The sequence below is a fragment of the Trichocoleus sp. Lan genome (genome assembly GCF_039961855.1).
Classification (GTDB): domain Bacteria; phylum Cyanobacteriota; class Cyanobacteriia; order Cyanobacteriales; family FACHB-T130; genus FACHB-T130.
In genome coordinates this window covers 1-57,671 of the sequence record NZ_JAMPKA010000021.1, presented here as the reverse complement: position 1 = coordinate 57,671, position 57,671 = coordinate 1, and the positions used below count along the sequence as shown (strand labels likewise).

At 46.7% G+C, this 57,671-nt stretch carries 54 protein-coding genes and 1 pseudogene (1 of these 55 running past the window's edge); 31 read left to right on the top strand and 24 right to left on the bottom strand.

Translation table 11 applies throughout. The annotated features are described in order from the left end of the window. Positions 1-848, bottom strand: the start of a protein-coding gene (locus NDA03_RS18755; RefSeq protein ID WP_348238830.1) for a flavin-dependent dehydrogenase. 1,375 nt of this gene lie to the left of the window's left edge; 848 of the gene's 2,223 nt are visible here — the first part of the coding sequence; its start codon is at positions 846-848; its stop codon lies off the left edge, out of view. 229 nt (positions 849-1,077) lie between these two features. Between NDA03_RS18755 and NDA03_RS18750 the strand changes: the two genes are divergently transcribed. The 9 genes from NDA03_RS18750 (at position 1,078) to NDA03_RS18710 (ending at position 7,768) form a co-directional block, all read left to right on the top strand. After that, a complete protein-coding gene (locus NDA03_RS18750; RefSeq protein ID WP_190429539.1) occupies positions 1,078-1,308 on the top strand; it encodes a hypothetical protein in 231 nt (76 codons plus the stop codon). Between the two features lie 20 nt (positions 1,309-1,328). Next, a complete protein-coding gene (locus tag NDA03_RS18745; RefSeq protein ID WP_348238829.1) occupies positions 1,329-2,084 on the top strand; it encodes a phosphatase PAP2 family protein in 756 nt (251 codons plus the stop codon). A gap of 41 nt (positions 2,085-2,125) precedes the next feature. Then, a complete protein-coding gene (locus tag NDA03_RS18740; RefSeq protein ID WP_348238856.1) occupies positions 2,126-2,611 on the top strand; it encodes a glutathione peroxidase in 486 nt (161 codons plus the stop codon). A 12-nt stretch (positions 2,612-2,623) separates the two neighbouring features. Next, the gene (locus NDA03_RS18735; RefSeq protein WP_190429536.1) at positions 2,624-3,052 is read left to right on the top strand and encodes a DUF1824 family protein; all 429 of its coding nucleotides are present in this window, start codon (positions 2,624-2,626) and stop codon (positions 3,050-3,052) included. Next, complete coding sequence (locus NDA03_RS18730) at positions 3,049-3,870, top strand: SDR family oxidoreductase (RefSeq protein ID WP_348238828.1); 822 nt, start codon at positions 3,049-3,051, stop codon at positions 3,868-3,870. The genes NDA03_RS18735 and NDA03_RS18730 overlap by 4 nt, the downstream gene beginning before the upstream one ends. Positions 3,871-4,115: 245 nt before the next feature. Further along, positions 4,116-5,285, top strand: a complete 1,170-nt coding sequence (locus tag NDA03_RS18725; protein WP_348238827.1) for a pyridoxal phosphate-dependent aminotransferase — start codon at positions 4,116-4,118, stop codon at positions 5,283-5,285. 70 nt (positions 5,286-5,355) lie between these two features. Further along, positions 5,356-6,291 carry an aldo/keto reductase gene (locus tag NDA03_RS18720; RefSeq protein WP_348238826.1) on the top strand — a complete coding sequence of 312 codons (936 nt, stop codon included), beginning with the start codon at positions 5,356-5,358 and terminating at the stop codon, positions 6,289-6,291. Between the two features lie 215 nt (positions 6,292-6,506). Next, positions 6,507-7,457, top strand: coding sequence for an alpha/beta hydrolase (locus NDA03_RS18715; RefSeq protein ID WP_348238825.1), 951 nt, complete (start codon positions 6,507-6,509; stop codon positions 7,455-7,457). A 26-nt stretch (positions 7,458-7,483) separates the two neighbouring features. Next, entirely contained in the window at positions 7,484-7,768 is a 285-nt protein-coding gene (locus tag NDA03_RS18710; protein WP_190410617.1) for a DUF2470 domain-containing protein, read from the top strand. A gap of 60 nt (positions 7,769-7,828) precedes the next feature. Here NDA03_RS18710 and NDA03_RS18705 read toward each other — a convergent pair whose 3' ends face one another. From NDA03_RS18705 to NDA03_RS18685, 5 genes are all read right to left on the bottom strand, one after another. After that, positions 7,829-8,266, bottom strand: coding sequence for a hypothetical protein (locus tag NDA03_RS18705; protein ID WP_348238824.1), 438 nt, complete (start codon positions 8,264-8,266; stop codon positions 7,829-7,831). 30 nt (positions 8,267-8,296) lie between these two features. After that, on the bottom strand, positions 8,297-8,440 hold the full coding sequence (locus NDA03_RS18700; RefSeq protein WP_190685656.1) for a hypothetical protein: 144 nt from the start codon (positions 8,438-8,440) through the stop codon (positions 8,297-8,299). Positions 8,441-8,519: 79 nt separating this feature from the next. Next, positions 8,520-8,861: a 2Fe-2S iron-sulfur cluster-binding protein gene (locus NDA03_RS18695; protein ID WP_190410620.1), complete on the bottom strand. Its 342-nt coding sequence runs from the start codon at positions 8,859-8,861 to the stop codon at positions 8,520-8,522. 13 nt (positions 8,862-8,874) lie between these two features. Then, a complete protein-coding gene (locus NDA03_RS18690) occupies positions 8,875-9,255 on the bottom strand; it encodes a calcium-binding protein (protein ID WP_190439246.1) in 381 nt (126 codons plus the stop codon). Between the two features lie 71 nt (positions 9,256-9,326). After that, positions 9,327-9,980, bottom strand: a complete 654-nt coding sequence (locus NDA03_RS18685) for a Uma2 family endonuclease (protein WP_190685659.1) — start codon at positions 9,978-9,980, stop codon at positions 9,327-9,329. A 188-nt stretch (positions 9,981-10,168) separates the two neighbouring features. Between NDA03_RS18685 and NDA03_RS18680 the strand changes: the two genes are divergently transcribed. After that, the gene (locus NDA03_RS18680; protein WP_190410623.1) at positions 10,169-11,245 is read left to right on the top strand and encodes an alpha/beta hydrolase; all 1,077 of its coding nucleotides are present in this window, start codon (positions 10,169-10,171) and stop codon (positions 11,243-11,245) included. On the opposite strand, the gene NDA03_RS18675 is transcribed toward NDA03_RS18680, so the two are convergent. Further along, on the bottom strand, positions 11,226-12,737 hold the full coding sequence (locus NDA03_RS18675; protein WP_190410624.1) for an FAD-dependent oxidoreductase: 1,512 nt from the start codon (positions 12,735-12,737) through the stop codon (positions 11,226-11,228). The genes NDA03_RS18680 and NDA03_RS18675 overlap by 20 nt on opposite strands. Before the next feature lie 129 nt (positions 12,738-12,866). Then, positions 12,867-13,373: a DUF1499 domain-containing protein gene (locus NDA03_RS18670; protein WP_190410625.1), complete on the bottom strand. Its 507-nt coding sequence runs from the start codon at positions 13,371-13,373 to the stop codon at positions 12,867-12,869. Between NDA03_RS18670 and NDA03_RS18665 the strand changes: the two genes are divergently transcribed. Beyond that, positions 13,372-13,842, top strand: coding sequence for a tetratricopeptide repeat protein (locus NDA03_RS18665; RefSeq protein WP_348238823.1), 471 nt, complete (start codon positions 13,372-13,374; stop codon positions 13,840-13,842). The genes NDA03_RS18670 and NDA03_RS18665 overlap by 2 nt on opposite strands. 265 nt (positions 13,843-14,107) lie before the next feature. On the opposite strand, the gene aroQ is transcribed toward NDA03_RS18665, so the two are convergent. The 6 genes from aroQ to NDA03_RS18635 form a co-directional block, all read right to left on the bottom strand. After that, the gene (aroQ, locus tag NDA03_RS18660; RefSeq protein WP_190410627.1) at positions 14,108-14,566 is read right to left on the bottom strand and encodes a type II 3-dehydroquinate dehydratase; all 459 of its coding nucleotides are present in this window, start codon (positions 14,564-14,566) and stop codon (positions 14,108-14,110) included. A 23-nt stretch (positions 14,567-14,589) separates the two neighbouring features. Further along, positions 14,590-14,733, bottom strand: a complete 144-nt coding sequence (locus tag NDA03_RS18655; protein ID WP_190410628.1) for a hypothetical protein — start codon at positions 14,731-14,733, stop codon at positions 14,590-14,592. Positions 14,734-14,900: 167 nt separating this feature from the next. Further along, entirely contained in the window at positions 14,901-16,172 is a 1,272-nt protein-coding gene (locus tag NDA03_RS18650) for a competence/damage-inducible protein A (RefSeq protein ID WP_348238822.1), read from the bottom strand. A gap of 36 nt (positions 16,173-16,208) precedes the next feature. Beyond that, positions 16,209-17,267 carry an MraY family glycosyltransferase gene (locus tag NDA03_RS18645; RefSeq protein ID WP_190410630.1) on the bottom strand — a complete coding sequence of 353 codons (1,059 nt, stop codon included), beginning with the start codon at positions 17,265-17,267 and terminating at the stop codon, positions 16,209-16,211. A 210-nt stretch (positions 17,268-17,477) separates the two neighbouring features. Next, positions 17,478-18,761, bottom strand: a complete 1,284-nt coding sequence (gene glyA / locus NDA03_RS18640; RefSeq protein WP_190410631.1) for a serine hydroxymethyltransferase — start codon at positions 18,759-18,761, stop codon at positions 17,478-17,480. 245 nt (positions 18,762-19,006) lie between these two features. Continuing rightward, a complete protein-coding gene (locus NDA03_RS18635; RefSeq protein ID WP_348238821.1) occupies positions 19,007-19,255 on the bottom strand; it encodes a hypothetical protein in 249 nt (82 codons plus the stop codon). 114 nt (positions 19,256-19,369) lie between these two features. Here NDA03_RS18635 and NDA03_RS18630 point away from each other — a divergent pair, with 114 nt between their 5' ends. Continuing rightward, on the top strand, positions 19,370-19,567 hold the full coding sequence (locus NDA03_RS18630; RefSeq protein ID WP_348238820.1) for a hypothetical protein: 198 nt from the start codon (positions 19,370-19,372) through the stop codon (positions 19,565-19,567). A gap of 237 nt (positions 19,568-19,804) precedes the next feature. Then, entirely contained in the window at positions 19,805-20,278 is a 474-nt protein-coding gene (locus NDA03_RS18625) for a Tic20 family protein (protein ID WP_190410634.1), read from the top strand. A gap of 25 nt (positions 20,279-20,303) precedes the next feature. Here the strand turns inward: NDA03_RS18625 and NDA03_RS18620 are convergent, their stop codons facing one another. Beyond that, entirely contained in the window at positions 20,304-21,095 is a 792-nt protein-coding gene (locus NDA03_RS18620; protein ID WP_190410635.1) for a fumarylacetoacetate hydrolase family protein, read from the bottom strand. Positions 21,096-21,332: 237 nt separating this feature from the next. Between NDA03_RS18620 and rpsF the strand changes: the two genes are divergently transcribed. The 13 genes from rpsF to NDA03_RS18555 all read left to right on the top strand — a co-directional run bounded on the left by rpsF (position 21,333) and on the right by NDA03_RS18555 (position 40,247). Then, positions 21,333-21,665, top strand: a complete 333-nt coding sequence (rpsF, locus tag NDA03_RS18615) for a 30S ribosomal protein S6 (protein WP_190530303.1) — start codon at positions 21,333-21,335, stop codon at positions 21,663-21,665. Between the two features lie 187 nt (positions 21,666-21,852). Beyond that, positions 21,853-24,516 carry an ATP-dependent chaperone ClpB gene (gene clpB, locus NDA03_RS18610; RefSeq protein ID WP_190427932.1) on the top strand — a complete coding sequence of 888 codons (2,664 nt, stop codon included), beginning with the start codon at positions 21,853-21,855 and terminating at the stop codon, positions 24,514-24,516. A gap of 97 nt (positions 24,517-24,613) precedes the next feature. Continuing rightward, positions 24,614-25,624 (top strand): hormogonium polysaccharide biosynthesis glycosyltransferase HpsE, encoded by a 1,011-nt coding sequence (gene hpsE, locus NDA03_RS18605; RefSeq protein ID WP_190675211.1) that lies wholly within the window; start codon positions 24,614-24,616, stop codon positions 25,622-25,624. Beyond that, the gene (locus NDA03_RS18600) at positions 25,621-26,796 is read left to right on the top strand and encodes a glycosyltransferase (protein ID WP_348238819.1); all 1,176 of its coding nucleotides are present in this window, start codon (positions 25,621-25,623) and stop codon (positions 26,794-26,796) included. Before hpsE ends, NDA03_RS18600 begins: the two co-directional genes overlap by 4 nt. An 18-nt stretch (positions 26,797-26,814) precedes the next feature. Beyond that, positions 26,815-27,990, top strand: coding sequence for a glycosyltransferase family 4 protein (locus NDA03_RS18595; protein ID WP_348238818.1), 1,176 nt, complete (start codon positions 26,815-26,817; stop codon positions 27,988-27,990). A gap of 47 nt (positions 27,991-28,037) precedes the next feature. Further along, positions 28,038-28,676, top strand: a complete 639-nt coding sequence (locus NDA03_RS18590; RefSeq protein WP_348238817.1) for a methyltransferase type 11 — start codon at positions 28,038-28,040, stop codon at positions 28,674-28,676. A 194-nt stretch (positions 28,677-28,870) separates the two neighbouring features. Further along, complete coding sequence (htpG, locus tag NDA03_RS18585) at positions 28,871-30,883, top strand: molecular chaperone HtpG (RefSeq protein ID WP_348238816.1); 2,013 nt, start codon at positions 28,871-28,873, stop codon at positions 30,881-30,883. Between the two features lie 94 nt (positions 30,884-30,977). After that, the gene (gene rpmB / locus NDA03_RS18580) at positions 30,978-31,214 is read left to right on the top strand and encodes a 50S ribosomal protein L28 (protein ID WP_190410643.1); all 237 of its coding nucleotides are present in this window, start codon (positions 30,978-30,980) and stop codon (positions 31,212-31,214) included. Between the two features lie 598 nt (positions 31,215-31,812). Beyond that, positions 31,813-36,798, top strand: a complete 4,986-nt coding sequence (hpsA, locus tag NDA03_RS18575; protein ID WP_348238815.1) for a hormogonium polysaccharide biosynthesis protein HpsA — start codon at positions 31,813-31,815, stop codon at positions 36,796-36,798. 47 nt (positions 36,799-36,845) lie between these two features. Next, on the top strand, positions 36,846-37,535 hold the full coding sequence (hpsB, locus tag NDA03_RS18570) for a hormogonium polysaccharide secretion pseudopilin HpsB (RefSeq protein WP_190410645.1): 690 nt from the start codon (positions 36,846-36,848) through the stop codon (positions 37,533-37,535). 30 nt (positions 37,536-37,565) lie between these two features. Then, positions 37,566-38,654, top strand: a complete 1,089-nt coding sequence (hpsC, locus tag NDA03_RS18565) for a hormogonium polysaccharide secretion pseudopilin HpsC (protein WP_348238814.1) — start codon at positions 37,566-37,568, stop codon at positions 38,652-38,654. A 39-nt stretch (positions 38,655-38,693) separates the two neighbouring features. Further along, complete coding sequence (locus NDA03_RS18560; RefSeq protein WP_348238813.1) at positions 38,694-39,386, top strand: prepilin-type N-terminal cleavage/methylation domain-containing protein; 693 nt, start codon at positions 38,694-38,696, stop codon at positions 39,384-39,386. Positions 39,387-39,710: 324 nt separating this feature from the next. After that, on the top strand, positions 39,711-40,247 hold the full coding sequence (locus NDA03_RS18555; RefSeq protein WP_190410648.1) for a type II secretion system protein: 537 nt from the start codon (positions 39,711-39,713) through the stop codon (positions 40,245-40,247). A gap of 93 nt (positions 40,248-40,340) precedes the next feature. On the opposite strand, the gene glgB is transcribed toward NDA03_RS18555, so the two are convergent. From glgB to NDA03_RS18535, 4 genes are all read right to left on the bottom strand, one after another. Continuing rightward, a complete protein-coding gene (glgB, locus tag NDA03_RS18550; RefSeq protein ID WP_348238812.1) occupies positions 40,341-42,647 on the bottom strand; it encodes a 1,4-alpha-glucan branching enzyme in 2,307 nt (768 codons plus the stop codon). A 549-nt stretch (positions 42,648-43,196) separates the two neighbouring features. Next, entirely contained in the window at positions 43,197-43,505 is a 309-nt protein-coding gene (locus tag NDA03_RS18545; protein WP_190410650.1) for a hypothetical protein, read from the bottom strand. 40 nt (positions 43,506-43,545) lie between these two features. After that, positions 43,546-44,262, bottom strand: a complete 717-nt coding sequence (locus tag NDA03_RS18540; RefSeq protein ID WP_348238811.1) for a glutathione S-transferase family protein — start codon at positions 44,260-44,262, stop codon at positions 43,546-43,548. Positions 44,263-44,556: 294 nt separating this feature from the next. Next, on the bottom strand, positions 44,557-44,730 hold the full coding sequence (locus tag NDA03_RS18535) for a hypothetical protein (RefSeq protein WP_190410652.1): 174 nt from the start codon (positions 44,728-44,730) through the stop codon (positions 44,557-44,559). Positions 44,731-45,336: 606 nt separating this feature from the next. Between NDA03_RS18535 and NDA03_RS18530 the strand changes: the two genes are divergently transcribed. The 3 genes from NDA03_RS18530 (at position 45,337) to NDA03_RS18520 (ending at position 50,465) form a co-directional block, all read left to right on the top strand. Next, a complete protein-coding gene (locus NDA03_RS18530; RefSeq protein WP_348238810.1) occupies positions 45,337-47,724 on the top strand; it encodes a GAF domain-containing protein in 2,388 nt (795 codons plus the stop codon). A 239-nt stretch (positions 47,725-47,963) separates the two neighbouring features. Beyond that, positions 47,964-48,488: a hypothetical protein gene (locus NDA03_RS18525; RefSeq protein ID WP_242031517.1), complete on the top strand. Its 525-nt coding sequence runs from the start codon at positions 47,964-47,966 to the stop codon at positions 48,486-48,488. Positions 48,489-48,809: 321 nt separating this feature from the next. Further along, positions 48,810-50,465, top strand: a complete 1,656-nt coding sequence (locus NDA03_RS18520) for a penicillin-binding protein 2 (RefSeq protein WP_348238855.1) — start codon at positions 48,810-48,812, stop codon at positions 50,463-50,465. Between the two features lie 532 nt (positions 50,466-50,997). Here NDA03_RS18520 and NDA03_RS18515 read toward each other — a convergent pair. The 4 genes from NDA03_RS18515 to NDA03_RS18500 form a co-directional block, all read right to left on the bottom strand. Continuing rightward, positions 50,998-53,064, bottom strand: a complete 2,067-nt coding sequence (locus NDA03_RS18515; protein ID WP_348238809.1) for a thioredoxin domain-containing protein — start codon at positions 53,062-53,064, stop codon at positions 50,998-51,000. Between the two features lie 118 nt (positions 53,065-53,182). Then, positions 53,183-53,998: a hypothetical protein gene (locus NDA03_RS18510; RefSeq protein WP_190679005.1), complete on the bottom strand. Its 816-nt coding sequence runs from the start codon at positions 53,996-53,998 to the stop codon at positions 53,183-53,185. A gap of 316 nt (positions 53,999-54,314) precedes the next feature. Next, entirely contained in the window at positions 54,315-54,587 is a 273-nt protein-coding gene (locus NDA03_RS18505; protein ID WP_190410656.1) for a hypothetical protein, read from the bottom strand. Between the two features lie 17 nt (positions 54,588-54,604). Further along, positions 54,605-54,772: a hypothetical protein gene (locus NDA03_RS18500; protein WP_190410657.1), complete on the bottom strand. Its 168-nt coding sequence runs from the start codon at positions 54,770-54,772 to the stop codon at positions 54,605-54,607. Positions 54,773-54,841: 69 nt separating this feature from the next. On the opposite strand from NDA03_RS18500, the gene NDA03_RS18495 reads away from it, so the two are divergent. Together NDA03_RS18495 and clpP are read left to right on the top strand one after the other, a co-directional pair. Then, positions 54,842-55,051, top strand: a complete 210-nt coding sequence (locus tag NDA03_RS18495) for a hypothetical protein (RefSeq protein ID WP_190428772.1) — start codon at positions 54,842-54,844, stop codon at positions 55,049-55,051. Between the two features lie 68 nt (positions 55,052-55,119). Then, positions 55,120-55,731 (top strand): annotated as a pseudogene (clpP, locus tag NDA03_RS18490) (ATP-dependent Clp endopeptidase proteolytic subunit ClpP); the annotation flags it as partial. 296 nt (positions 55,732-56,027) lie between these two features. Here the strand turns inward: clpP and NDA03_RS18485 are convergent. Continuing rightward, positions 56,028-56,888 (bottom strand): hypothetical protein, encoded by an 861-nt coding sequence (locus NDA03_RS18485; protein WP_348238808.1) that lies wholly within the window; start codon positions 56,886-56,888, stop codon positions 56,028-56,030. Positions 56,889-57,671: the final 783 nt, after the last annotated feature.

Here is a 57,671-nt window from a genome sequence, read left to right as displayed (position 1 = left end):
AATTCCGCCGGGGTAAATAAGCCTAAATCAATCAAGCTTTGAAATTCATCGCGGGAAATGTTCCACTCCCGGTTCATGCGCCCGAAAGGGAGCCGTTCCAGTAATAGCACCCGGTAGCCGAGTTGAGCCATGACAGCAGCGTGGATGACGCCCAAGGCACCACCTACATAAATCAGGTCGTAGGAAGAGGACTGAGGGGAGAGGACTGAGGGCTGAGGGCTGAGGGCTGAGGGCGCTTCGCCTTCCCGAAGGATGGACTGAGAGGGGAGGGCGGAGGAGTCAGTGAAGGCTTCATCTCCCTTTTGATTCCTGATTTCCCTGTCTCTTCGGAAGATAACCTGCGCTGGCTGTTTCGGATTGCGAACGCTCTCGCGCCAACGTTTCTCCCACCAATAGACGCGATTCAGGTCATATTCCCCGTTCGGCATTTTTTGAAAGAAGCGGACGGTTTCCGGGTAATCGTGAGCCAAAGCTTCAAAGATAGATTGCTTTGACAAATCAATCGCCGGTGGTTCTGGATATTGTTGGGGAAACCGGCTTCTCAGATTGGAGGTAAGTTGTTTCAGGATCTCTCTTTCATCGGGGATAGCCTGCTGTGCCCAACGGAAGACCTTCAGATACGTGGTTCGCTGCACCGACCAAATAAAAATTGAGAGTTCGGGTTGCGGAATTGCGGGATTTTGGGTTGTATCCGTTTTCTTAAGACTCTCAGGATTGGGAAATTGCAGCCTGATACCGTCAGGCGTGAGCATTTTCTCCCCTGCTCCTGGATCGTACTCTTGTTGCAACCAGGCACGGACGGCGGCTGTATCCGGGGTAGGAACTTCTAAGTAAAGTATTTCTCTCATATTGGCGATCTGCATTAGGGAACCTATTCCTGAGAAAGACAGAGTGAACCGGGGTCAAAGTGCGCTAAACTTCCGGATACGAATTGCTTAGAATCGATTAAAAAACTTTACACAATTCTCATTTTCTTAATGTACAGGGGTGCAACTGTTGGACGGGCGGGGAACCGCTCACGACGAAAGCCCTGAGCGATGAATCCTTTAAACCCGCCCATAGACTATGACCTACGCCATGAATTATCCCATCCCAGCCAGTCCTCAAGAAATTGTCGCCTTACGGCAAAAGCCCGTTGATGAAGAATTAGTGGCAGCAGCGATCGCTGGAGTCGTTCAAATTGCCCGTCAAGAGGGGCAGTCTTTAGACGAATTAACCGCTCAAGTGCTAGAAGAAGATAGTCTGCTGGATCAGGCACAAAGACACTGGCTTAGCGACATCGTTGCCCAAGCTTGGGCTAGCCTCTAGCAAATTAGAACCGCCAGATTATGCGCGAAATTGCCAAGCGAGTTATCTCCGCGTTGCCGCAGTGGTGGCGATCGCACATATTGCCCTTGTTATTTACGATTCCAGCAGCGGGTCTATTCGTTGCTGCCCTAGGGTTGTGGGGATTTGCCCAAATTGCTGACGAAGTTTTAGACAAAGAAACCCAAGCCATTGATACGGCAATTCTAGTGTTTATCAGAAGCCTGCACGCGCCGCTGCTCGATCGGCTAATGCTGGGATTCACATTTGTGGGAGAACCCACGGTGTTGCTGGTCATTTGCTTGGGCTTCGGGATTTGGCTGTACCGAGACGGTCGGCGAGGGCAAGCCATAACACTTGCGATCGCTGGAGTGGGTGCAGTTGGCTTAAACTATTTACTCAAGGTGGTATTTGGTCGCGCCCGTCCGGCGCTTTGGGATCGGGTCATTGATGTGGGTCAATACAGCTTTCCCAGCGGTCATGCGATGATTTCAATGGTTGTTTACGGCGCACTTGGCTATTTGCTGGTCAAGCAGTTAAGTAAATGGCACATAGCGATCGCCACCGGGACACTGCTATTGGTTACGGGTATTGGTCTGAGTCGGCTTTATCTCGGCGTCCATTGGCCTACGGATGTCGTCGCTGGATATGCAGCAGGGATTGTGTGGTTGATGACCTGTATCCTCAGCTTGGAAATTTGGCAAGAATATTACAAGCCAGCCCGTCAAAAAACGCCCGTCCCTAACGAAGAAGAATCCAATATCGCTAACCGCAGATAAGGGAAAACACAGCTCAATCAGGGTGTATAGGAATGAAATTAATGAGCAGTACAGTCTCTGATATCGCAGTAAAAACTATCAACGGTGAAGATAAGCAACTTTCCGAGTACGGCGGAAAGGTCCTTTTAATCGTGAATGTCGCTTCCCAGTGCGGCTACACGCCTCAGCACAAAGGATTAGAGCAGTTAAACCAAAAGTACCAGGATCAGGGATTGCGCGTTCTAGGATTCCCTTGCAACGACTTTGGAGCGCAAGAACCCGGTAGCAATGAAGAGATTGTGAATTTCTGCACGACCAACTACGGCGTCAGCTTTGAGATGTTTGACAAAGTTCATGCCAAAGGTCAAGAACAGCATCCGCTGTATGCTCGGCTTACCAGTGCAGTACAGCCTACGGGAAATGTTTCTTGGAACTTTGAGAAGTTCTTAGTCAGTAAGCAAGGTGAAGTCGTGGATCGATTTAATAGCAGTGTGAAGCCAGATTCAGCAGAATTGATTGCAGCGATTGAGCGGGAATTAGCCCAGTAAGTCAAGGAATTTATGTCTGTCCAGAATTTGTCAAACTTAACCGTTCAAGAAGCACATAAAATCCTCAAAGTTTTCGACTGCTTAAGGATAGATTCCAGTGAAGATGCACCGGATAAAGATTCAATTCGCCAAGCGCTACTTTTGGTAAGTGAGCTTTCTGATAACCAAATACTAGGGGTTTGTGCCGATACAACAGAGCAAGGGATTAAAGCTTTAAAAACCTATGCAATGGCTTTAGGTTATGAAGTCAATAAAGATTTAGCACCGATTGATGGCTCTGTTTATATTAAATTTAACCCCAAGACTAACTTGTGTTATCTCAATCCGTACATAGGAGAACATCGTGGAGTTTTGGTGTCCTGCCAGTCTGCGAATGAAGACGGAATTAACGAGATGTACGGTCATTTACCTTTAGATTTATTTACATCGAAATTTTCATGAACGTTGCAATCATCGGCTGTGGTTATGTGGGTAAGACAATTGCCCAATATTGGCGTCAGGAGTTAGGATTTACTGTCACCGCAACCACAACTTCTCCCGAACGAATTTCAGAATTAGAAGCAGTTGGCCAACGAGTCGTCCTTACAAAAGGTGATGATTTGGCAGGTCTACAATCGGTGCTGGAAAATCAGGATACTGTACTGCTGAGTATTGGAGCAAAAAATGCCGATGTTTATGAAGAAACTTATTTAAAAACTGCCCATAGCTTAGTCTCAGCCTTAAAACAAACTCCTTCAGTACGACAGCTAATCTATACGGGGAGTTATGCTGTCTACGGGGATAAAAATGGGGAATGGGTGGATGAAGAATCACCCGTTGCACCGGCTAATAAGAATGGTCAAATTCTCTGCGATACCGAGCAAGTATTGCTATCAGCATCCACTGAAAATCTAGGCGTTTGCATTCTCCGTTTAGGCGGGATTCATGGGCCAGGTCGTGAATTATCCAAAATATTCAGTCGAGTTGTTGGTACAACTCGCCCAGGAAATGGCGAAGACCCAACAAATTGGATTCACCTAAATGACATTGTTGCTGCTATCGAGTTTGCCCGCAAGCACAAATTCCAAGGAATTTATAATTTAGTAGATGATGCACATTTGACTTATCGAGAACTTCTTGACCGCGTGTGCAAGCAACATAATCTACCCAATGTTTCTTGGGATGAATCCCAGAAAAGTGTTCGACCTTACAATGCGCGAGTGTCAACTCAGAAGCTAAAAGCCGCTGGGTTTCAATTAAGCCATCCAGAAACAATATAGCAATCTTATTGGAGTTATGAGATGCCATCGGTTCAGATTCCCGACTTCTTAGAGAAGTCGGGAATCTCGGCTTCACTGTATGCAAATTTCCAGCTTTCCCGTTTAAAGTGGGCTAGGGGATTTAAGCTTGTACAATTCACCCTTTGATTCCTAAACTCCTTTAAAAAGGAGAACAAGAAAAAGGTAATTGTTAAATTTTAAATAATATGAAATACGCACAATAAACCCTGAACGATGAGTTTTGTATGCTTACCGAATCTTCTCGAATGCAGGCGGTGCAGTCGCCAATTATTCCCGTTGTTGGGGAATTGATTCGTAGCTGTCCGGGAACGATTTCCTTGGGACAAGGCGTTGCTTATTATAGTCCGCCGCCAGAAGCGATCGCGCAACTGTCCCATTTCCTGGCAGATCCAGAGAATCACAAGTACAAACCCGTACAAGGGATCTCGCCGTTGCTGGAGGCGATCGCTCAAAAATTAAAATTTGAGAACGCGATTGACATGAATGCTGAGAACTGCATTGTAGTCACGGCTGGCAGTAACATGGCGTTCGTGAATGTGATGTTAGCGATCGCGAATCCCGGCGACGAAATTATTCTCCAAACGCCTTATTACTTCAACCAAGAGATGGCAATTACAATGGCGGGTTGTCGTCCGGTTCTGGTCGCAACGGATGAGAATTATCAACTACGTCCGGAGGCGATTCGGCAAGCAATTACCGAAAAAACGCGGGCAGTTGTCACAATTTCGCCCAATAATCCCACAGGAGCCGTGTATTCGGAAGCTTCATTGCGGGAAGTGAATCAAATTTGTCGCGATCGCGGCATCTATCACATCAGCGATGAAGCCTATGAATATTTTACTTACAACGGCGTGCAGCATTTTTCCCCAGCAGCGATTCCAGACAGCCACCCCCATACAATTTCCCTCTTCTCGCTGTCTAAAGCTTACGGTTTCGCGTCCTGGCGCATCGGGTATATGGTGATGCCGAAACACTTCCTCATCGCCGTCAAGAAGATTCAGGATACGATTTTGATTTGTCCGCCGGTGATTTCCCAGTATGCCGCATTCGGGGCATTACAAGCGGGAGTAGGCTACTGCAAGGAAAAGCTAGAAGCGATCGCCTCTGTGCGAGAAATTGTCCTCAACGAATGCGATCACATCCAACATTTATGCACCATTCCTCCAGCAGATGGAGCTTTTTATTTTCTGCTGAGAGTCCATACAAAATTACCTGCAATGGACTTGGTAGAAAGACTGATCCGCGAACATGGTGTCGCGGTTATTCCAGGTACAACTTTTGGCATGGAAGACGGGTGTTATCTGCGCGTTGCCTATGGTGCCCTGCAAAAAGAAACCGCAGCCGAGGGAATTGGGCGATTCGTGAGGGGTTTGTCAGCGATTTTAAGCGCATAATCGTCAAGGGGGCATTTAGCGAAGAGTTACACCTTTTTGCCATGAATTGCAAGGAAGATTGACGGAAAGCATGAATAGCCAAGAAAAATCCTCTTTAATTGTCGGCTGCTGGCAACTCGACGATCGCAGTTGGAAACGAATTCCAGAAACCGATATTGCCCGTGCTTTGGATATTTACTTAGCGCTGGGTACTACTCATTTCGATACCGCAGACATCTACGGACGCAGCGAAAGTGTTCTCGGTCGCTTGCTGACAGGAAGGAACTGCACCATTTTGACCAAAGGCGTCTTTTTCGGCAATATTCCAACTCCGGCACAAATTCGCAGCAAAATTGAAAATTCTCTCCGCAATTTGCAACGCGATACCCTCGATTGCGTACAAATCCACTGGCACAATCCAGAATTAGATTTTGCCTCTACTTTTAGGGTGTTCGCAGAACTTTTAGAACAAGGTAAGATTCGCAAACTTGGCGTTACTAATTTCAATACGCCAATGTTAGAAAAAGCTTTGCAATACGCCACAATTAGCACTCATCAAGTGCAATACAGCTTAATTGACCGACGCGTAGAAAACTCAATGCAAAGTCTATGCCTCCAGCATAATATTGCTTTGTTGTCCTACGGTTCTCTAGCAGGCGGCTTCTTGTCGGATAAGTTCCGGGGCATCTCGTCACCCCCCAGCGAAGGCTCTCATGCCCGTGGCTTCTACTACAACAGTATGATCCGCGCCCACGGCGGCTGGCAACCTGTCTTAGAGATGCTAGACACGTTGGCACAGGTGGCAAAAAAATATGAGAAAACAATTTCTCAAGTAGCTTTAAACTGGGTTAAGCAGCAGCCGGGTGTTGCGGCTGTCATCTCAGGCTTTACTCAAGATCGTCAGCAGATTCAAAAGAATGTAGAAGCTTTGAGTTTTCAACTAGATAAGGACGATCTGCAATTGCTTTCTGCTCGTTCATCTACCCTATTCAAACAACCGGGAGATATTTATTCTTACGAGCGATAGATGAGCTGAGCTTTGCCAGGAGGCACTGTTAAGTTAACTCAAAATTTAGCTCATCAACCCAAAAAATGAGCAAAGCGCATCCCATTTTTCTAAAAACAAGCCTACAAGCTGAAACCTGCTTTCATCAGGCTTCGTTTGTATATCCGCGATTTTAGCCATCAAGAGTTTTTACTCTGATTGGGATGCTCCTAACCCTAATTGCTTTCTGGATAATTATGCAACCCTTGTCTTCAACTCAAAATCTACAAATTTCTGCAACTGAAACTGTAACTCCTACGCAGTTTTACAATTGGGAAAATTATCGCTGCGCCTACGAAGTTCATACCGCAATTAATCCAAATACAAATGATGGGACTCCCCTCCTATTAATTCATCCCATTGGTGTAGGATTATCCCGAAAGTTTTGGCAGCGATTCTGTCGAGAATGGTATGAAGCGGGTCTCCGGAATCCAATTTATAATCCAGACTTACTGGGATGTGGTGAGAGCGATATGCCTCATGTGGCTTATAGTCCTCTTGATTGGGCACAGCAATTGCAACATTTTTTGCAGACTGTAGTAAAAAAACCTGTGATTGTAGTGGTACAAGGGGCTTTGCTGCCGGTAGCAATTGAGTTAGTTCGTCTAGAAACGAATTCTAATTTTATTCGAGGCTTGGTGCTGGCTGGCCCTCCCGCTTTGACATTGCTTGCTAAACCTAGAGAAAATTGGCGGCAAAAACTTACCTGGAATCTGTTAGACTCTCCTTTTGGGAGTGCCTTTTATCGCTATGCGCGGCGCGAACAGTTCTTACGTTCTTTCTCAACTAAACAACTCTTTGAAAAGGCTGATTCAGTCGATCGGGAGTGGCTGGAAACGCTGGAGAAAGGTGCGACAGATCCAGAGACTCGCCATGCTGTTTTTTCCTTTCTAGCAGGGTTTTGGCGGCAAGATTATCAAGACGCGATCGCATCTATCTCTCAACCCACTCTAGTAGTCGTCGGCGACACGGCATCCAGCATTAGTCAAGCTGGCAAAGGTGAAACTCCCGATGAACGCTTGGCTGACTATCAGAAGTCTTTACCTAATGCTGAGGGTATCAAAATGTTAGGTCGTAATGTTCTACCCTATGAGTCAACAGTTGAATTCGTCAATGTAGTTACCAATTTTGTCGCTAAACATTCTTAATTAATTACATCAGAGGATGCTATCTAATGTCCGATGCAATAACGTCTGAAATAAGCGATCGCATTTGCGCTCACATGAACGACGATCATGCTGATGCTGTCGTTCTTTACGCCCAAACTTATGGTAATTCTCCCGATGCTGCAAAGGCAGAAATGGTTTCAGTAGATCCAGAAGGTATGAATCTCATGGCACAAGTCAAAGGTTCGGATGTGCCGATACGCATTCACTTCGATCATATTCTCAAAGATGCCGAAGATGCTCACCATACGCTCATTGCAATGGTGAAACAAGCGCGTTCTCATTCAAAATAGTACCAAAAAGAACGTTGAGTAGGGTGGGCATTGTCCACCTTACTTTTATGCTCGTAAAATTTAAACTTGTTGATTAATCTGTGACTTATCTAGTCCCTCTTTTATCCAGGTAATGCACTCTTGTTCAGTTCCAAATATTTTTGGCGCGGCAACATTATTTAAGTTATCAGATTTATAATGATCGTAAAAATATTTACTTGCTAATTGATAAACAATAATCAAATTATCTTGATAAATGTATCTATTTTTAAAATAATCGTTTTGGCTAACAACATCTGAATTCTCATCTAGATGTTCTTTGGCTGCCTCAATAATCGTATCAATGCAACTTGAATAAATACCAGCCGGATTTTCCAATTTATGAAATCTACCTTTATGCCCTAATTCAGAAAGTAAAGTATAGGAGTAAATATTTTGACCATCCGCCATTCCAAAAACAAATGGGATGATCAGATATCCTTTATGAGAGACTGAGTTTTCGTAGAGTAACCGGCTCATTTTTATCCTCCGTACTAGCTATTTCACCCTTCATTTCTTCAAAACGGTGTGTTCTTTCTCAAAAGAACGGCATCCTTCGGCTTTTTCATATACGTCAGCGCGATCGCACTCAATAATCTTCCCTGTAAATACTTTTGTAGCGGCAAGTTTAACCAAATTTTCACCTAAAAACATGGCAACAAAACAATCTGTATCTTTAGTTAAAACTGACTGAATTGCTAGTTCCGAAATATTGCAAGCATTCGCACAAAAATTATTCAGATTTAGCAGTATCTGGCTGAAAGTAAAGAGCTGATTTATATAACACTTGTTCTTGGTGGGTTTCTAAAGTGCAATCCGACAGCGGATAAGCCACACAGGTAACAGTATACCCAGCCTCTAGTTCTTTTGGACGTAGAAATTTTTGTTCGCTTTGGTCTACTTCACCACTCACCAACTTGGCGATACAAGCCGAACATTCCCCTTGCTTACACCCAGAAGGTAATCGAATGCCCGCATCTTCAGCCATATCTAGAATATACTGATCGTCTGGCACGGAGATGGTACGGTCAAGCGCGATCGCTGGATTTACCAGCCGGACTTGATAAACTGCCATTAAAACGACTCCTTTAAAACTCGTATCCTCTGTCAAGCCAATAGTGCCAGTCTGCGATTGCTTCCAAGGTTTCGCTATCAGCATCAATCGGTTCTATTTCTGATAAACGAGCCGAGAACGTATCTTCACCTGTAGCATCTTTGTAAAGCACTTCCACAAACATATCGTGCAAGCATTCATCTTCTGATGACATTTCCACTACCTCAACTTCTTTGCCTTCAGGTGAGGATGATTTGCCTCCCTTTCTCACCCACTTAGCTTTAAAGGGGAAGTTAAGATTATCGTTAAGGTAGTAGTACCATCCCATCGCCTGTTCTTCTTCGTCATAGGCATCGACGATTATTTCCATTGCAATGCGATTCTCTCGGATTTCGTCTTCCTCAACGTTAGGCATAAGACATTAGCTCCGGATAATTAAACTTTGAATATAATAAATCTTTCGAGCGATCGCGTCCTCAATTCTCCTCAACAATTGTCGTCACGATGCTCTATTTGCTGCCTTACCCAAGCGCGAAAAGACCGAATCATGGGGATTTCCCCAATTCTTAGACTTTCTTCCAGAAACCCTGGAATTTCTGTTGTTAAGGGTAGATTTGCAAAAGTAGGAGAGACAGTGCAAGGAACATACACTTCGTCTCGCAATTGATAAATTTGCATCACAGGTTCGTCATAACGCCAAACTTCCGGAACACCTAAAGCCAGATAAATTGAAAGTCTGTCAACCGAAGCGCTGGTATAGTCCACCTCCACTGCTAAGTCAGGAGGTGGGTCAATCGTTAAGTCAATATCCCTTTTCTGTCTGATTAGCGGTTCATTTTGAATATAAAAGCAAGAATCCGGTTCAACACCCCGCTGTAAGTCTGGACGCTTACAAGTGAGAGATCCAGCACTTCTGAGGTTGAGGTTCAGTTCCTCAGCTAAAGCGAAAACCAAGTGTTCCAGCAGTCTATTGTTATGCTCATGAGGCATCAGAGGAGTCATTATTTCCAGCGTTCCGCGATCGTAAGCCAGCCGAGTGTTACGATCTTCCCCCATCTCTGCAAGTATTGTTTCAAAAGTCTGCCAACTAATGTTTCTAAGTACACCCCGCCCTTGAGTGGTTTTCGTTGTCGTCACCATAGGACTTAACCCCGCGTTTTCTACCAAGATATCAAGTTGAGTAGGCAGTGTGGATGCGTGAAGCGAAGCGGCTGCTTTCTTGGGCGTCGCATTCTGTATCTAAAGAACGTTGCTGTCAGCAATATTATCAGTAAGATTATTTGATAATCTCTCATTCTGCATACGTAGTTGATAAAGGAGTAAGTTCTGTGACTACCCTAAAAGTGTTATCAATCGCTTCTGCTGGTGCAGTGTTTATTGTTGCTGGTATCGCGGAAACTGCCGCTGCAAAGTTCAGCGATGCTCCTTTATTCAACGATGTAGGTAGCTACAGCACAACAATCTCCGCTAATAATGACTTAGCCGATATTTACTTTCCAAACCCATCAAACCTTAAAACTGGCAACTATTCGTTTCCCATTGCGCTGCTCTTGCAAGGTGCGAATGTTGATAAATCAAATTACACAAATTTTGCTAGTACAGTAGCAAGCTACGGATTCGTAGTAGTTGTACCCAATCACCAGAAGTCACTGCCAGAGTTAGGATTTACGGGACTTCTACCCGAAACGTCACAATTAAACGCCGTTCTAGCACAAATGGTGAAAGAAAACTCTAACTCTACTTCACCTGTTGCTGGCGTTATCAATACACAGAAACTAGCCTTACTCGGTCATTCCCAAGGGGGTGCTGTCGGACTATCTGCTATTGCCAACCTCTGCCTTCCTATTTTATGTGAAGGCTCCTTCAGCCGACCTAATGAACTCGTAGCAGGAGCGTTTTTCGGTGCAAATTTACGGAACTTCAATACTCAAGAGTTTATTCCCATCAACAATTCAAAAATTCCCACTGCTCTCTTACAGGGAAATCTTGATAGTATTGCTCTTCCTGTCAACGCCCAAAAAACCTACAATCAGATCCAAAATCCTCCTAAAGTATTGATTACCATTTTGGGTGCTAACCACTATGGCATCACAGATACGAACAACCCCATAGGTGCAAGACCAGACAGCAACACTCCGACAGTAACTCAAGATGTAGCAGTAGAAACGGTAGCTCGCTGGAGCGCACTTTTCTTGCGTGCCAGCGTTCTCGATGACAAAGATGCTTTTAATTATGTGTATTCTACAGGGGATGCTCTCGATGCAAATGTGAATGTAACTAGCCAATCAAAGCCAGTTCCTGAATCCTCTTTGACATCTGCATTGATGTTGCTAAGTGGTTTTGGTGCAGTGTTTGGACTGAAGAAAAAAACACAGCTAAATAGTTCTAAGGGAGCCAAATATTAGGTAAGAATGTTTTACCGAAATTACGTATGCTTTGGTTAATTGACCGACCAACTTGAATATGCGGCTCATCCGCCTCTATTGGTAGAATCAAAGCCTTACTCCCACGCCCAAAGCGAGAAATAACCAAATTTGCCGCTTCCAAACCAGTGACATAAGCCTTTTCTTGCGACCAAGAACCGTGACGAGTCACAATCCAATCACCGCTCATAAATACATTCTTGATACTTGTCTCTCCGGGTAACATATACTGATAGCTACCAGGGAAAAAGTGAGTCACTGCACGCGGTAAGCGGATTACACTACTATCGATTACTTTCGCATCTCGAAAAGCCGGGATACAAGTTGCTAAATCTTGTTGTACAAGCGAAACGATTTCTTCATCATTTAAGGGAAGAAACTGATTGGCGTGATAAAAATCTGCTTCAATAACTGTCCCTGGCTCATCGCGGTACTCATCATGTATGGCATTTAAATCGAAAAACGTCCATCCAGTTGTTGCATTAAAACCAAAACAGGCATTGGAAGGACGAGGAATATTAATTTTGCGGTTAAACCATAGGCGAGTTGCCAACACATCAACCGCGCCCAAGTTGTGAATATCTCGAAATTCTTTACGGTTTTGTAAGCTGGGGCTACCAGACACAATCTTCTTCATGCCACTGATACCAACAGCAAAAATAATCGCATCTGCCTCAAAAACTTCATCCCCACAGACAACTGCTGTCGCTTGATTATTGCTATCAACAATTACGTCACTGACTCGTCGGTTAGCGAGTAATTTTCCCCCTGCTTGTTCGATGCGTTCCACCCAAGGGCGAAAGATCATCTCACCAACTGTTCCGCGACACCAGACGACATCAAAATCGGGTTGGTGAGCCAAAATGAAGTAATAAAGCATACCCAGCGCGGCAGCGGCGGAACATTGCTCTCCAGGGGCAAATAAACCAACCAGCAGCATCGGCTCAAAGGAATCGCGGTAAAGCCGCGCCGAAACCCCAAAATCTTTGAAGAGTTCTCGCGCCGTTACAGAGTCATAGCGTCGCCAAGCTTCGTCGCTATTGTCAAAATCAATAACTGCGTAGAGTAGCGGTAAAGCTGATAGGCGATCGCTTAATGGCAACCGTTTAAATTGCGTGTAGAGAAAAGTTCCAAGTGGAGTGGGAAGTCGCGGTAAGTCTTGGAAAATGGGAGATTCGACTTCTAAACCGGCTGGAGAATACTGGGAGGAACGAGTCCAAGGCGTAAACGGACTCAGCCCTAATTCCTTTACCAAAGAAAAGATATTTCGGTAAGGATACCAGAAACCATGAATCCCCGCTTCTACAGAGCGCCCCCCTGCGGTCTTCCAGCCCGCCACCAAGCCACCCGGATAGGGGCCAGCTTCTAGAAGGGTTACGTCATAGCCTTGACGCGCTAGGTGGTAGGTAGCCCCCAACCCTGCCCAACCAGCACCAACGACGACTATTTTTGGGGTTTGTGTTTCTGTTGGCATCGCGCACATCTCCATTCTGTTTTCAGGATGACAAGAACCCCACCCTCAACCCTCCCCGCAAGCAAGGAGGGGGCGAAGAGGAGCTTTTCTGTGGGGGCGAACCGATTGAAGGGGTTTTATTACTTACACCTAGCTTCTCAGTTCGTTGAGTTTGGCTCTGATTGTCTCTATTCTTTTACGGTTCACGCCCAAATCCGACTGTCCTAGGCGGGAGGCTGAACGGATATGGATCGTTTTTGCGCTTTCATCGAGATAAAATTCCACGTCATCGACAAACCCCATCAGCGCACTAGTGAATTCCGCGTAGAGGTAATTCTCAGTTTCAGTGATAATTTTGGTTTTCGGGAGGGAGTTGATAACTGTTTTGAGATTAGCGATCGCCTCCGTTGGGGAAGAATTGTAGGTCAAAGGCTCAATTTTATTCTGGGCATTTTGGCTTTGACTGCTGACACAGTTGGGCGTACTAGGGCAAGGCGCTAGTTGGCCTGACTGGACACCGAGATTAGTGGGTGGTTTTCCGGCAAACACGATCGTTCCTCCTGACAAAGCGGTAGTTGCCCCTATCCAACAGATAGCTGCTAAACATAAGGATAGAGAGATTAGAAGCCAACGCGACCGATTGGAAGTGATATTCATGAATGAATTTTCTATCAATTCGTTACTAGAAGACCTAAAAAATCCTGATGAAACCGTCCGTTATGAGGCTACAGCAGAGCTGTGGCGCGTCTGGTTTCATCAAAAGGGAGTGGTAGGGTTTGAACTACTTGGGCGATCGCAGGCAATGCTGGAGGCAGGAGAGCTTGCCAAAGCAGAGGCGTTACTCACCGACCTGATTGAGACTCAACCAAATTTCGCGGAAGCCTGGAATAGACGAGCCGTTCTTTACTATATTCTCAGGGAGTACAAAAAGGCGCTCCAAGACTGCCAGATGGTGGTTAAGCTCATCCCGTTCCATTTTGGGGCGCTACATGGGATGGGGTTGTGCCATATCGGACTGGGGGACTACAGCGCTGCCATTCAAGCTTTTCGACAAGCGCTGGAAATTCAGCCTTACGCCTTAGAAAATCAAAGATTGATTCTTGAATGTACCGCACAGCTGAGCTAAGAATTTAAGCTAAGAACGATTCAGCTACAAGCAACAGCACTGGTTACTCAAAACACCCATACATAAGGAGTTTGGCAGTAAATGGCTCCCTGACGGGGAGGGAATAAACTCTAAAAAAAACCCGGTCGCTGCTAAGACGACCGAGCCAAGATGCTATGCGTTTAATGAAGCTCGTTTTCAGGCGATCGCTTGTTACGCCGGGAAGCAACGCCGAATCGGGTCGGTCATCTGTTCCTCAAATAAAGACAATCATTCGCCACGAAGTTTATTCACCGCCACTTTTTTGTCTCAAGTGGTGAACTAGAGCGTTTAACCCCAAGCGGTAACTCTCTGCACCAAAGCCGCTGATTTGTCCAATTGCAATGGGTGCGATATAAGAATGATGTCGGAAAGCTTCGCGTCGGTAAATATTACTCAGATGCACTTCTACAGTCGGAAGGTTAACAGCCGCGATCGCATCCCGTATCGCTACGCTGGTATGAGTATATGCCCCAGCGTTAATTAAAATTCCCTGGTGCTGCCCAACGGCATTCTGAATTGCATCTACTAAGACGCCTTCATGATTTGACTGTAAAGTAAAGACCTTACAGTCGAGCGTTTGCCCTTCTTGTTCTAACAGGCGATTAATCTCATCCAACGTCACAGAGCCATAAATCCCTGGTTCTCGGAGTCCCAATAGGTTTAAGTTTGGTCCGTGCAGCACCAGAACAGTAACTATGCCCAAGGTTTCAGCAGCAACTCAATAGACTAACTACGACGGCGCGACGATCTCTCATTCACTGGAATTGGAATCAGTTCTGGTTCCGGCTCAGCCTCCGGTCCCAGGAGCGTTTCGATGAGCTTACGTGCCCATTCTTTGAGCTTTTCCAACACATTTTCTATATAGTCCATTGAATTGAAAACTCCTGCAATACAACCAGGATGAGTACTTAACAACAGGGCAAACGTGAGAGTTTATGGATCCTATTGTGGTTAAGATTTATTCTAACCCTAGCACATGGAGAAACAGGTGAGTAATCTCACTATGGATGTGTGTGACCGGGCGGCGTCTATCCGTCTTAAGACACATCCGTCGTTAACTTTTTCTTCAACATTGTTCGCCGCAGTTGGTCAAGGGCAATTGAAGCACTGGCGTACCGAATCGAGTCTCGCTCTCGATTTTGACCCAGCTGGTGCTTAAAACTTTCTACCGTGTCATCCGGCCCTGCTAGACCAATATAGACTAATCCCACCGGCTTGGTTTCCGTACCACCTCCCGGCCCAGCAATCCCTGTGATACTGAGTCCCCAAGTGGTTGAGAGACGTGTTTTTACACCTAGTGCCATTTGCTTGGCGACCGCGTCGCTCACCGCACCGACCTGGGCTAAGTCTTCTGGATTGACGCCCAAAAGGGAAATTTTCACCGAGTTATCATAAGAAATGACGCCGCCCAAAAAATAATTGGAACTCCCAGCGACACTGGTTAGCATCTGCCCCAATCCTCCACCCGTACAGGATTCTGCCACCGAAAGCGTTTCCCCGGCTTCTTGCAACAAAAAGCCGACAACAGAAGCAAGGGTGTCAGTGTTAGTGCCGTAATAATCCAGCCCTCCTATCTGCCGCAGTTGTTGCGCCACTGGCTCAATTAGTCCTAGCGCTTCCGGTTCTGACGCCGCTCTTGCCGAGACTCGCAGCCGCACCTCTCCGTGAAGGGCGTAAGGAGCAACGGTGGGGTTAGGGAGGTCGAGGAAGGGCGCGACTTTTTCAGCCAAAGCCGATTCCGCAATTCCCCAGAACTTTAACATCCGGCTGTAGATGATTTCTTTGCCCCAGCCTTGACTCTTGAGAAAGGGGACGGCGGTTTCCTGCCACATCCGCTTCATTTCTGAAGGGACGCCGGGGAAAGTCAGAATCGTCAGACCCGTGCGGGGTTGCCAGATAATACCGGGGGCCGTACCGCCTGGATTGGGTAAAATTGAGGCGTCCTGGGGAATGAGCGCTTGTTTTCGATTGCTGGGGGTCATCTGACGCCCCCGCATAGCATATTTGCGAGTAATATCTTCGACGATTTCCGGTTGTTCTACCAAGGGAACGCCAAAAAAATCAGCGATCGCTTCCACGGTCAAGTCGTCGGGAGTGGGACCCAGACCGCCAGTAAAGATCAGCAGATGGGATCTCCCAGCAGCAATCTCCAACACCTGCTTGAGACGTCCAGGATTATCTCCCACCACCGTTTGATAGTAGTGGGGGATTCCCAGAGAGGCTAGTTGCTGCGCCAAAAATTGGGCGTTGCTATTGAGAATATCGCCGAGTAGCAGTTCTGTACCAACACAAATAATTTCAGCACTCATGCAAAAGTTTTTTATTTTTTAATTTTGTATTTTTCCTCATTCCTCACTCCTCATACGCGAATTTCGCCAAACTTGCCAGCTGGTATACCCCAACAACAACGTTGCACCCATCGCATAAGCAAGTCCGCTTGGTATTTTAGCCAGAGCCAGGGCTAAACTTCCCACCCAGAGCGTCAAAGCGTAGATAAACAAAACTATCAAACGTTGTGGCAGACCCGCTTGCAGCAGCCGATGATGCAGATGGAATTTATCGCCAATAAAAGGCGAATTGCCTCGCAACAGCCGTTGCACAATCACCGCTGACATATCCACAATTGGCACAGCCAGAATCAGGTAAGGCAGTAATACCGCAGTGACAGCAGTACTTTTTACTAAGCCAATTACGCCGACACCAGCAAGGGTAAAGCCCATAAAATAGGCTCCCCCATCCCCCATAAAAATCTGAGCGGGGTTGAAATTATATCGAAGAAATCCCAATGAGCCACCGGCAAGCGCTGCGGCAATCAGTGCTGCCGCCGGTTGGTTCATAAACAAACTCACAATCAGCATTACCACGGCAGCGATGCCAGAAACACCAGCAGCTAGACCGTCTAGACCATCAATCCAATTGATGGCATTAGTCAGACCGACCAGCCAAATGACGGTAATCGGCCAGCTAATTGTGTCTGGCAATGTGACCAGTCCAGCGAAGGGAACGGTGAGGAAGTCAATTTGGACGCCGAGGTGCCAAGCCCAGCTGGCAATGATAATTTGCAGAAACAGCCGCAAGAAAGGCGACAAACTAAACAAATCATCGGCTAAGCCAACTAGGAAAAAACCAAGACCACCCAAGATAACGCCCCAAACTTCTAGGGATTTCTCTGCGCTCAAAGCGCCAAATCCCCCGGTTCCCCAAACAATCAGTAGGGCAATAATGGTGCCTGCAAAGATAGAGACACCTCCCACCCGCACGATAGGATGCTTATGGACTTTGCGCTCGCTGGGTAAATCAACCAGTCCCTTTTGGAGGCCAATTTTGTTCACAACGGGTGTTGCCCAGAGGACAACACAGGCAGATACGAGAAAGGCAACCAGGTGATACAGCTGGGGGGGCATCTGAAATTAAGTAGGGTACTAGACATCAGAAGGGAGAAATTAAAAAAAGCTGTTAGCTGATTGCTAATCGCTATTGATCTTTCATCCTTCAAAACAATCGTCAGGCAGAGTCTACTACATTTCAGACGGGAAGAGGCAGAGGGGGATGGGGAATTAAGCGGGGGAATGGGGAGTAGGGGCATAGCCGCCCTGACTATGCCCCTACGATTTTTATGCTAAGGCTGGTACGGGAATTGTCAGGTGGGGGTATAGGGGGAAGCGATCGCATAATGCTGCCACTCGCCGCCGACATTCCGCCGCCACTGCTTCCTCTTCTGGATTCAGGAGCCGTTCGGCAATAATATCCCCGATTTCTGTAAATTCACCAGTAGACATCCCGCGCGTCGTCATTGCTGGCGAACCCAGCCGCAAGCCGCTGGTTACAAACGGCGACTCTGGATCGAAGGGTACGGTATTTTTATTCGCGGTAATGTTCACTCCGCTCACTAGCTGATCGGCTCGCTTGCCAGTCATGCTGATAGAACGCAAGTCTACTAGCATCAAGTGATTGTCAGTCCCGTCAGAAACAATCTTGAAGCCGCGTTTTTGCAACTGAGTTGCCAACGCACGAGCATTTTCAATTACTTGCGCCGAATAAGTTTTAAACGCGGGTTGCAGTGCTTCCCCAAATGCCACCGCCTTAGCGGCAATGACGTGTTCTAAGGGACCCCCTTGAGTACCGGGGAACACGGCTTTGTCTAGTTGCTTGCCGAGTTCTGGGTCGCTGGTCATAATTAAGCCGCCTCTAGGACCGCGCAGGGTCTTGTGGGTGGTGGTGGTGACGACGTGGCAGTGGGGTAGAGGATTGGGGTGATGACCTGTGGCAACTAAACCCGCAATATGGGCGATATCCGCTAATAGATAAGCTCCGACTTCATCAGCGATCGCGCGGAATTTCTCAAAGTTAATGATGCGCGGATAAGCTGAATAGCCGCAAATGATTAACTTAGGACGGTGTTGTAGCGCCAAATCCCGGATCTGATCGTAGTCTAGCTGTTCTGTTTCCTGACTGACTCCATAGTGGCAAACCTTAAACCACTTCCCCGACACATTTACTGGCGAACCGTGGGTTAAATGCCCCCCGTGGGACAAATCCATCCCCATAATCGTGTCTCCTGGCTGCAACAGGGTCAGGAAAACAGCAAAATTCGCCTGCGCCCCCGAATGCGGTTGCACGTTCGCGTGAGCTGCTCCAAATAGCTGTTTGGCGCGGTCAATCGCCAATTGCTCAATTTTGTCGATAAAGTCACAGCCGCCGTAATAGCGTTTCCCCGGCAAACCTTCGGCATACTTATTTGTTAATACCGAGCCTTGTGCTGCCAGCACTGCTGCGGAGGTAAAGTTTTCACTGGCAATTAGCTCCAAGTGGGCGCGTTGGCGCTGGAGTTCTTCGTGGACAAAGCTGGCAACGGTAGGATCGGTTTCGGCTAGAAAGTCTAAGTTTGTTTTACTCACAAAGTGAACCCCTAGAAATAGTGTCAGTCTTCCTTTCAAACTTTGATTCGGGTGCGCTTTCGGTCAACGCCATGTCCGCGCTACTAGCCCAGGTCAGTATTTTCGGGAGTCTTCAATCTTAACGCTGTTGGAGTCGTGTCTCTACCCAACTTTTCTGTTAACACTTGAAGCGAACAATTTTTGGCAACCTTTCATCCAAACTAGCTAACCTGGCACAGTATGCAATTTTGCTGTATTTTTCTCGCTTATTCATAAGGAGCTTGAGGAGCTGGAAAAATTTGCTTGACATTTGATCGCCAACCCCGGATAAATTGGGATTTAGAAAAAGTTGCCCATGATGTTAACCTTACCCACTTGGCAACCGATGCGATCGCAAACTGCAAGACTTTAGAGGGATTAGACGCCCATACTGTTGAGATCCCAAAGTTAGGTGCCAAATTTATTTTCTGCCCTCCTCTCTTACCACACGCGCAAAGCGTCGCTTTAGTAACCATCCTCACTCCTACTTTTAGGAGAGGACATTAAGCTGTATGTTAATTTACCATATCTCGCCGAAAACCTGACCTAGAATGGATGCGGGCGAATTAAAGCTCTCGTGGAGGTATTAAATGTTAGTCATTCTTACGGATGAGCAGATACTCTCCCCCAAACAAGTTTGTCAGACCTGTTTACTTGCCGATCAAAGTGGTCAACCCCGCTGGCGTCAGGGGCAGCTCCGCTGCGCTCAAGAGATTCACAAGCTTACCGAAAATCAACCCGATCAATACGAGTGTCTTATGGGCTTCCGGATTGCCAATATTGAGTAATCTCGTTTTGCTCAAGTTTATTTGCTGAAGTTTAAAGCCTGCTGAGGTGCTATTTGCGATTTGGGGTTTAATGGCGATCGCTACTTTCTCTGACAAACAAGAGTGCGCCTACGCTATAGGCTCCTTGTCTTTGATGAGGCACGTCTGACCTAGGGGTGTCCTGGTTGACATCGCATCTGCGTTATCCTGAACTTAGTAATAACTGGCGATAAATATATTATTTCAGGAGAACGCACGATGACTTGGCGTGGTTCAGCAACAGCGAAAGACCGGGTTTTCGCTTGCCTTCCTTATTTACTCCCTTTGCTTTCTGTGCTTCCTTTTGGGGCGTACCTGTTTAGACAGTTTCCTGTCTTAGCACTGATTTTATTGCCGCTACAACCGTTGCTAGCAATTTACAGTATACCGTTTGCCAGTTTAATCATTTTCTTTGTCTTGTTCTTAGGCGTAGTTAGAAACGAAAAGATTAGCCATTTCATTCGTTTCAACACCATGCAGGCACTCCTAATAGACATTGCTCTATTTTTGTGTACTATGGCATTGCAGATTTTGACTCCAGCGCTAGGAACTGGCTTGGTAGGACAAACGCTGTTTAATGTTGTTTTTCTAGGAACGCTTGCTGCCTGCGCCTATTCAGTTGTTCAGTCTGTGATAGGACGTTACGCAGAAATTCCTGGGATTTCAGAGGCAGTTTACAGCCAAGTTCCCTAGTTTCTTGCCGCAGGCAGAATCTTCGTTAGGGCGCGGCTGGTGTGGGACGTGACACAATCGTGTTTTCCATGTGACCGATGCCTTCAATTTCGATGCGAACGCGATCGCCCACCTGCATCGGACCAATCCCTTGAGGCGTTCCAGTCAACACCACGTCTCCCGGCAACAGTGTCATCACCTGAGAGATGTAAGACACTAGAAAATCGGGCGCAAACACCATCTGATTAATGAGTGCTGACTGCACCGGCTGGGGGTCGTCGTTCAGAAAAGTTTGCAAGCGGGCAGCCGGACTCAACTCACGGACGATCCACGGTCCCAAAGGACAAAAAGTATCAAATCCTTTTGCCCGCGTCCATTGAAGATCCTGCTTTTGTAAATCGCGGGCGGTAACATCATTGGCAATGGTGTAACCCCAAATTTTAGTTTGTGCCTCTTCTGGCGTACAGCAATAAACGCGATCGCCAATGATTAAAGCTAATTCGCCCTCGTAGTCCACTCGCTGTGACTGCGGGGGGTAGTGAATTTCTGTCCCCGCTGCGGTGACACACGTTGGCGGCTTGAGAAATAGTAACGGTTCTTTTGGCACATCCGTCCCCATTTCAGCGGCGTGGCTGGCATAATTTTTGCCCACCGCGATAATTTTAGACGGGGCACAAGGAGCCAGAATTTGATAAGTATCGGGTTCTAACTGCAAATCCGTAGGTTGCCCGTGTAACCAGGGAGGCGCATCAAGCACCTGAACGCCTCGGCTTAGTTGCAATAAACCGTAGTAAGTCTGTCCTTTTGCGGTTCGGACTCGGACGTAGCGCTGCGCCATAATGTTGACTGCTATTTGATTATGCTGATGTATGGTCTGGACGTTGAGGTGAATTTACCCTGGTAACTTTGTACAATTGATGGACTGGTAGTAAGATTTTAATTCCTTGCTTCTTCATCTTTAGACGCTATAGGCTAGCGAGTTGAGATTTTCAAGGTGCGACTTCCATTCCCAATCCCAAACTTCCTAGTCCCAGTGCTAGAAGAAGCCGTCTTGTCCATAAGGAGATTAACAGTAATGCAGATCGTTTACGAAACTATGTACATCCTCCGTCCCGATTTGACCGAGGAACAAGTAAACTTGGCGATCGCCAAGTATCAAGGTATCTTGAGCGACAATGGGGCACACGACATCGAAATCCAGCATCGGGGTCGGCGGCGTCTAGCTCAAGATATCGGCAAGCATCGGGAAGGCATTTATGTTCAAATGAACTACAAATGCAATGGCAGCCAGATAGCGCCGATGGAACGGGCAATGCGTCTGTCGGAAGAAGTCATCCGCTACCTCACCATCAAGCAGGAAGTGCGCGAACCGAAGCCAGAGCCAGTTGAGGCAGAAGCAGTCAGTTAAGTGCGATTGGGGTGGAGTTTCTCCGCCCTTGTTGAGTCGCAAGGTGGACTTTCGTCCCACCCTCCATTCCTTCCCTCACACCAGGGAGGGAATTTTTTTTTATTCGCAATCTAGCAATGAGCCATTGACTCCAGATTGTTATACTGACGTGTGAGACACGGTATTCGACTGAGATTCGTTTTATAAAATGCAGCCTACTGACCCTGCCAAGTTTACTGAGAAAGCCTGGGAAGCCATCATCAAATCTCAAGATGTGGCGCGTCGATTCAAAAATCAGCAGCTAGAGGTAGAGCATTTAACGATCGCGCTTCTGGAAGAAGAAGAAGGGCTGACAAATCGGATTTTGAGTCGAGTCAATGTGGACATCCAGGCGTTAAAGTCGCAACTCGAAGCCTTCACCCAACGCCAGCCCAAAGTCGCTGTCGTTGACCAGTTGTACCTGGGGAGGGGCTTAGATGTCATGTTAGACCGAGCTGAAGCCTCACGAACTACCTTGCAGGACGAATTCATCTCGGTAGAACATCTATTAGTCGGCTTCGTCGAAGATGACCGCATCGGACGCCGGTTGCTCAAAAGCTTCAACTTCGATCGGCAAAAGCTAGAAGCAACGATCAAAGAGGTTCGGGGTACGCAGAAAGTAAAAGACCAAAATCCAGAGGCTCGCTATGAAGCCTTGGAAAAGTACGGGCGCGACCTGACAGAAACAGCCAAATCCGGTAAGTTAGACCCCGTAATTGGGCGAGATGAGGAAATTCGCCGCGTGGTGCAGGTGCTATCTCGCCGGAGTAAGAACAACCCCGTTTTGATTGGGGAACCAGGAGTAGGTAAGACAGCGATCGCAGAAGGGTTAGCCCAGCGCATCATCAACGGCGATGTACCTGAATCTTTGAAGAACCGCCGCCTAATTGCCCTGGATATGGGGAGTCTGATTGCGGGAGCCAAATATCGGGGAGAATTTGAAGACCGCCTCAGATCGGTGCTAAAAGAAGTCATCGATTCAGTCGGTCAGATTGTCCTCTTTATTGATGAGATGCACACGGTGGTTGGTGCTGGTGCCACTCAAGGGGCAATGGATGCGAGTAACTTGCTCAAACCGATGCTGGCGCGGGGAGAACTGCGTTGCATTGGGGCGACGACCCTAGACGAGTACCGCAAGCACATTGAAAAAGATGCGGCACTCGAACGCCGGTTTCAACAAGTCTATGTTAATCAGCCCAGCGTAGAAGACACGGTTTCGATTCTGCGGGGGCTGAAAGAACGTTACGAAGTCCACCACGGCGTGAAGATTACCGATTCTGCCTTAGTTGCCGCCGCCAGCTTGAGCGATCGCTACATCACCGAGCGGTTTTTGCCAGATAAAGCAATTGACTTGGTCGATGAAGCTGCTGCCAAGCTGAAAATGGAGATTACGTCCAAGCCGGTAGAACTAGAGGCAATTGACCGACGGGTGATGCAGCTAGAGATGGAAAAGCTCTCCCTGCAAGGAGAAGGTCAACGGACGGGTTTAACAACCGTTGTGGGTGCCTTCCGTTCTTCTCAAGAGCGTTTAGAGCGTATTGAACAAGAGATTGCCTCCCTGAGCGAAAAACAAGTTCAACTCAGTTCCCAGTGGCAATCAGAAAAACAGCTCTTAGAAGACATTAACGCAGTGAAGGAGGAAGAAGATAAACTCCGGGTGCAAATAGAGCAGGCAGAACGCGCCTACGACCTTAACAAAGCTGCTCAGCTGAAGTATGGACGGTTGGAGGTTTTAGGACGCGACCGGGAAGCCAAAGAAGCCCAACTGTTGGAACTGCAATCTCGTGGTGCTGCCTTGCTGCGGGAAGAGGTACGCGAAGACGACATTGCCGAAATTGTCGCTAAATGGACGGGTATCCCAGTCAACCGCCTGCTAGAGTCGGAACGGCAAAAGCTACTCCAGCTTGAATCTCATCTCCACGAACGGGTGATCGGTCAGCAAGAAGCCGTTGCCGCCGTTTCTGCTGCTATCCGTCGCACCCGCGCAGGGATGAAAGATCCTAGTCGCCCGATCGGTTCTTTCCTGTTCATGGGGCCAACAGGGGTGGGCAAAACCGAGCTAGCCCGTGCCTTAGCTCAGTTCCTGTTTGACAGCGAGGAGGCCCTGGTACGGATTGATATGTCCGAGTACATGGAAAAACACGCTGTCTCTCGCCTCGTAGGTGCCCCTCCAGGGTACGTCGGTTACGAAGAAGGCGGTCAACTGTCTGAGGCAATTCGCCGTCGCCCCTATTCGGTCGTGCTGCTGGATGAAGTGGAAAAAGCCCACCGCGATGTGTTCAACATCTTGCTGCAAGTGCTGGATGATGGAAGAATTACCGATTCCCAAGGCAGGACGGTAGATTTCCGGAATACGGTGATTGTGATGACAAGTAACATCGGCAGCGAGCATATTCTCGATCTGGGGGGGAACGAGGACCAGTACGAATTGATGCAGAAGAAAGTAACGGATGCTTTGCGATCGCATTTCCGCCCCGAATTCCTCAATCGCGTGGACGACATTATTCTCTTCCACCGGCTGGAACGTTCGGAACTGCGCCAGATTGTTAGTATTCAAATCAAACAGATTGAGAAGCTGCTAGCCGATCAAAAAATCACCATCGAACTCTCGGCATCTGCCCAAGACCACTTGGCGGAAGTTGGCTACGATCCGATCTATGGTGCCCGTCCTCTCAAACGCGCCATTCAGCGTGAATTGCAAAATACCCTCGCCACAGCGCTGCTAGAAAATACCTTCGTGAGTGGCGACACCATCTTGGTTGATTGTGTGGACAATACGCTGACTTTCAGCAAAAAACAGTCCCTCAGCCTCCTTGAAGCTCAAATCATTTAACAATCATCAGTAGAGACGTTGCCTCTAAACGTCTCTACTGTTAGTCTGAAAGCAATACAACAGCCAAAATTGATGCGACAACGCCAAGAACATATCCGTGGACTTTACTGTAGCCATTTGCACATATAACGGTGCAGAACGTCTGCCCGAAGTTCTAGATCAACTGCTTCATCAAGTTGGTACAGAGGATATTGACTGGGAAGTGCTAGTTGTTGACAACAACAGCAATGACGATACTGCTGCTGTCGTTGCTCGCTATGCAACCAATTGGCGTCAAGATAGCCAGTTGAGGTATATTTTTGAAGCCAAACAAGGCGCTGCCTATGCGCGATATCGAGCCGTACAGGAAGCTAGAAGCAGCGACTTGATTGGATTTTTGGATGATGATAATCTACCAGCAGATAACTGGATAGCCGAAGCTTATCGCTTTGGTAGCGATCGCCCTCAAGTGGGAGCCTATGGTGGCATTATTCATGCCAAACTCGATGAACTACCACCCCCCTACTTTGAGCAAATAAAAGGGTATCTTACTATCTATAACCGAGGTGCAACGCCTTTTCACTACAAGCGTTCCGATAAACCGCGCCGAATTCCTGCTGCACCCGGTTCAGTCATCCGGAAGCAGGCATGGCAAGACGCCGTTCCTCCTCCAGAAAAACTCCTAATACCTGGCAGAGACGAGAAAACAATGGCTGCCGGAGAAGATGCCGAAATAATGTTCTATATTCAAAATAGTAAGTGGGAAGTTTGGCACAATCCCAAAATGGAGATTTGGCATCATATTCCCCCATATCGATTAGAACAAGCCTATCTACTCAGACTGGCTCATGGATATGGCCTTTCCAATCATCTCACGCGAGTCACTCGGTTTTATCGATGGCAGCGTCCCTTCCTACCTTTTTTGATACCATTTTTTACATTACGCAATAGCTTAAAGGTATTAATTTACTACCTAAAAAATAAAAATTCTCTACCCAATAATATTGTGCAAGCTTGTGAATTTCAGTCCCAATTAGGGCAACTTTATAGCCCTTTTTTAGTAATATATAAAAAAATGCCAGTTAAAGGTTTCATTAACGTAAACGCAAATTTTGAACAAAGTCAATGAAGATAGCATACGCTACTCACTATGACATTTTTAATAGCCGTACTTGGCCTCGCAACTTAATTGGGCACTGTGGGACTAATTACTACAAAGCGAAAGCTCTGGAAAGGCAATTGGGATCGATAGAGTATATTGGTCCTCTTGAGGAGATGTACTCCCCCTCTTTAAAATTATTATCTAAGGCAAAGAATCGCTGGCATAAGCATATATCTAAACAAATATATTTTTCTTGGGCAGAACCCGTTGTTAATCAAGGATATGCATCCCAAATTGCCCAAAAAATTCTCCGAGCTAATCCCGAAATCGTTTTATGTCCAGACATCAATTTAATTTCTTATCTTGACTGTAAGCAACCCACTGTAGTTTGGACAGATGCTTCTTACGCTGGATTGATGAACTTTTATACTGAGTTTAGTAACCTGTGTAGCGAGACCATCCAGCAATTAACTACTATGGATAAACTTACTTTAGATAAATGCAGTTTAGCTATATTCTCCTCCGACTGGGCTGCTCAGACTGTAATTAATACTTACCAAGTTGACTCTTCTAAAGTCAAAGTGATTCCGTCAGGAGCAAATGTTGAGTGTGATAGAACCTTAGACGATATCAAGGAGATTATTGAATCTCGACCCTTGGATAAATGCAAGCTCCTGTTTTTAGGCGTGGATTGGTTTAGAAAAGGTGGTGATGTCGCTCTAGAAGTAGCTATAGAGTTAAATAAAAGTGGCTTGAATGTTGAATTAACGCTTGTTGGATGTCAGCCAATCGAAGAAAATCCTCCTCCTAATTTTGTCGTGAGTCTTGGTTTTATTAGTAAATCTACAGAAGAAGGACTAAACAGAATCAATAATTTAATAGCTGAATCCCACTTTTTGATTGTCCCTTCGAGAGCCGAAGCTTATGGTAATGTGTTTTGTGAAGCAAACTCTTTTGGTGTTCCGTGTATTTCTACAAACATTGGTGGCATACCGACAATTATTAAAAATGATTTAAATGGAAAAGTTTTTCCACTAAATGCCAATATTAATGAATACTGCACATACATTTCTAGTTTGTTTAGCAATTATGTAAATTATAAACAACTAGCATTGTCTTCCTTCAATGAGTATCAGGAACGATTAAATTGGTTAGCTGCTAGCAAACTCGCGAAGAAAATATTTAGTACTTTAGTTTAAAAGCGTTTAATTTAGGTTATGAAAATAGGCTATATTACAACTTATGATATATTTAATAGTTCAACTTGGCCTAAAAATCTAGTAGGACTTTGTGGTGCTGGTTATCACATAGCTCAATCTCTAACTAATCAGTCTGTCGAAGTTGACTGCATTGGGCCTTTAAAGAAGAAATTTTCACTAGTAACAAGAAGTAAGTGGAGTTTTTACCGAAACTTATTTCAAAAAGATTACTATCGATGGGCAGAACCGTTAGTGCTTAAAGATTATGCATATCAAGTTTCTAAAAAATTGTCCAGATTAAATTCAGATATAGTTCTTTGCCCAGAAAATGCCATACCTATTGCCTATCTTGAATGTAAACAGCCAATAGTTTTATGGACAGATTCAACCTTAGCTGGATTGATTAATTTTTATCCTTATTTGAGCAACTTATGCAGTGAAACTCAGAAAAATATATATAAAATGGAAAATGATGCTTTAAATAAATGTGACTTAGTAATATATTGGTCGGATTGGGCTGCTCAGACAGCTATTAATATTTACGGGATTGCTCCATCTAAGGTGAAAGTAGTTCCTTCAGGAGCAAATATAAGTTGCACTCGAACTACTGCTGATATTCATAATCTAGTGGAATCTAGGGCTTCAAACCCCTGTAAATTATTGTTTTTAGGAGTTGACTGGTATAGGAAAGGAGGAGATGTAGCACTTGAAGTAGCTAAAGAGTTAAATAGAAGAGGTTTGAGTACTGAATTGACAATAGTGGGCTGTCAGCCTATGACTAATGAATCTTTATCACTTCCAATTTATGTAAAGTCCTTAGGATTTATAAATAAATCTACAACAGAAGGCGAGAAAAGAATTCAGAAATTGTTAGCTGACTCTCATTTTTTGATTTTACCGTCACGCGCTGAATGTTATGGAGTGGTTTTTTGCGAGGCAAACTCTTTTGGCGTTCCTTGCTTAGCAACAAATGTAGGTGGCATACCAACAATTATTAAAGATAATTTGAATGGAAGAACTTTTGCAATAGACGCTCATATATCTGAATATTGTAACTATATTCTGTCCATGTTAGAAAATTATAAAGAATATAAAAAACTAGCTCTTTCATCATTTAATGAGTATCAAAATAGACTTAATTGGGCTGTTGCAAGCAAAAATGTTAAAGAAACATTAAAAAATCTACTAATGTAATAGATGTAATTATGAACTTGAATAATTTATTAGTTTAGACAGTATTTATGGAGAGCATCAACACACCTAAAATTTCGAGCGAAGAATACATATCAAAAGACCGGCTCATCAGCTATTATAACCAGGCTCGTCTTATTAGAGGTTTGGGAGGACAAGTCAACAACATCCTTGAAGTCGGAATTTTTAATTCCCTTTTTACAGAAATGCTCAAGCGAGGTGGATATAAGGTCACTACAGCTGATGTTGATGTGGATCTAAATCCTGATCTAATGCTGGATTTAAGAAGTAATTTTTCGCTACCCAAAGAAGAATTTGATGCGATCGCTATCTTTCAAGTATTAGAGCATATCCCTTATGAGGATGCAGAAAAAGCCCTCAAAAAGCTGGCAGATGCAACTAAAAAATTTTTAGTAATTTCGGTTCCATATAGAAGTAGATTTTTGTCAGTTCAATTTAAATTTTCTTTGTCCTTAAGACCCAAGTATTTTTTTGTTTGGATTCCACTTTTTTGGAGTCAAAAGCCTTTGACTGATGAACACTACTGGGAGATGGGACTCAAAGGCTATCCGAAGAAACGTCTGGTTAACTCAATTGAAAAAGCCGGTCTTACTATTAAGAGGGAATTTATCGACCCCTTAAACCCCTATCACTACTTTTTCGTACTGGAAAAAAGCATAAATAATTAGCCTTCTAAGCGGGGATTGAGCGATCGCGCCTAGTTACAATTTCCCTTACTAAACTAGAAAGTAGGGAAATCCGCATCTCTATGGGTGGGAATCCCATAGGGTTAAGTAGCTCTTCCCTCTACTCAGAACCCACAGCGATCGCTCACAATCAATATTTAAGATACTCCAAGCAAGCGAATTAGAGATCCCTAACTATGCTGGAACAAGGCACAATCACGATTCATACCGAGAATATTTTCCCGATTATCAAGAAATCTCTCTACACAGACCACGAGATCTTCTTGCGGGAACTGGTTTCAAACGCTGTGGATGCCATCCAGAAACTCAAGATGGTTTCCTTCGCAGGCGAATTCACCGGCGAACTGGGCGAACCAGAAATCAAAATCGCAATTGACAAAGCCAAAAAAACTCTCTCCATCTCGGATAACGGTATCGGCATGACGGCAGAGGAGGTCAAGAAATACATCAACCAAGTTGCCTTCTCTAGCGCCGAAGAATTTATCCAAAAGTACAAAGCCAGCGCAGATCAACAAATTATCGGTCACTTCGGTCTTGGCTTCTACTCCTCCTTCATGGTGGCCCAAAAAGTCGAGATTGATACCCTTTCTTACCAGCAAGGAGCTTCCGCCGTCCACTGGTCTTGTGATGGTTCACCCGTATTTCAGTTAGAAGACTCACCAAAAACTGAACGCGGCACCACCATCACCCTCACGCTTCAGGATGAGGAAGTGGAATACCTGGAACCAATGCGGATTCGGCAGTTGGTAAAAACTTACTGCGACTTCATGCCAGTAGCTATCCAACTGGACGGAGAGACAATCAACCGCCAAAAGGCACCTTGGAAGGAATCGCCCCAAAATCTGACCAAAGAAGATTATCTAGAATTCTACCGCTACCTCTACCCTTTCCAAGAAGAGCCGCTGCTGTGGGTGCATCTTAACACCGACTATCCCTTCATCCTGAACGGGATTCTTTACTTCCCGAAGCTCAAGCCGGATGTGGACACCACCAAAGGGCAAATTAAGCTGTTCTGCAATCAAGTATTTGTCAGCGACCACTGCGAAGAAGTTATCCCCAAGTTCCTGCTGCCGCTGCGAGGCGTCATTGATAGCACTGACATCCCCCTGAACGTCTCCCGCAGTTCCTTGACCAACGACCGGACGGTGCGGAGAATTGCCGATTACATTGCCAAGAAAGTAGGCGATCGCTTGAAAGAACTTTACCGCGAAAATCGCGACGAGTACATCCGCTGCTGGCAAGACGTAGGCACTTTCGTCAAATTCGGCTCCCTCAACGACGACAAATTCAAAAAGCAAGTCGAAGACATCCTGATTTATCGCACCACTGCGAACCCTACACCTGCGGCTCCAGAAACTGCTCAATCCGATATTCCAGCCGTTGAAGTGCAATCTCAAGAGGGCGATGTCTGGCAAGAAGTGACCCCAAGTCAAACCTCGGATTCTTCACCTCTCAGCCCTCAGTCCGAAGCCCTCACCACTAACTACACCACCCTTAAAGAGTACCTGGAACGGAATAAAGACCGCCACGAAAATCGAGTTTTTTACTGCACCGATGAAGTCTCCCAGGCGACCTACGTAGGACTACACAAAAACCAAGGTCTAGAAGTCCTGTTTATGGACTCCTTCATAGACTCTCACTTCATCAGCTTCCTAGAGCATGAACATCCGAATGTTAAGTTCTCCCGCGTAGACTCTGACCTCGACCAAACCCTGCTTGACCAGGATAAAGCAGGAGAAATTGTTGACCCCAAAACTAACAAAACTCGCTCAGAACACATCAAAGAGTTATTCCAGAAAGCCCTCAACAAGCCCAAACTGAACATCCGCACCGAGGCGCTCAAGTCTGATGATCCTCAGGGAACCCCACCAGCAATGGTACTCTTGCCAGAAGTTTTGCGACGTCTGCGGGAGATGAACGCATTGATGCAGCAGCAAAACGTTGAGTTTCCCGAAGAACACACCTTAGTGGTAAATACCGCGCACCCGCTGATTCAAAATCTAGTTCAGTTGAGCCAAGGTAGTATTATCCAAGGTGACGGTCAATCGCCCACCGGCGATTTGGCTAATCTGATGTGCCAGCATATCTATGATTTGGCGCTAATGGCTCAGAAAGGATTTGACGCTGAAGGGATGAAATCCTTTGTGGAACGGTCGAATCAAGTGCTAACTCGTCTGACAGAACGCTAGGCGAGTATGGGTGGGCAGTGCCCACCTAAGCAATAGCTTGGGTACAATCTAAAAGCTATATCTAAATAACGACCGAAAATCTGGAGATTAGACTATGTCGCGCAAATGTCAGCTGACCGGCAAAAAGGCGAATAATGCCTATGCAGTTTCTCACTCTCACCGGCGTACCAAAAAGCTACAGGAAGCAAATCTGCAATGGAAACGGGTTTGGTGGCCTCAAGGGAATCGCTGGGTGAAGCTAAGGCTTTCTACGAAGGCAATCAAGACTCTAGAGCTAAAGGGTCTGCAAACGATGGCTAAAGAAGCGGGAATTAACCTGAATCACTATTAGTACACACTATTAGTACAGCCTCTAGAGAATCCCTGAGTGCTTATGGCTTCTAGTAGAGCACGTTGCCTGCGATGTCTCTACACTTTGTTATTTATGTGCTGCCTGATACCTCACTTCATGGTGCGTGTTGGGCAGTTTCTTTATTTTTTTACTAGAGATGATAGGTTTTGCACAACATCTGGGTATCTTAACTACAGTGAATCTACCCCGATTTTTTGTTAAGTTGTGTTGAAGCTAAACGCTATGTTTGCAAAGATGGTTTATAAGGACTCTTAAATCTATCCCTTGAGGGAAGCGCACATCTAGCCTTTATTCCAAAATACGGAACGGACATTTCTACTCCGGAAAGGTACTGAAAAATTTAACAAGCCGTTAAACAGCCGTTAAACATCTGAGTGCGTAGTTTCCCGGTTGCCCACCAGAAATTGGGTTGTTAAGACAGAGGAGAAATGTTGAACTATAAATTTTTGATGAAGCTTCCCTTCACCTCATAAAAGGCGAAATTTCAGGCATTCAGCCTTTTCAACGCTAGTTCTTAATTTTTTAAGTTTTAAACTCTTCATTCCACTAATCTCTCACCTTTGACAGGAAAGCAGCCATGTCATCCCGCAACAAGCTAGTTAAAGCTATCCAGAATCTTGTCCGACAAATGATGCAGCTAGCAAGAGTGATTACCAAAACGCTCATGAACTGGCTCTTGCGGAGCTTAATGGTTATCGGTCGAAGCTCAAAGCTTGCCAAGTCTGGATTTATCTTGCCAACGGTGACGATGGTGATCCTGGTCGTCATCTTGCTGACGACAGCGATGGTGTTCCGGTCGTTTGATCGTTCCAAAAATGCCAGCAACGTGAGAGTCAATCAGGCAGTGTTGGCAGCCGCAGGACCAGGAATCGACCGTGCTAAAGCAAAAATCAAACAATTACTGGCAGACCCGACGCTTCCGCGGTCAACGCCAACGGATGTCGCTCTACACAACGCTATTGCTGGCAATCTACCCAGTTATACGCTGGGTGATGAAACACCTCTGAAGCTTGTTCATAACTTTGGCAACGGAGCAGGGGGAGGTGCAAACGGAAGTATTGAAGCTACAGCTCCTAACGGTACTGGAGCTAGCTCATTAGAAAATGACGAAACTCTCACCACTGCTTGGAGATTTCCGGTTGATACGGATAACAACGGGAAATTTGATAGCTATACCCTCTACGGCCTCTACTTCCGCAGCCCTACTGTCAATGCCAACAGACCAAGAACCTTCCTGGAAGCCAGAACGCCACCGATGAACAGTAGTTCGGCAGGTGATGGCTGTACGGCAGGGGGTACGAGCGCTAGCTTAGTGGGTAGTTCTGGTTGGTACAAATCATCAGATGGGAATCTAGAAAAAAGTTTCTTCGTATTTAGTACAACAGTTCCAATTGTCACTCCTCCTGCGGGCGACTATGAGGCTTATAAGGGGAACAAAGGCTTTTCTGCTCTAGAGTACCAACAAGACCAAGCTCGGATTCCTCTGACTAATAATGCCGTTGTATATGAAGATGACTTAGAGATTACCCCTGGTTCGCCCCTAAGGATAAACGGTCGCATCATGACGAACGGCAACTTCCTCACAGGCAGTAGGGGTGCTGCTATTCAGTATTATCAAGTCAGCAGCAAAAATTCATGCTTCTATAAAGAAGAAAACGGCAAGATTACTGTTGGCGGTAATTTGCTAATTGGAAGTGCCGAGGGCGGAGCTACGGGCAGTGTTGCAGTTGATTTGTTTAAGCAAAACAACGTGCCTAATGGGCCTGCAACCTTAAGCACGGATCATCCATCTGTCAGTAACTCAACCCCTGAAGCAACCTACAATAGCCAAGCCTATGCTAAACGTATTGACGACTTAGTAAAAAGCACGACATCTATACCACCAGAAATTCAAAAAAAAATTACCGGGGGTGTTGATCCCAACAAAGCATTACAAAATTACTTTAAAGACCGGATGCGTCGCGTTCCTTTTGCTGAAGTGGCTGCAACTGCGAACCCCAATCCATTGACCGCCTCAGACCTGCAAGGTACTGGAGATAATTTGCGACCTGTCGATAGCTTGAGCTATCCGGTCACTCCAGACGCAGCTACTGGGGTGACTACTGGGGGTAGTAATAACTCGCTGACGCTTGTGAAGACTCAGCCACCTGCACAAGATCCAACCAAAATAAACGGAACGGAAACAAAACTTGGCGATCGCATCCTGGTTGGCAACGGTCTGCCAGCCAAATGGTGGGACAAGACAAAAGGAAAATTTGCAGATTTCTACACTCAAACAACCCAACAAGTTGATACAAGTACAACTTGGGAAAGCTCCTCCAAGCTGCGTACCCGCATGACCCAGGCAGTACCCTTATCCGATCTAGGCGACACCGATCGGGATGGTTTCTGGGAGAGAAAAGCTGCGGAGAAACCGGACATAGCACTTGCTGGAGTTGGAGGGTTGCGCGTTGTCACTGGAGCTGGCATTTACGATCCAACCAACTCTTTCCTGCCTAAACCACCGGCCTCTTTCCCGATTGCTGACGATTACTCAACCCTGGAAGACGAATCAACCGGGTTTACAGTTGTCTTGCCTGATTCTATGCCCATGTGGGAAGACACGAATAAAGATGGCATTCCCGCTCTTCCTCTCGACAAAAGAGGCGATCTGCTGATGCGAGCCACGGCAGTTTATCACTATAGGGCTAGTGCCTATCCTTATTCTTCAACTTATCCAGTCTCTACAGCTCCTGAGCAAAGACCAATCGCTTGTGTCAGCAGCTACTACGACCCCAGCACCAGCGCAACAGCTCAGAACCAAACGGGACTGCCCCCAAGTATGGTGCCCGGTGTTAGTGGCTCTGCCGGTCTCTCTAACAACGGCATCAGTTACGGAGTTTCTGCCCAAACTCCCAGTACTATAGGAGCTGGCTCGCGAAATGCTCAGGGTGTGTTTACAACTCCAGCACCAGTGCCGCCTAGTGGAACTGGCAGCTTACGGGCAAAACTCAACTATCAAGCTAACCTGATCTTCCCGAATGGACGCTTCGCGAACGAGCCACTCCGGGCAGCACTGAAACAGTTAGACACACCCAAACCACTGACTTTAGCCCACCAATCTGCCATTGACTCCACTCTCTGTGCCCTGCAAATTGCCGATGGCACTCTAACTCCCAATGCTAGCGTCATTCCCCACGGGGCAATCTACGAAACAGCGTTTCTAGATGCTCGACAAGTCAAGGCAACTGAGGGTAGTGATGCAATACCAAGCAACTACGATCTCAGCATTGAAGAGCGTCAGCCCTTAGAAATCCGCACTACTGTACTGGATCTAGATTTACTGCGACGCTCTCCAACAGGAGGAATTACCGGTACATCACCTGTGCCAACTACGCCAAAACCAGAGTACCTCCTGCCAGACAGTGGAATTATCTATGCCACTCGTGATGATGCTCTGCCGGATCTAAGCGCGCCAGGAGATAATCCAGCACCTACCGCATCACCCCCTAACCTACTAGAAGAACAAAAACGTCTAGCAACCCGGAAGCTCAACAGCCCAGTTGACTTTGCGCTTGACCCTGCCCGCCGTCCAAATGGGATTATGCTAATTAACGGCAGCATTCTAGCGCGTGGTGGTACTGGGTTCGGTAATGGTGACAACACCTACAAGCAGACGGAAAAGGGCCTGATTTTAGCAACTAACTTGCCAGTTTATGTCAAGGCTGATAGTACGAATACCTTTAACCAGCACCAAAAACCGGATGGAACTCTTTTGGAAGAGTTTAGCGACCTGAAGTTAGCAAACACACCTGCCTGGACAAGAAACCAATTCTACAACCGTAACGCTAAAGAAGCTAATTTTGCTTGTCGCAATGGTCAGCCTGGGCTGAATTGCAACCCAGGTGACTTATGGCGACCTGCAACGGTACTTGCTGATTCTGTCACCCCACTTTCTAACAATTTTAGGTTCGGTTTCCGCAATGAAGGAGACTATGACCTGAGGAAGAATGTAGATAATCTAGGCAACAATCTGCGTTTTGGGGGCTATGACTTTAATAGTGATAATGACTACCTAGATCCTCTACCATTCGGTGAGACCGCAGTTGGTATTGACTTAAATGGTAATGGTACTATCGAACCGAATGCTACGGTTATTACCGAGGAACAGGTAACTGTCGCCGCAGGTCGTAGGTTAAATGGCTTTTTTGACAACAATTACCTCACCAGTGCAGATTGGTTCGATCCCAGCAATGGTTATCCTAAAGACTTTGATGTAGCTGGGGGACAGCAAGGCAGTTCCTACGTAAACAACTTCGTCACTCCGATTCAGCGACGGACGGATTTCCCAGAGTATGTGATGGAAATTTGCCGGAAACCGCTGGTTTCGGAATGTCAGCCTAAAGACTGGGTGGTTAATATAAATGGGGGACCAGACATAAAAGCTAGCACTATACCAGCAGGTACTCTAGTAGCTCAGCTTCAGGGTACAGCAATTACAAAGGGGGCGGGGACAACAGCTAGATATCCTCTCAATCCAGCAGAGCAACGTTATCCTCGTCGCGTTGCTTTCCTGCGGAATCCTGCTAATAATAATCTGGTGCTAGATGCTTCTAGTAGGCCAGCTCCTTTAGGAATTGCTTCAAATGGTACGGTACGCTACTATACCTACACTCAGTCCGCCATCTTAGGCCTACCAGCAGGCATTACACCTAGTGTTGATACTAGTGCTAAATTTCCTGAGGCAGCGGATAACGCTCTGTGGTTTAAAACAACAAATAATGCTAATCCAAGCGCTCCGGCAGGGGGAAGATACAGTAACAATCTTCCACTGTTCTATCTAACACCATTAGCAGGGTCGGGGGGAGTCGGAACCACTCAGCAGCCGCTGTTAGTGCCCATGCTGCAAATTCATACACCAACTGGTAATCCTAACGGTGGTTTCTTCCCTTCTGTAGCTGGCTCTGGTGAACAGGAAACCTGGATGCAGAAACCCGATGCTAATACGACATTTAATCTAATCATCGCCGCAGGCGATAATCCCATACGTAACACTACAGCAACCACACCACCAGTTGCTGAGTTCAATGGGGGTCTGCCCAACTTTGTAATGTTCCTAGAAAACTGGAACAACAACAACAGCAGTCCATCAACGGCTCGAATCAACGGTTCGTTTATTCAATTCAAACGTACTAGCTATGCCACAGCTCCCTTCCTATCTGTTCTAACCCCTACAGTGACTCCGGCAGGGATTTTTGGATACCCACAGTTGTACAGAATTGCGAATAATACACCATCTGGTGCCACTGGTTGGGGTAGAACACCGTATTATTCAGCACCCAGACGTGAGTGGGGCTTCGATGTAGGGCTGCTATCTCAGCTGCCTGATTTATTTTCCCAACAGATCACTACACCGTCTGCGGGCGAGCCAAGTGAGTTCTATCGGGAAGTGGGCCGAGATGACCCTTGGGTGAAAACGCTGTTGTGTGCGTCTCCTGGTCAAAGAACAGGCATGACTAATAACTACAACTACACTGGCTACGCAATCGATACCAGCCAACACCCCAGTAGCGGCTGCCCCTAAGGATAAGGACTTACTTAACAAATGACAATGTCTGGTTGGAGACCCCTATGATTCCCCGAAAGCAGAAGCAACATCCCCCTGATTCCAGTCAAGCCGGTTTCACCATCATTGAATCGTTGCTGGCGATTATCGTCGTGAGTGTCTTGATGGTGGGGTTGGCACCCGTTATTGTCCTCTCGACTGCCACACGGGTTCAGGCAAGGCGCGTGGAACGGGCAACCGAGGCGGCAAAAACCTACATTGACGGCGTTCGGTCGGGAGCGATATCTGCTCCCACGACCACGGTTGGCAGCGCTCCCACTGCTACGGCTGGCAGCAGTAGTTTTCTTGTCGCTAACGCTCCCTCAGGAACTTTAACCTGCAATACAGGTGGAACTTATTGCTCGTCGCCAGCTAGTGTTTATTGTGTCGATCTTGATGAGACTGCTGGTTGTAGCGCTAATAGCCCTAAGGACTTAGTCGTTCAGGGTTTTCGCACAGCTACTACAAGCGCTAATGCCGAAACTGGCTACCGTCTCGGGGTGCGAGTATATAGAGCAGATGCTTTTAGCGATACGGTTACGTTGAAGAGAAATACGTCATCTGAGAAAGTAACTCAAGCGGCTTACACTGGGGGACTAGGCGATCGCAAAGCACCATTAGTAGAAACAACAACAGAAATTGTTACTAAGGACACCAATTTTAGTGATTGGTGCCAACGCCTGAGAAATCCTAGCAATACTAATTCTGGTTGCTAAATATCTATCAACCAAAAGGGGACCCGCAGCATGATCAATTCACTGAAATTTCTTTTAATCAATCAGCTGAAACGCCCTAAGCTGGCTCAAAAGACAGGCGGCTTTACCCTCATCGAATTGCTAGTGGCGATGATTCTTTCCGTCCTCGTCATTGGACCATTGCTGGGATTTATGACCAACATCCTGGATACAGATCGAAAAGAACAAGCTAAGGCAAACTCCGAGCAAGAAACCAAAGCAGCCCTCGACTATATCGCTCAAGATTTAGAACAAGCAGTCTATATTTATGACGATGCTGGGTTGTCCGCGATTAGCAGTCAACTACCACCCACTGCTTCTGGCTCTAATGGTTGTGGTACCACGAATAGCTGCGTACCAGTTCTTGTATTTTGGAGGCGAACGCAGAGGGAAAATGTAATACCAGTTAACACGGCTGCTGCTAACTGTCCACCAGCAGGGGGTGCAGCAGATAACTGTGACGACGCCTTTGTCTACTCCCTTGTGGCCTACTATCTTATCAAAGATAGTAATGGTGTTCAGACTCCTTGGTCACCTGCTGCTCGTATCGGTAGGTTTGAAATTAAAGACGGGGTTAGGAATCCTAATCCTCCTGCCAATAGCCCCCCTTACCTTGCAGATACAGCAAGTACAAAGAAACGACCTGATGATGGTTTCGCTCTATTTAACTTAAGCATCTCTGGCACTCTTCAGCAGAAAATGAATCAGTGGCAGAAGCTGCAAACGAATGCCAATGGTGCTAATAGCAATTACAGCAATCCAACCAATGTACTGATTGATTATATTGACCAAACTCCTTCAGTAACACCAGGGGTACCAACGCGCGTAGATTGCGGAACAGTTTTTCAAGATACAACAACAACTCCACCCACCCCCTTAGGAAAAGCAGTACCATCACCTGCTAGTGTGAATGCTCTAGGAATCAACAATAGTAGCTTTTATGCCTGTGTAGACTCATTAAACAACAGGGCGCAGGTTTTTATCCGGGGCAATGCTTTAGCTCGAATTCAAAATACTGCGCCTAATTATAGTCCTCAGTCGGTGTATTTCCCTACCGCAACTATTCAAATTAAAGGCCGTGGTTTTCTATTCACTAAATGATCGTGCCTAAGAACAATCTAATCAGCGAGAAAAGAAAAGATGGGTAGCCTAGATTTTATAAAAATATTACAGCTATTGCAAACAGGGAAAATAGCTGGCAAACCTGGTCAGCGGCAATGGACGCGGATCTCTGCTCGAGACTCTGAGCGAGAGCGCTATCAATCTGCTGGATTCACCATGATCGAGTTGCTGGTAGTAATTATAATCATCGGAGTATTAAGCGCGATCGCAGCGCCAAGCTGGCTTGGCTTTCTGAATCGTCAACGAGTGAATGCTGTTAACGATGCCGCCTTAAATGCCCTTCGAGAAGCCCAGCGAGAGGCTAAAAGAACAAAGCGCGATTATAGTGTCAGTTTTAAAACTGAAGGTCAAGTTCCGAAGATGGTCGTTCATCGTGGTGATGTTACCGCCCCTAATATTCCCCTCAATGAGTGGAAGAAGTTAGGGGAAAACCAAGACATCAAACCAGGACAAATTTTACTTTACACCAACATCAGCACTCCTAACAAAGCTCCCGTTGGTGGTGTCATCAGCTATGCTCCAACAACTGCGAAAACAATTACTTTTAATTATCAGGGTACTTTACCCCAGGATGCCGACACAGGTTTAACTATCGCAGTGGCTACAGCCAATAGTAGTTATACAGCGCCTACAGGACCCAAGCGGTGCGTCAAGGTGACAACTTTATTGGGGGCAATCCAAGCTGCGACAGATGATAACTGCCCTAGTTAATGGCTAGAAATATAGCTAATTAAAAATCAGCGAAGGTACGGAATTCAAAATACCTCCCCGAAGAGAAAACTTGAGAAGTTGGGCGCGGATTTTTTGGAATATAGGTAATTTCCAAAAGACTGCAACAGTTAATCGCTGGATTTACGCCAATAGAGAGTTTAGTAATAATTTTGATTATTTGGAATATTGAGCGCTATCGCTACTGGAAAAAATACTGACTAAAACCAATAGTAAATTACAAAAATCAGCAAAGATACGGAACTCAAAAGACACATCAAACAAGGAAACTTGAGAAATTGGGTGTGTCTTTTTAGTATCTAGCTAATGCGTAAAAAGTTATCTAATTGCTCCAGCGGCGGGTTCACGCTAATAGAGAGTTTAGTAGTAATTTTAATAATCGGGATCTTGAGCGCGATCGCTGCCCCTAGTTGGTTAGGATTTCTCAATGCCCAACATCTCAGAACAGCACAAGACCAAGTTTACCGCGCGATGAGAGAAGCCCAAAGCAATGCTAAGCGTGACAAAGTTGCTTGGGAAGCCAGCTTTCAAGAACAAAATGGGGTCGTTCAGTGGGCAGTTAATCGTGCCGGTATTAACCCCAGCCCCGGACAATGGCAGAATTTTGAGCAAAATATTCAAATAGACGCTCCTAATACCACCTTAGCTTCACAGTCATTAGGTAGTCCGCGCCGAGTCCGGTTTGACTATAGAGGTTGCGTAATCATGAATCCGCAAGAGAACTTATATCTGGCAAGGGTAACGCTGAACATTAAGAATGGTGGGGAAGTCAAACGGTGTGTATTTGTTTCCACTCTTCTGGGAGCGATGCGAACAGCGCAAGATAAAAGTTGCAAAGTGTAATCTATGCGATCGCAATTATCGCTCGGTAGTAGGGAATGCGATCGCATCGAGATTCTTGTTCCCAGAACGGTTGTCTGGGAACAAGAAACCCTACTATCCCTGAGACAGCCAAGACTGCATCGCGGCTGCTGTCGTCTGCCGGTCAAGCTTCAAAATCAGCACTCCCAGCGGTGGCAAGCATAAGTCTAGCGAGTAAGGACGAGTGTGGAACGACCACTCATCCGTCCACTTACCGCCTAAATTGCCCATGTTACTCCCACCGTACTCGCGGGCATCGCTGTTAAACAGTTCGGTATAGAATCCTGGTTCGGGGACACCTACACGATAGTGACTATGCGGCTGAGGAGTAAAATTGCACACTGTGATAATAAACTCCTCCGAATCTTTCGCTCTGCGGATAAACGCGACCACGCTATGCCGGTTGTCGCTGCAATCAATCCACTCAAAGCCTTCTTGAGCAAAATCCTGAGTAAAAAGAGCTGATTCGCTGCGGTAGACATGGTTGAGTTCACTCATAAACCGCTTCAGTTTTTGATGCGACTCATGCTGCAACAAATGCCACTCTAAGTCACCCCAGACATTCCACTCACTCCACTGCCCAAACTCCATGCTCATAAATAGAGTTTTCTTGCCTGGGTGAGTAAACATAAAGGCGAATAAGCAGCGGACATTCGCTAACTTCTGCCACTCATCCCCCGGCATCTTACCAATGATATTACTCTTGCCGTGAACTATCTCATCATGAGATAGGGCCAACATGAAGTTCTCGCTGTGGTTGTACCACATACTGAAAGTAATATTGTTCTGGTGGAACTGACGGAACCAGGGGTCCATGTGGAAATAGTCCAGCATGTCGTGCATCCAGCCCATGTTCCACTTCAAATTAAAGCCCAGTCCTCCTACGTAAGTAGGCCAAGACACCATAGGCCAGGAAGTTGACTCTTCTGCAATCGACAAGGTACCAGGGTAATAACTGAAAATTGCATGATTCGCCTGACGCAGAAAATCAGCCGCCTCAATGTTTTCTCTGCCGCCGTACTGGTTAGGCAACCATTCCCCAGGCTCGCGGCAATAATCTAAGTAAAGCATCGACGCCACAGCATCCACACGAATTCCATCAATGTGGTATTTGTCAAACCAGAACAGGGCGTTGGCAACCAGGAAGTTCCGCACTTCATTGCGGTTGTAGTTAAAGACTAGAGTGCCCCACTCCTTGTGTTCGCCTTTGCGGGGGTCGGCGTGTTCGTAAAGGTGAGTGCCATCGAAGAAGGCGAGACCGTGACCATCTTTGGGGAAGTGACCCGGAACCCAGTCCACTAGCACCCCAATCTCGTTCTGGTGGCACTGGTCAATAAAATACATGAAGTCCTCAGGTGTCCCAAAACGGGAAGTGCAGGCATAGTACCCTGTTACCTGATACCCCCAAGAGCCATCATAAGGATGCTCAGCGACTGGCAATAATTCAATATGAGTAAATCCCAGCTCTTTAACGTAAGGAATTAGCCGTTCTGCCAGTTCCCGGTAGGTGAGGAAACGCGCTCCTGGTTTGTAGTCAGAGACGACTACCACTGGCTCTGTCTCTCCATTGGACAACCGTGGCGGTTCAGCAGAGGAAGCGTGCAGCCAAGACCCTAGATGAACTTCATAGACAGAGATAGGATGGGTGAGCGGGTCGGTGTGGCGGCGCTTTTCCATCCAATCTTGGTCATTCCATTGGTAGGAATCTAAGTCAGTGACAATCGATGCTGTTTTAGGACGCACTTCATGCTGGAAGCCGTAGGGATCGGATTTTTCGTAAATGTGACCGTCGGCGTTTTTGATTTCATATTTATAGTGTTCCCCAACGCCCAAACCTGGGATGAACATTTCCCAGATGCCGGTGGAACCTTTACGCATTTGATGTTTGCGACCATCCCAGTTATTAAAATCCCCCAAGACAGAAGCGTTGCGGGCATTGGGTGCCCAAACTGCAAAATAAACTCCTGTTACCCCATCAATTTCCGTTGCATGGGCACCTAGTTTCTCATAGATGCGATGATGATTCCCTTCTGCAAACAGGTGTAAGTCAAACTCTGTCAGGTGGGGAGAGCGGAAGGCATAGGGGTCGTAGATAACACGCTCGTGTTCCCCTTCTTGAATCCGCAGCTGATAGTTTGCCAGTTCTGGCATCTCAATGGTGCATTCAAAAAAATGAGGGTGATGCACTGCTTGCATGGGATATTCTGTCCGTTCTTGGGGGCAAACTACCCACGCGGCGTTGGCATTGGGTAGGTAGGCTCGCACTGCCCAGACGGTTTTGCCATTTTGCTGAATGGGATGGGCACCCAGAATTTCAAATGGGTCTTGATGTTGATTCCAAACAATCCGCTCAATCTGTTCGGGGGCGATGGTCATGGACATAAACCTATTTATCTAAAGGTCTTGAATGAATGGGTTCTCGATAGGGCTTTTTGGACGCGCACGTGTGTTGCGATCGCCCGTATCGTTGGCTTAAGGCGATCGCGTAGCGTCTGCCCTAAGCCTGAAAGTCTTCCCGTAAGGTAGGGCTATAGCAGCTAGCGGTTGAAGAACGAGCATCTCCCTCTGGTTAACAGCACTTTAATATTTATATACATTTTTTGTTTTTTGTATATTTTGTCATCGGTAGCAGGACACAGTTGTTTCTTCTAGTTAGGACAATGTCAATAAAAGTGCATCGTCATCTAGCGTGAAACTGGCTGTTTTTAGAGTTATTGAAATTTACGTCTTCATCTGAGTATTGAGTTAAGAGTCGGAGCAAGCAAGTAGGTAAAGTAAACAAAGGCAGCTTTTAAGTAGGGTGTACGCAGTTTATGATAGCGACTTGCTTAGGCAAACGTTTTTCGCGTTGCCATCACTGTCCCAGGAACGCGAACATTTATAACAGTTACCGCATGCAAAGCAGAAAAATTAATCGCTAGAATGCGGGATTTATTTGGGCGTGGGGATACCAAAGGTACGTAGCAGCCGCCGCACCCGGAGCAGAAAAACTAATTCTCGCAGTTTGGGATTTACCTGGGATGTTGCAGCAGGACGGGTTTGCAGAGCGTTCTGCAATTGGGCATACTCAGCAGCCGTGAGTTGCTTGCCGTCGATAGGCGATCGCGCTTCCGTAATAATCTCCGTCCGCAATACTTCCTCAGGAGTATCCTCCGGTGGTGGCAGTCCCCTAGCAGGCATCACCCCCAGCAGTTGAAATGAAAATTGCAAAATCCATAGTGAAATAATGGGCTTTTTCATTTCTATTTTTAATTTTCAGTGTATTTTTAATTTTTAATTTTTAATTTCCCAATCCGGGGGGTAGTGGTTCCCGACAAAGAAGGTGAATCCGCTCAATGCGCTCAAACAACCAAGGATAATCTTCTCGGTATTGAGGAATCAGCGCCAGAGGACTCAGTAAAGCGGCTGCGGCGATGTCTGCAACACTTAAGCGATCGCCCACCAGGTAGAGGCTATTCTGCCAGCGACTGGATAACAGTTCCATTGCTACCTTCAGCCGATTTGCTGCCAGTTCCACCGCCGCCTGATTAATTCCATATTGCCGCCGCACCACCTGAATCACCAGCTGACTAGACGGCGAAGGGTCGATTTGCTTACCAGCACCGGCACGAAAATCATAGTAAACAAAGCGAGTCGCCGTGCCGATACTTTCATCCAGCCAATCTTCCAGCATCAAGGCTTCTGTCTGTAGTTGGCGATCCGGTAACGATAGCGCTGGTTCTGGGCGATAGCGATCTAGAAATTGTAAAATCTGCGTCGAGTCAGCGATCGCTTGCACTTCCTGCCGCGTCCCTGACGGGATGGCTTCGCTGACTCCCTGCATATCTTCTGCCTCTAACAAAAGCACCGGCACTGTCGTGAGTCCGGTGATTGGCTTGAGTTTGAGGATATGTAGCCCTGGGGTTAAATTTTCAACCTGATAAGCAATTTGCTTATAACCTAGCCCCAGTCTTGCTTTCCGACAATAGTGAGAAGTACTAAATTGCAGTAGTCGCATTTAATGCCAAAGCCGCCTACCGCAACAACAGATAAACATAGTCAGACCTTACTCCGACTCTAGGTGAGCCAACTAATGCTTGTGATCCCAGTTGTTTTCGTCAGTCAGTTGTTGCCAACATAACAGTTGTCCTGGGTGTCAATATTGACTCAGATAGTAGTAGATACCCAGTGAATGTGTGAGGAGCAATTACCAGATCGGGGTTCAGATGTTTTAGAACTCACTACTAACTTTCATACCCGTCGATTCGGTATGAATCCCTTTCAGGAGAAGTAAGGAGCGAAAACCAGCTCCTTAAGGAGACTTTGTGGGCGCTGGGCTAGTAGTCGTTCCACCAGTCGTTCCACCAGTCGTTGGAGATGTGGTAGGAGAAGGGCTAGTAGTACTATCACTCGGTCCTTCCTGACAAGCTCCCAAGGTGGTAGCCAAGCCGAGAACTAAAAGCAGACTCACTATTTTTTTGTTCATACACTCCTCTTTAAGAGATTGCAACCAAAGGAATCGTTTGCTATTTAATCACAATATTGCGGTTTTTGCTTAGACGCTCCCGCAGGTGAAATCTGGAATTCTTGGTTTCACCAGTCCTCTTAGCCAGTTTTGGGTATTCCAAAAGAGTGAGGTTCCTTGCTCCCAAGCTTGAATTCCGGTGCGCCCCACCGTATTCTTCGGATTTCGTACTTAGGAAAGAATACTCTCGTACTGCTGGATTCACACTCACTCTTGGGAGTGATATTGCTTTGAGTTTTTTTCAATTTCTTTTTTAGCAGAAGCCTCGGAAAAACAGAGCAAACTTTACCAGCAAGTGGTAATTTTGTCTATCCGCGACTTTTCGAGGATTTCCACATCGGGAGCGAATTTAGTTTTCTCAGTCAAAGCAACGGAATGAAGCTAAAAAATCAACCTTTATGGAGATGTGGAGACTCACTATCAGTTATTCTGAATACAATTTCTAACCAAAGTGACTGATAAACTAACATGGCTTACCAATTGCTAGTGATTTGACAACAGGACGATTGACCGCTGCCTAAAATTTTTACCAAACTAGACGCGCAAGAAGAGTTCAAGGGAGGCGGCGTGTTTCCGCTTGTGGCTTATACCAGCAAATTATTTCCAGCCTGGATTCAGTACCCGCGAAAGCATTGGGCACTGCTACAGAAAATTGTGGATCGCATCCGCAACTCGTTGGAGTTGCAAGTGGTGCTGCAAACGGCAGTGGACGAAATTGCCACGTTGCTACACCTAGATAGGTGTTGTTTTTTGTGGTATTTCGAGGATACCAAGCGGGTACAAGTTGTCTGCGAGCGGATCAATGGAGAGCAAAAGAATTCTCAACTGGGGTACCATCCCTTAGAAACTTTTGGCGCAGTGGAGAGTGCGATCGCTTCTGGGAAATTAATTATCAACAGCCAAACAGCAGGTTCTCACCCGACGACAGGGGGGATGATGAATCGATGGCTTTCCTGGCTAAAGCGAGATAACCAGCAAATCGACACCAGTGGACGCTCCCAAGGGTCTTCTCCCTGGGACAGGGCTAACTTGTTCGTTCCGGTTAAGCGAAAAGAAGGGTGGGTTGGCTTTATTGTCTGTATTTCAGAGCAACCCCGCACCTGGTCAAACTCCGAAATTGAATTTCTGCAAGCGATCGCCCAGCAGCTAGAAATTGCGATTTGTCAAGCTCAGCTTTACGAGCAAACCCAGAAACAGGCTCAAAGAGAGCAACTGGTGAATCAAATTACCAGTCAAACCCGGCAGAGTTTTAACTTGGAAACAATTCTGACCGAAGCGATCGCGCATCTGATGCAGGCGCTGTCAGCAGATCGGTGTCTAGTGCATCTGGTGGAACATAGCGACACTTTGGAAGAGGAGCGAAACCGGGGAGTCGGGAAGCAGCTTGTAGAGACAAAGGCGATCGCGTCTGAAGCCGAGGAGCAAGAAGCAGAGGAGCAAACAGATAAAACTTGCTTATTGCAACCCTTGCCCGCTGACGGTGCCGCTTTTCGGCGGAAATACCTTTTTGAGGTGTGTCGGGAGCCTTTTCCCTCTACCATTGATGATTTTGATACCCACGGGCCACTGACCCAATGGGCGATCCAGCATCGTCAACAAGTGAGTATTCCTGACATCAAGCAAGATCCCCGAATTGGGGAAGCAAACGAAGAGTATCAAAAAGCCCAGATAAAATCTTCCCTGGTCGTGCCAGTACAGGCAAACGGAACACTCAACGCAATTCTTTATCTCAATCAGTGTTCGCATATCCGGTATTGGTCGAAAAATGACCGGACACTTGCCCAAGCGGTTGCCGATCAGCTGGCGATTTCCATTCGACAAGCCAACTTATACGCCCAAACTCAGCAGCAGGCAGTAGAAAGCGCCGCTCAAGCTAAGCAACTGGCCCAAACGCTGATTGAACTGCGGCTAACGCAATCCCAGTTGATTCAAAGTGAAAAAATGTCAAGTCTGGGTCGGATGGTAGCTGGCGTTGCCCACGAAATTAATAATCCAGTGAACTTTATCTACGGCAATATTCCTTATGTGGAAAAGTATGTAGATGACCTGATTCGATTAGTGCGGAGCTATCAAACTTTCTATGTCAATCCAGATGCTGAATTACAAAAGCTCACTGAGGAACTAGAGCTAGATTTCCTCCTGAGAGATTTACCGCGCATTTTGAATTCGATGCAGGCAGGTGCCCAGCGAATTCACGAAATTGTTAAATCATTGCAGAACTTCTCGCGCCATAATCAAGCGTCCCTGAAACCAGTAGATATTCACATCGGGCTGGAAAATACGCTGTTCTTGCTGCACAGTCAGCTGGGCAATGAGATCCAAATAGAGAGAAACTATAGCGACTTGCCTTTAGTGGAGTGTTATCCGAAGCAACTCAATCAAGTTTTCTTGAGTATTCTGATGAATGCGATAGAAGCGCTCAATCGGGGGTTTTCCGAGGACAAAAAAATCACCTTGCGTACCGAATTGGTGCCGGACTGCTCTCCAGGGGTCGCTAGTGTGCGGATTGCGATCGCTGACAATGGGCCAGGAATTCCCCCAGAAATTCAGTCGAAAATCTTTGACCCCTTCTTTACTACGAAAGACGTTGGTCAGGGCAGCGGATTGGGCTTAGCAGTAAGTTATCAAATCATCGTTACCCAACACAAAGGCAAGCTACAATGCCACTCCCAAGTCGGTCAAGGTGCAGAGTTTATTGTTGAAATTCCCTTAATGCCCCCCCAACCGTTGTTAGCGCGGGGTGAGGAGAAGGACGCTAGCATTCCGGAGTCAGCAGTCAGAAACTCGGAAGCAGAAATTTATTCCTCATCCTATCGGGTGGATAACGAGAGCAGCTCTCCAGCAGCTTCCCTCAGCATCCCAAAATCTTACATTCTTCATCCTGGCGAACCTTCTCCTGTTCATCTCAAAGCAATCGCGACGACCTTGCCAAAAGAAGCAATTAGAGAGTGTTAAGCTGTGGTTGCGTCGAAGGTAGCGACTAGGTACACGTTCGCTATCGATTAGCCATCTCGACAAGAATGTTGGATTCGATGCGAGAAAATATGGACTATAGACAGCTCTTGTGTCTAGAGTTTAAATTGATTGGTTTATTGTCCTTTGTCAGTGGTCAACAGTCAGTGGCAAAGCAAACTGACCTTGAGAAGAGAAAAAAACTCATTTCTGACAACTGATACTAATAAAAAGAACTACTTATGGCTGCTGCCCCTCACTCCCTGACTCCAGATCGTCACCGTCCGGATAGAAGAAGCACTGTTTCCTCGCGGCAACCTAGAGGAAAGGCAATACCCCTGCGTTCCGAAAGCGGTTCATCGTCTAGAACCCGTAGCAGAAGCTCCCAACAGCGGGACTTTCAGGCACAGACACCCGCATGGCTGCGATCGCTGGTGACATTGCAGCGCACCTCCAACCTGGTATGTTTCTTCTTGATTGCTAGCACCCTGGGAGTTTATGCCTGGACGGTCTATACTCAGCAGATGTGGAGCCAGGAGTACCGCAAGTTGGAAAATCTGCAACGCAACGAGCGGCAAATGACAGCGGCAAATGAAGCCCTAAAAAATCAGTTGGCTCAAGAAGCTGAGCGTCCGGGTACGGGTTTGGTTGCTCCCAATCCAGCTAACACCATCTTTCTGCCGCCAGCGCCCCAGCGCCAGTCACGGCCCAAGCCAGTGGCAGCTCCTAACTCAGAAACATCCCCAACTACGCCACTAGGCTATTAACGAGGTATGGAAAAGTCAGGAGTCAGCAATCGTAGGTCGCTGCCTACGCAAAAGGTTTCTGGAACTGCTAAAGGGACGAGCGAGTTGAACCAGAATGGAAGTGGAATGCCAGAGTCAGTGAAAAAACTGCCTCGAAAACCCACTCAAAACGGAAAAAGTCGTCAGTCATCAGAACCAAAGCAAGGCGGCGAAAATCGGCAACAGGAGAAGATATCACCACAGCAGTCTTTACCTCAGAAGTCTTTTGATTGGAGCCTATTGCGTTCTCCGTCCTTGTTGCTGGGTACTTCATCCTTACGGTTGCTGCTTGTTTGGCTAATCATGTCTCTGAGCGGGCTAGGGCTGGCGATCAATTTGTATCGCCTACAAGTGGTGCAGGCACCGAGCCTGCTGCAAAAAGCGCGACAGCAGCAGATGGTCTATCTGCGCCCCTTTGTTCCCCGACGCTCGATTGTGGATCGCAGTGGTAACGTTTTGGCAACTGACCGTCCCGCCTATACGCTGTACGCCCATCCAAAGCTGTTTAAACAATCTAAACAGGCAATTGCGACGAAATTGGCGGTGATTTTGGGAGTTTCTGCTGACAATTTGCTTAAGCAGTTCAATCAGCAGGAAAGTGGAATTCGGGTTGCCTACGCCCTAACAGAAGAAGAAGCTGACGATATTTCCCATTTGCGAACCGATGGTTTAGAGCTGATTCAACATTACGCCCGCCTCTATCCCCAGCAGGATCTAGCAGCAGATGTGGTGGGCTACGTGGATGTGGATCATCGCGGTCAGGCGGGTGTGGAATATAGCCAGGAAAATTTACTCACCCGGGCTGTTCGCACCGTTCGACTGAGCCGTGCTGGTAACGGAACGTTGATGCCAGATCACCTGCCCGAAGGATTGCTGCATTTTGATGAGCTGCAACTCCAACTGACAATAGATAATCGCCTGCAACGTGCTGCTCGTTCTGCCCTCAAGCAACAAATGGAATTGTTTAGTGCCAAACGGGGCACTATCATCGTGATGGATGCGCGGGATGGTGCGGTGCTATCGCTGGTTGCAGAGCCGACGTACAACCCGAATGAGTATTCTACATCTGACGTGGGTTTGTTTAAGAACTGGGCGCTGGCAGACCTTTATGAACCGGGTTCGACGTTTAAGCCGCTCAATATAGCGATCGCGCTAGAAGCGGGAGCCATCAAACCCGACACTGTATTCTACGATCGAGGTCAGATTCAGGTAGCTGGCTGGCAGATCAAAAATGCTGAAGAGGGCAGTCACGGTGCCCTGTCGATTTCTCAGATTCTGCAACAGTCGAGCAACGTCGGCATGGTGCAAGTCATCCAACAACTCAAGCCGAGTATCTACTACGGTTGGCTGGAACGGCTGGGGCTGGGGCAAGCGGTTGGTATCGACCTGCCCTTTGAATCACCCGGACAAATGAAAAGCCAAGAGCAGTTTACGTCATCTCGAATTGAACCCGCTACCACCTCCTTTGGTCAGGGCTTTTCTCTCACCCCCATCCATCTGGCTCAGTTGCACGCTGCTCTCGCCAATGGTGGCAAACTGGTAACTCCTCATCTCGTCCGGGGACTCATCGACTCCCAAGGGCAGATGTACTGGCAGCCAACGCTACCCACGCCGCGCCCCGTCTTTTCCCCATCGACGACTCAGACGGTGTTAGAAATGATGGAAGCGGTCGTCACCAAGGGAACCGGGAAAGCGGCGCAAATCCCAGGCTATCGAATAGGAGGGAAAACGGGCACTTCCCAGAAAGCCAGCGCTACTGGGGGATATTCTAGCTCTGCCAGAATCACTAGCTTTGTGGGCATTTTTCCGGTTGATGCTCCCCGCTATGTGGTTCTAGCTGTTGTCGATGAACCGAAGGGCAAGGTCTATGGTTCCACCGTAGCCGCACCTGTAGTGAAATCAGTGATGGAAGCCTTAATTAGCCTTGAGAAAATTCCGCCTTCTGAAATTAAAAATTAAGTAGGAGAGCGTAAAGAAACCTATGTTGAAGCTGTCATTAGTTATTGGTGATAATTCAGAGCTAATAACTAATCGCAACCAACCGTTAGATTAGTTGTGCAAATCTGCTGACCCTTACATTTTTAATTACGAGTGGGGATAACGGCTTGCAGGCGATCGCGCAAAATTTTTATTTAATATGACTTTCTTAATTAGGCTGCCCAAGGTATCCTTAAATAATAGAAATATGTCTGATTTAAATATTAAAAGCTATTTCTTCCTTATCGATTTTATTTTAACAAAAATAAAATAAAAAGTCTATATCGTAGCCCTCAATAATTGTATGTAAAGGCAAGATCCCCGACGGCTGAGAGAAGTCGGGGATTCGGAAATCTAGCATCTCACAATTAAAATAGGATTGCTATCGCAGCCCTAAATGATTTGTGAAGCACCATCCTAAAATAAATTGCGGCTAATCGCTAAAGCCAATTCCGAAGGTGAAATTAAAAAAGAAGAATTAAATCTTACCTCTTTAATTTCTAACTTGGTACTTTTAATTGCGAATTTGACTTCGCTGCACTTGTTCCCACATTTGGTCGCGACTTTGGGACGGTTCCAGACAAGTTAGTCCTTGGCAAACTAACCCGACCGCACCTGATGGCAGATTTGACTCCGCCGTCGATACTGTTGTAGGCAGATATTGAGCAACTAAAGGAGTTAGGTGGTCGATAGTAGTGCGAACCAGTGTACAGTGATGATACCAATCCAGGGCGGTAAACAAACTCGGACAAGCTTGAGGTGACTGATGCATCACACTGCTGAAGGCTTGCAAAGCTTGTTCGCTGCGGTCGAGATAGGTAAGATTTTCAGTGAGTAAAGCCAGACGCACTAAGTTAGCGATCGCAATCCCATTCGCCGCTGGGGTGGCATTATCTACATAGCTGCGTTCCCGCACTAACAGATCGCTACTGGCATCGCTGGCGGTGTTATAGTATCCACCCAGTTCCACACTCCAGAGGAATTCGTCAAATTCTTCTTGAAGGGCGATCGCTTTCTCCATCCAGAAACTAGCGTGAGTTACTTGGTGCAAATCAAGCAGCGCTTTAATAAACAAAGCGTAATCTTCCGACTGCGCTAGTATCGAAGGTTTTCCGTCGTAGTTGAGACGATGGAAACGCCCCTCTACCCACTGACAATCCAAAATGAAATTAGCCGCTTTTCCAGCTAAGGACAGATATTCTTCCTTCCCAAATACCCCGTAAGCTCTGGCTAAACCTGAAATCATCAGGCTATTCCAAGCCACAATCATTTTAGTATCCGTTACTGGCGGAATTCGACCCGACCAATTGCCAGTTTTTGCCTCGTGGTTATTGCGGGCGGGAGGAAAGGTTTCTAGGGCGGCGGGTGGCGTACCGTAACGCGCTTCAAATAGCTTTGCGAGTGCCGTTTCTACTGTTTCGCTCAAAATACCTGGATGGCGGCGCTGCAAGACATTGAGACCTTCAAAGTTGCCTCCTGGCGTCACGGTAAATTGCAGTTGAATTTCCTCTAACTCCTCTGGAGTCAGCAATTCGACTACTTCAGGATACGTCCAGATATAAAATGCCCCTTCCTCGGGTTCTGCTTCCTCTGCATGGGTAAAATTATCCGCGTCTTGGGCAGCATAGAAGTACCCCTCCGGTGCCGTCATTTCTCGCTTTAGCCATTGAAATGTGCCTGCGATCGCTCTTTCAAATGCCGGTTCTTGTATCCCAGCACTCCACAAATCAGCCAGATACTCCACGATCTGACCATTGTCATAGAGCATTTTTTCAAAATGCGGTACCGTCCAAGTCGGATCGACCGTGTAGCGGTGAAAACCGCCGCCTACATGGTCGTAAATCCCGCCCAGTGCTAAATCTAAACCGCGCTGGGTACACGCCTGCTTGGCGTCGTATTTGGATTCAAAATTAAATCGAATTGCTCGCAGCGCCAACTCGGCATAGGGCATCATTGGGAAACTAGCGCCATGTTCGCTAGAAGCCACTATCCCGGTATTCGTTTCTAACCCCTGCTGTAGCAAATCCTTGTTGGTCAAGGCAGGTTTTAAACCCGTCCCCATACTTGGTCGCAGAATGGCTGCTTGCTGGAGATGACCCAGAAGTTCTTCTTTTACCGCGTGCAACTTCGCTTTGTCTGTATCGTAGTAACCACGAATCGCTTGTAGCACTTGTAAAAATCCGGGACGCCCGTAGCGCGGTTCTACCGGAAAATATGTACCGCCATAAAACGGCACCCGATCCTCAGGAGAGAGAAAGACATTCAAGGGCCAACCGCCTTGACCTACCATCATCTGTAACGCCTGCATATAAATACTATCAATGTCAGGTCGTTCTTCCCGGTCTACCTTGATCGGGATAAAGTTAGCGTTCATGTACTCTGCGATCGCCTGGTCGGAAAACGCTTCTCCTTCCATCACCGTACACCAGTGGCAGCTGGAGTAGCCAATCGATAGGAAAATTGGCTTATTGTCCCGCTTGGCAGCTTCTAGGGCTTCTTCACTCCAAGGCCACCAGTCGATGGGATTTTCAGCGTGTTTGCGGAGGTACAGACTTTCAGCTTGATTGAGGCGATTGGTCATGGGGCTAATAGCAGAACTCGATATGAGTACGTTTTCACCCCTAGCAGTTTAGCGTGATGAATGGAGCGATCGCTCCATCCCACGCTAGATTCTGGTCAATCGTGGCTGGGTGAGTACATTAGTTAACCGAACCTTTGAGCGAAGCGTTATTTTCTTTAATTTCGATATCGTTTATTTTTAAACGTCCCAATTCCAGTTCCAGTTTCAATCTTTGTTCAATTTTCTCTTGAGGAATTCCCAGCCGCTGGGAAAGTTCTGCTGTCGTAAAACTCAAATTCCCCACTTTTATTTTTGTTTGTTCTTCAAGTTTTAATTGCCCATTTTCTACCCTTGGCTTACCTTCCACACCAATATAAACTTCTTTCTCTTCTAAAAAAGGGAATGTTTTTATAACTTTTTCTAACAATTCTTTCTCTTGTTGATTCAGTTCTTCTTTGGGAACTTCTGAGACATTGAATACAACCCCGCTTTCTACCTGACCATTCTTGATGGTTGTATTGAGACCCTTGGTAGATGCCAGTAACTTACTGGTGTTTTTATCTTTAGCAATTGTTGAAATTACCAAATCATTCACTTCATGTTCGCTCAAATCAATTTCTATATTTTGAGTGCCTAATTCCGCTTGCGGGTTTTCGGTAATTTTATCAATAGCAGTTTTTTCATCACCTCCATCGCGTCTGCCTAGTTTTGTTGGCAATCCTTGGCTAGCCCCAATGCTATTTTCTATTTTGGCATCAACATTTCTTTGCAATCTGTCTTTGACTGTTTGGACTTCAGCTTCATTGCGAAAGTTAATTTGCCTAACTTGGGAATTTGTAGCTTTTTCTTTGCTAATATACCATTCAGGAAGTTGGGTTGCCTGTTTCCAGTAATAATAAACTACTGAAAAAGAACTCAGGGCTAACAACAAAAATAGAAAAATGCTTTTTTTCATATTTAACTCAATTTCCTTTTGTCACAAAATCTGATATTGATATATAAAGATTTTATTCTTCTTTATAAAAAAATTAGGTTCTTTTCTTTTTTAGGGTTCTTTATGCTTTTGGCGTTGAATAACATTGCCTGGTTCGCGGGAAGCACAGGGATGAGAAAAAGAAAAGCACCCCAGCCGCTATAGCTTGCGTAGATTATAGATGCCGCCCCTATCCAAGCGAGCAACTAGAGCGCTAGGACAGGGGTGCTAGGAGCGTGCTAAGAGCAACACCGCTTCGCTACCGCGCCTACCAATAACTTCCATCAATTAAAGCATCCTATCTCTGGCTTGATTGATGGAGGGGGCGATCGAGGCGCTGTTGGTACAAACAGACAAAAAACTCAATTTCTTGTCGGGCACTTTGTTGGAGTGGTGTAGGAAGAGAATCCGCTAACACGGTAAAAGGTTCTGTGACACTTTCGAGTAAATCGTAGATTTCTTCTAAAGGTACATCCTGATATTGCCGTGTCTGTGCAGCCAGTGCTGCTGTTGGCGTTAAGTCAATCTTCTGTTGAGCGATCGCTTCTAAATCTTTAAATTGCACGGTCATATCGAGCAACTCCTTTGTTAATAAGGACGCATCTGTACAGAAGTCGATCCAGTCAACTCCCCATTAGCGTTGGGTTGAGCAGTTGAGAGCGAGCGCGGTGTCTGAATTGTGGTTGGGACGCTTAGTGCTGCGATTACATTGAGCAACAAGGTGATCGTGGCGGCTTGCAGAAGTCTTTTAGGCATGACTCGGTTCCCTCCATCCCCGAATAGTTCTAACAGTACGATTTGCTATAGCGATCGCACTTCGTCCCATTGATTCACCCAGTTGGGCGATTGTTTCCTGACGAAGACAACCAGCAAGATGCGATCGCTGTTGAAAAACCGAACCCCAGAGGACACAACGACAAAACACCCCTACCCTTTCAGTGCTACCGACGGGTTTTCCCTGATGTTCTACATTCCAGCCGACAAGCCCAATCCACCTGCTGCAAGCGCACCTTCTCGCTAGGGTTGTATCGGTAGTATTTCCAGCACCCGGTACTTTCTCCTACAATCGCTAAAATTAAGAAAAATCACCCGAAAAAGCAGACTCCATGATTCCTACCGTTATTGAACAATCAGGTCGTGGCGAACGTGCCTTTGATATCTACTCCCGGCTCCTCCGGGAACGCATCATCTTCCTGGGACAACAGGTTGATTCCGACCTTGCCAACTTAATCGTGGCTCAGCTGCTGTTTCTAGACGCTGAAGATCCAGAGAAAGACGTTTACCTGTATATCAACTCTCCCGGTGGTTCCGTCACCGCAGGTATGGGCATTTTTGACACGATGAATCAAATCCGCCCGGATGTTTGCACCATCTGCCTCGGATTAGCCGCTAGTATGGGCGCTTTCCTCCTCAGCGCGGGTGCTAAAGGCAAGCGGATGAGTCTGCCTCATTCCCGGATCATGATCCACCAGCCTCTCGGCGGCGCTCAAGGTCAAGCCACCGATATTGAGATTCAAGCCAAGGAAATCCTGTACCACAAAAGACAGCTGAACGAATATCTGGCTAAACACACAGGTCAGCCCATCGAGCGGATTGAGGAAGATACCGAACGCGATTTCTTTATGTCGGCAGAGGAAGCCAAGGACTACGGTTTGATCGATCAGGTGATTAAACGCAGTCCCTCTGCTACCCGCACAGCCGTTGCAGCGGTATAGAGAACTAAAAGTTAACGGACGTGCAATTTCTGGTTAGCCCCTCCATCGAGCGGGGCTTGGGAGGATCGAGTCAAGCAAATGTTGTGAGCTCCCCTCAGGAACATAGATTAAATAACTTACGCTCGTTCACGTTCTGTAGGGACATGGCAATGCTATGTCCCTACTACGCAAAAATGGGAGGTTAATCAATCCACGAGCATTCGCTCCCGATTGATTGAGGGAGAAATACAGAAAATTACACATCCCGTCAATAAAAAATGGAGCTTCCCCCATTTTTTATTGACAATGTTGCTCAGTTACTTTTCCGGTGTTGGGAGAGATTCAAGATAATGCAAGAAATCCAGCAATTGTTCCTGATTCAGCTCCGAACGACCTCGCTTACCGTAGGTTCGCTTCAGATAATCTTTTCCTTGCTCAGCAGTCCAGCGCAAACGCTTAATTTCTACCGTCGTTCTAGCCATCGCTTCGGATAAGTCCATCTCCTCAGCAGCAGAACTTGTGCTGCCGATAGTCATATCCATCGGACTGGGCTGAATAACCTCTTCGCTAGCGTGATAACCAGGCGATGAGATCATTGGCTGATTATGCTGGCTGCTAAACAAGCCTCCCGACATTTCTTCGGGTGTCTCGATCGCAGCATCATCCCCATAAAGCTCAGTATGGGCAGGGGAATACTCTTCTGCAAACGGGACATCCTGATTCGATAGCACGACGGGAGGTGGTGAAGCAGCTTCTTTTTGTCCCCGATCTGAGAAGGACATTCCAGCCATATCATTGAAGCTGACTGGATCGGAATACAGCCGATTTGGGCTTGGCTGCGAGGGGCTTTCTGACGGAATGACCGTTTCGCGTCTGGGGTTTGCGATCGCCCCGACTGGCACCTCAACCGCAACAGTCTGTGTAATCTGAGCATCAGACTGCGTAACAGGCGCGTTACTTTGGGTAGAACTTCCAGCCGGAATTCCCAAACAGTTCAACGCTCTGGCTGTTGCCTTGTCTTCTGCCAGCTCAATCTCACCGGCTGCTGCCAAACCTGTCGCTAGGATGACACCTTCGACTTGAACAGCGGCTTTGACCACGTACTTTCCTTCATGAATGGTTAGTAACTCAGTGGTCAGGCTGCCTAAGGGATAACGAACTCGGAATTGAGAAAACATAATACTCCACGCCACCCAAACCTAGTCGGGTTTTTTGGCTCCCATCAACGTTAAGTATAGTACGCCCCCTGAAAAACGATTTTAGAGAAGGTACCGCAAGAAACTAAAATAATTAGAGACTGTTCATCGGTATGGTATAAAACCATTCCCTACTGCCCGCTACGCTCGCAAGTGACCGAGTCCGTTTCACAGTGGTTGGCTTGAGAAAAGGCAGTCAGACAAAGTGCTTGTCGTCGCTTTTGTCGTCAAGCACCTGAACAGAGAAAGCACTGGTTGCTGCCAGGCGCTGGTTGCATCCGGAGTTCTTGTTCGGGACATCTGCTTGATATTCGCAAAGGCGGGCTGAAGGAGGGATGGTTGCCTGACGATGTTCCCTTGACGCTCAACTGTGGACTGTAGATTAAAGACGACCAACCGTGGACTATAGACTACCAAACGCAGCCGTCTGTTGTCCAAAATCTGTAAAAAGACAAAATTTTGTTTGTTTACAAAGTCTAAAATCGATAGTCCAAAATCTTCCGCTCGCGTAGTGTATGCCGCGATTAACTGCGACTCCTCGCATAGCGTATATCGCGATATGCATCTCCTCGTGTAGCGCTAAGAAGGCTAGAGCATCGCGTTCGATGACGATGACAATGTTTCGCTTACTGTAGGGTGAGAACCGGGCCACCTAGTAGTTAACCATAGAGATTATGACAGGCTAGGAGTTGGATAGAGACGCTTGAACTTTGTGCGAGCATCGACTGTAGAAAAGCGCCAATTGACAGTCGCTTGGTTTTGATT

Bases quoted from the DNA above. Each gene is read 5' to 3' on its own strand.
- NDA03_RS18625 (WP_190410634.1), top strand. From the start codon at position 19,805: ATGACTTGGCGTGGTTCAGCAACAGCGAAAGACCGGGTTTTCGCTTGC.
- NDA03_RS18520 (WP_348238855.1), top strand. From the start codon at position 48,810: ATGTCTCTGAGCGGGCTAGGGCTGGCGATCAATTTGTATCGCCTACAA.
- NDA03_RS18720 (WP_348238826.1), top strand. From the start codon at position 5,356: ATGAATAGCCAAGAAAAATCCTCTTTAATTGTCGGCTGCTGGCAACTC.
- NDA03_RS18735 (WP_190429536.1), top strand. From the start codon at position 2,624: ATGTCTGTCCAGAATTTGTCAAACTTAACCGTTCAAGAAGCACATAAA.
- NDA03_RS18635 (WP_348238821.1), bottom strand. From the start codon at position 19,255: ATGGTTACTAAAGCGACGCTTTGCGCGTGTGGTAAGAGAGGAGGGCAG.
- hpsA (WP_348238815.1), top strand. From the start codon at position 31,813: ATGTCATCCCGCAACAAGCTAGTTAAAGCTATCCAGAATCTTGTCCGA.
- glgB (WP_348238812.1), bottom strand. From the start codon at position 42,647: ATGTCCATGACCATCGCCCCCGAACAGATTGAGCGGATTGTTTGGAAT.
- NDA03_RS18515 (WP_348238809.1), bottom strand. From the start codon at position 53,064: ATGACCAATCGCCTCAATCAAGCTGAAAGTCTGTACCTCCGCAAACAC.
- NDA03_RS18525 (WP_242031517.1), top strand. From the start codon at position 47,964: ATGGCTGCTGCCCCTCACTCCCTGACTCCAGATCGTCACCGTCCGGAT.
- hpsC (WP_348238814.1), top strand. From the start codon at position 37,566: ATGATCAATTCACTGAAATTTCTTTTAATCAATCAGCTGAAACGCCCT.
- hpsB (WP_190410645.1), top strand. From the start codon at position 36,846: ATGATTCCCCGAAAGCAGAAGCAACATCCCCCTGATTCCAGTCAAGCC.
- NDA03_RS18725 (WP_348238827.1), top strand. From the start codon at position 4,116: ATGCTTACCGAATCTTCTCGAATGCAGGCGGTGCAGTCGCCAATTATT.
- NDA03_RS18705 (WP_348238824.1), bottom strand. From the start codon at position 8,266: ATGAGCCGGTTACTCTACGAAAACTCAGTCTCTCATAAAGGATATCTG.
- NDA03_RS18485 (WP_348238808.1), bottom strand. From the start codon at position 56,888: ATGTTTTCTCAATTCCGAGTTCGTTATCCCTTAGGCAGCCTGACCACT.
- NDA03_RS18535 (WP_190410652.1), bottom strand. From the start codon at position 44,730: ATGAACAAAAAAATAGTGAGTCTGCTTTTAGTTCTCGGCTTGGCTACC.
- NDA03_RS18695 (WP_190410620.1), bottom strand. From the start codon at position 8,861: ATGGCAGTTTATCAAGTCCGGCTGGTAAATCCAGCGATCGCGCTTGAC.
- NDA03_RS18645 (WP_190410630.1), bottom strand. From the start codon at position 17,267: ATGCCCCCCCAGCTGTATCACCTGGTTGCCTTTCTCGTATCTGCCTGT.
- NDA03_RS18650 (WP_348238822.1), bottom strand. From the start codon at position 16,172: ATGAGTGCTGAAATTATTTGTGTTGGTACAGAACTGCTACTCGGCGAT.
- rpmB (WP_190410643.1), top strand. From the start codon at position 30,978: ATGTCGCGCAAATGTCAGCTGACCGGCAAAAAGGCGAATAATGCCTAT.
- NDA03_RS18740 (WP_348238856.1), top strand. From the start codon at position 2,126: ATGAGCAGTACAGTCTCTGATATCGCAGTAAAAACTATCAACGGTGAA.
- NDA03_RS18505 (WP_190410656.1), bottom strand. From the start codon at position 54,587: ATGACCGTGCAATTTAAAGATTTAGAAGCGATCGCTCAACAGAAGATT.
- NDA03_RS18690 (WP_190439246.1), bottom strand. From the start codon at position 9,255: ATGCCTAACGTTGAGGAAGACGAAATCCGAGAGAATCGCATTGCAATG.
- NDA03_RS18595 (WP_348238818.1), top strand. From the start codon at position 26,815: ATGAAAATAGGCTATATTACAACTTATGATATATTTAATAGTTCAACT.
- NDA03_RS18715 (WP_348238825.1), top strand. From the start codon at position 6,507: ATGCAACCCTTGTCTTCAACTCAAAATCTACAAATTTCTGCAACTGAA.
- NDA03_RS18510 (WP_190679005.1), bottom strand. From the start codon at position 53,998: ATGAAAAAAAGCATTTTTCTATTTTTGTTGTTAGCCCTGAGTTCTTTT.
- NDA03_RS18540 (WP_348238811.1), bottom strand. From the start codon at position 44,262: ATGCGACTACTGCAATTTAGTACTTCTCACTATTGTCGGAAAGCAAGA.
- NDA03_RS18675 (WP_190410624.1), bottom strand. From the start codon at position 12,737: ATGCCAACAGAAACACAAACCCCAAAAATAGTCGTCGTTGGTGCTGGT.
- NDA03_RS18600 (WP_348238819.1), top strand. From the start codon at position 25,621: ATGAAGATAGCATACGCTACTCACTATGACATTTTTAATAGCCGTACT.
- NDA03_RS18700 (WP_190685656.1), bottom strand. From the start codon at position 8,440: ATGTTTTTAGGTGAAAATTTGGTTAAACTTGCCGCTACAAAAGTATTT.
- NDA03_RS18500 (WP_190410657.1), bottom strand. From the start codon at position 54,772: ATGCCTAAAAGACTTCTGCAAGCCGCCACGATCACCTTGTTGCTCAAT.
- NDA03_RS18655 (WP_190410628.1), bottom strand. From the start codon at position 14,733: ATGGACTATATAGAAAATGTGTTGGAAAAGCTCAAAGAATGGGCACGT.
- NDA03_RS18555 (WP_190410648.1), top strand. From the start codon at position 39,711: ATGCGTAAAAAGTTATCTAATTGCTCCAGCGGCGGGTTCACGCTAATA.
- NDA03_RS18630 (WP_348238820.1), top strand. From the start codon at position 19,370: ATGTTAGTCATTCTTACGGATGAGCAGATACTCTCCCCCAAACAAGTT.
- NDA03_RS18620 (WP_190410635.1), bottom strand. From the start codon at position 21,095: ATGGCGCAGCGCTACGTCCGAGTCCGAACCGCAAAAGGACAGACTTAC.
- NDA03_RS18545 (WP_190410650.1), bottom strand. From the start codon at position 43,505: ATGAAAAAGCCCATTATTTCACTATGGATTTTGCAATTTTCATTTCAA.
- NDA03_RS18745 (WP_348238829.1), top strand. From the start codon at position 1,329: ATGCGCGAAATTGCCAAGCGAGTTATCTCCGCGTTGCCGCAGTGGTGG.
- clpB (WP_190427932.1), top strand. From the start codon at position 21,853: ATGCAGCCTACTGACCCTGCCAAGTTTACTGAGAAAGCCTGGGAAGCC.
- NDA03_RS18710 (WP_190410617.1), top strand. From the start codon at position 7,484: ATGTCCGATGCAATAACGTCTGAAATAAGCGATCGCATTTGCGCTCAC.
- rpsF (WP_190530303.1), top strand. From the start codon at position 21,333: ATGCAGATCGTTTACGAAACTATGTACATCCTCCGTCCCGATTTGACC.
- NDA03_RS18730 (WP_348238828.1), top strand. From the start codon at position 3,049: ATGAACGTTGCAATCATCGGCTGTGGTTATGTGGGTAAGACAATTGCC.
- NDA03_RS18590 (WP_348238817.1), top strand. From the start codon at position 28,038: ATGGAGAGCATCAACACACCTAAAATTTCGAGCGAAGAATACATATCA.
- htpG (WP_348238816.1), top strand. From the start codon at position 28,871: ATGCTGGAACAAGGCACAATCACGATTCATACCGAGAATATTTTCCCG.
- NDA03_RS18560 (WP_348238813.1), top strand. From the start codon at position 38,694: ATGGGTAGCCTAGATTTTATAAAAATATTACAGCTATTGCAAACAGGG.
- NDA03_RS18665 (WP_348238823.1), top strand. From the start codon at position 13,372: ATGAATGAATTTTCTATCAATTCGTTACTAGAAGACCTAAAAAATCCT.
- NDA03_RS18750 (WP_190429539.1), top strand. From the start codon at position 1,078: ATGAATTATCCCATCCCAGCCAGTCCTCAAGAAATTGTCGCCTTACGG.
- NDA03_RS18670 (WP_190410625.1), bottom strand. From the start codon at position 13,373: ATGAATATCACTTCCAATCGGTCGCGTTGGCTTCTAATCTCTCTATCC.
- NDA03_RS18685 (WP_190685659.1), bottom strand. From the start codon at position 9,980: ATGGTGACGACAACGAAAACCACTCAAGGGCGGGGTGTACTTAGAAAC.